The organism is Streptomyces racemochromogenes, from assembly GCF_044129415.1.
In the GTDB taxonomy this organism is placed as follows: Bacteria; Actinomycetota; Actinomycetes; order Streptomycetales; family Streptomycetaceae; genus Streptomyces; species Streptomyces racemochromogenes_A.
In genome coordinates this window covers 1-42,846 of sequence record NZ_JBBDHD010000061.1, presented here as the reverse complement: position 1 = coordinate 42,846, position 42,846 = coordinate 1, and the positions used below count along the sequence as shown (strand labels likewise).

At 71.5% G+C, this 42,846-nt stretch carries 39 protein-coding genes; 11 read left to right on the top strand and 28 right to left on the bottom strand.

Features of this window, described 5'->3' with window-relative positions:
* Nucleotides 1-176: 176 nt before the first annotated feature.
* The 3 genes from WDV06_RS22220 to WDV06_RS22210 form a co-directional block, all read right to left on the bottom strand.
* On the bottom strand, nucleotides 177-650 hold the full coding sequence (locus WDV06_RS22220) for a hypothetical protein (protein WP_395511512.1): 474 nt from the start codon (nucleotides 648-650) through the stop codon (nucleotides 177-179).
* 299 nt (nucleotides 651-949) lie between these two features.
* Nucleotides 950-1,930: a 2,3,4,5-tetrahydropyridine-2,6-dicarboxylate N-succinyltransferase gene (dapD, locus tag WDV06_RS22215; protein ID WP_395511511.1), complete on the bottom strand. Its 981-nt coding sequence runs from the start codon at nucleotides 1,928-1,930 to the stop codon at nucleotides 950-952.
* A 9-nt stretch (nucleotides 1,931-1,939) separates the two neighbouring features.
* On the bottom strand, nucleotides 1,940-3,352 hold the full coding sequence (locus WDV06_RS22210; RefSeq protein WP_395511517.1) for an MFS transporter: 1,413 nt from the start codon (nucleotides 3,350-3,352) through the stop codon (nucleotides 1,940-1,942).
* 96 nt (nucleotides 3,353-3,448) lie between these two features.
* Here WDV06_RS22210 and WDV06_RS22205 point away from each other — a divergent pair, with 96 nt between their 5' ends.
* Nucleotides 3,449-4,324 (top strand): winged helix-turn-helix transcriptional regulator, encoded by an 876-nt coding sequence (locus tag WDV06_RS22205; RefSeq protein ID WP_395511510.1) that lies wholly within the window; start codon nucleotides 3,449-3,451, stop codon nucleotides 4,322-4,324.
* 81 nt (nucleotides 4,325-4,405) lie between these two features.
* Here the strand turns inward: WDV06_RS22205 and WDV06_RS22200 are convergent, their stop codons facing one another.
* Both WDV06_RS22200 and WDV06_RS22195 read right to left on the bottom strand, forming a co-directional pair.
* On the bottom strand, nucleotides 4,406-4,945 hold the full coding sequence (locus WDV06_RS22200) for a TetR/AcrR family transcriptional regulator (protein WP_395511509.1): 540 nt from the start codon (nucleotides 4,943-4,945) through the stop codon (nucleotides 4,406-4,408).
* A complete protein-coding gene (locus WDV06_RS22195; protein ID WP_395511508.1) occupies nucleotides 4,945-5,268 on the bottom strand; it encodes a DMT family transporter in 324 nt (107 codons plus the stop codon). Before WDV06_RS22195 ends, WDV06_RS22200 begins: the two co-directional genes overlap by 1 nt.
* 107 nt (nucleotides 5,269-5,375) lie before the next feature.
* On the opposite strand from WDV06_RS22195, the gene WDV06_RS22190 reads away from it, so the two are divergent.
* Nucleotides 5,376-6,221 carry a hypothetical protein gene (locus tag WDV06_RS22190; RefSeq protein ID WP_395511507.1) on the top strand — a complete coding sequence of 282 codons (846 nt, stop codon included), beginning with the start codon at nucleotides 5,376-5,378 and terminating at the stop codon, nucleotides 6,219-6,221.
* Between the two features lie 7 nt (nucleotides 6,222-6,228).
* On the opposite strand, the gene WDV06_RS22185 is transcribed toward WDV06_RS22190, so the two are convergent.
* The 9 genes from WDV06_RS22185 to WDV06_RS22145 form a co-directional block, all read right to left on the bottom strand.
* Nucleotides 6,229-7,536, bottom strand: coding sequence for a hypothetical protein (locus tag WDV06_RS22185; RefSeq protein ID WP_395511516.1), 1,308 nt, complete (start codon nucleotides 7,534-7,536; stop codon nucleotides 6,229-6,231).
* Nucleotides 7,537-7,763: 227 nt separating this feature from the next.
* Nucleotides 7,764-8,108 (bottom strand): metal-sulfur cluster assembly factor, encoded by a 345-nt coding sequence (locus WDV06_RS22180; protein ID WP_007263433.1) that lies wholly within the window; start codon nucleotides 8,106-8,108, stop codon nucleotides 7,764-7,766.
* The gene (gene sufU, locus WDV06_RS22175) at nucleotides 8,105-8,566 is read right to left on the bottom strand and encodes a Fe-S cluster assembly sulfur transfer protein SufU (RefSeq protein WP_100863872.1); all 462 of its coding nucleotides are present in this window, start codon (nucleotides 8,564-8,566) and stop codon (nucleotides 8,105-8,107) included. The genes WDV06_RS22180 and sufU overlap by 4 nt, the downstream gene beginning before the upstream one ends.
* A 25-nt stretch (nucleotides 8,567-8,591) precedes the next feature.
* Nucleotides 8,592-9,848 carry a cysteine desulfurase gene (locus WDV06_RS22170; RefSeq protein WP_395511506.1) on the bottom strand — a complete coding sequence of 419 codons (1,257 nt, stop codon included), beginning with the start codon at nucleotides 9,846-9,848 and terminating at the stop codon, nucleotides 8,592-8,594.
* A complete protein-coding gene (sufC, locus tag WDV06_RS22165) occupies nucleotides 9,845-10,609 on the bottom strand; it encodes a Fe-S cluster assembly ATPase SufC (RefSeq protein WP_030846240.1) in 765 nt (254 codons plus the stop codon). Before sufC ends, WDV06_RS22170 begins: the two co-directional genes overlap by 4 nt.
* A gap of 7 nt (nucleotides 10,610-10,616) precedes the next feature.
* The gene (locus WDV06_RS22160) at nucleotides 10,617-10,934 is read right to left on the bottom strand and encodes a bifunctional 3-phenylpropionate/cinnamic acid dioxygenase ferredoxin subunit (RefSeq protein WP_042820167.1); all 318 of its coding nucleotides are present in this window, start codon (nucleotides 10,932-10,934) and stop codon (nucleotides 10,617-10,619) included.
* On the bottom strand, nucleotides 10,934-12,112 hold the full coding sequence (sufD, locus tag WDV06_RS22155) for a Fe-S cluster assembly protein SufD (protein WP_395511505.1): 1,179 nt from the start codon (nucleotides 12,110-12,112) through the stop codon (nucleotides 10,934-10,936). Before sufD ends, WDV06_RS22160 begins: the two co-directional genes overlap by 1 nt.
* Nucleotides 12,113-12,177: 65 nt before the next feature.
* Entirely contained in the window at nucleotides 12,178-13,593 is a 1,416-nt protein-coding gene (gene sufB, locus WDV06_RS22150; protein WP_045950296.1) for a Fe-S cluster assembly protein SufB, read from the bottom strand.
* Nucleotides 13,590-14,327, bottom strand: coding sequence for a helix-turn-helix transcriptional regulator (locus tag WDV06_RS22145; protein WP_395511504.1), 738 nt, complete (start codon nucleotides 14,325-14,327; stop codon nucleotides 13,590-13,592). The genes sufB and WDV06_RS22145 overlap by 4 nt, the downstream gene beginning before the upstream one ends.
* Before the next feature lie 227 nt (nucleotides 14,328-14,554).
* Between WDV06_RS22145 and WDV06_RS22140 the strand changes: the two genes are divergently transcribed.
* The 4 genes from WDV06_RS22140 (at nucleotide 14,555) to WDV06_RS22125 (ending at nucleotide 18,554) form a co-directional block, all read left to right on the top strand.
* Nucleotides 14,555-15,481 (top strand): ABC transporter ATP-binding protein, encoded by a 927-nt coding sequence (locus WDV06_RS22140; protein WP_395511503.1) that lies wholly within the window; start codon nucleotides 14,555-14,557, stop codon nucleotides 15,479-15,481.
* The gene (locus tag WDV06_RS22135) at nucleotides 15,478-16,260 is read left to right on the top strand and encodes an ABC transporter permease (RefSeq protein WP_395511502.1); all 783 of its coding nucleotides are present in this window, start codon (nucleotides 15,478-15,480) and stop codon (nucleotides 16,258-16,260) included. The genes WDV06_RS22140 and WDV06_RS22135 overlap by 4 nt, the downstream gene beginning before the upstream one ends.
* A 163-nt stretch (nucleotides 16,261-16,423) precedes the next feature.
* On the top strand, nucleotides 16,424-17,560 hold the full coding sequence (locus WDV06_RS22130; RefSeq protein ID WP_395511501.1) for a hypothetical protein: 1,137 nt from the start codon (nucleotides 16,424-16,426) through the stop codon (nucleotides 17,558-17,560).
* Between the two features lie 4 nt (nucleotides 17,561-17,564).
* Nucleotides 17,565-18,554 carry a COX15/CtaA family protein gene (locus tag WDV06_RS22125; RefSeq protein ID WP_395511500.1) on the top strand — a complete coding sequence of 330 codons (990 nt, stop codon included), beginning with the start codon at nucleotides 17,565-17,567 and terminating at the stop codon, nucleotides 18,552-18,554.
* Between the two features lie 11 nt (nucleotides 18,555-18,565).
* On the opposite strand, the gene WDV06_RS22120 is transcribed toward WDV06_RS22125, so the two are convergent.
* The 3 genes from WDV06_RS22120 to WDV06_RS22110 all read right to left on the bottom strand — a co-directional run bounded on the left by WDV06_RS22120 (nucleotide 18,566) and on the right by WDV06_RS22110 (nucleotide 21,108).
* Nucleotides 18,566-19,681: an amidohydrolase family protein gene (locus WDV06_RS22120; RefSeq protein WP_395511499.1), complete on the bottom strand. Its 1,116-nt coding sequence runs from the start codon at nucleotides 19,679-19,681 to the stop codon at nucleotides 18,566-18,568.
* A 95-nt stretch (nucleotides 19,682-19,776) separates the two neighbouring features.
* Entirely contained in the window at nucleotides 19,777-20,136 is a 360-nt protein-coding gene (locus WDV06_RS22115) for a hypothetical protein (RefSeq protein ID WP_395511498.1), read from the bottom strand.
* A gap of 24 nt (nucleotides 20,137-20,160) precedes the next feature.
* Entirely contained in the window at nucleotides 20,161-21,108 is a 948-nt protein-coding gene (locus WDV06_RS22110; RefSeq protein ID WP_395511515.1) for a heme o synthase, read from the bottom strand.
* A gap of 313 nt (nucleotides 21,109-21,421) precedes the next feature.
* Here WDV06_RS22110 and tkt point away from each other — a divergent pair, with 313 nt between their 5' ends.
* From tkt to pgl, 5 genes are all read left to right on the top strand, one after another.
* On the top strand, nucleotides 21,422-23,524 hold the full coding sequence (gene tkt, locus WDV06_RS22105) for a transketolase (RefSeq protein WP_395511497.1): 2,103 nt from the start codon (nucleotides 21,422-21,424) through the stop codon (nucleotides 23,522-23,524).
* Nucleotides 23,525-23,558: 34 nt separating this feature from the next.
* Complete coding sequence (tal, locus tag WDV06_RS22100) at nucleotides 23,559-24,677, top strand: transaldolase (protein WP_395511496.1); 1,119 nt, start codon at nucleotides 23,559-23,561, stop codon at nucleotides 24,675-24,677.
* 2 nt (nucleotides 24,678-24,679) lie between these two features.
* Complete coding sequence (zwf, locus tag WDV06_RS22095) at nucleotides 24,680-26,209, top strand: glucose-6-phosphate dehydrogenase (protein ID WP_395511514.1); 1,530 nt, start codon at nucleotides 24,680-24,682, stop codon at nucleotides 26,207-26,209.
* Nucleotides 26,206-27,252: a glucose-6-phosphate dehydrogenase assembly protein OpcA gene (opcA, locus tag WDV06_RS22090; RefSeq protein ID WP_395511495.1), complete on the top strand. Its 1,047-nt coding sequence runs from the start codon at nucleotides 26,206-26,208 to the stop codon at nucleotides 27,250-27,252. Before zwf ends, opcA begins: the two co-directional genes overlap by 4 nt.
* A 277-nt stretch (nucleotides 27,253-27,529) precedes the next feature.
* A complete protein-coding gene (pgl, locus tag WDV06_RS22085) occupies nucleotides 27,530-28,312 on the top strand; it encodes a 6-phosphogluconolactonase (protein ID WP_395511494.1) in 783 nt (260 codons plus the stop codon).
* Between the two features lie 67 nt (nucleotides 28,313-28,379).
* On the opposite strand, the gene pgi is transcribed toward pgl, so the two are convergent.
* The 11 genes from pgi to uvrC all read right to left on the bottom strand — a co-directional run bounded on the left by pgi (nucleotide 28,380) and on the right by uvrC (nucleotide 42,543).
* Complete coding sequence (gene pgi, locus WDV06_RS22080; protein WP_395511513.1) at nucleotides 28,380-30,035, bottom strand: glucose-6-phosphate isomerase; 1,656 nt, start codon at nucleotides 30,033-30,035, stop codon at nucleotides 28,380-28,382.
* A gap of 163 nt (nucleotides 30,036-30,198) precedes the next feature.
* The gene (locus WDV06_RS22075) at nucleotides 30,199-30,534 is read right to left on the bottom strand and encodes an RNA polymerase-binding protein RbpA (protein ID WP_007263454.1); all 336 of its coding nucleotides are present in this window, start codon (nucleotides 30,532-30,534) and stop codon (nucleotides 30,199-30,201) included.
* A gap of 107 nt (nucleotides 30,535-30,641) precedes the next feature.
* On the bottom strand, nucleotides 30,642-30,875 hold the full coding sequence (secG, locus tag WDV06_RS22070; protein WP_042819242.1) for a preprotein translocase subunit SecG: 234 nt from the start codon (nucleotides 30,873-30,875) through the stop codon (nucleotides 30,642-30,644).
* 121 nt (nucleotides 30,876-30,996) lie between these two features.
* On the bottom strand, nucleotides 30,997-31,785 hold the full coding sequence (tpiA, locus tag WDV06_RS22065; protein ID WP_395511493.1) for a triose-phosphate isomerase: 789 nt from the start codon (nucleotides 31,783-31,785) through the stop codon (nucleotides 30,997-30,999).
* A gap of 6 nt (nucleotides 31,786-31,791) precedes the next feature.
* Nucleotides 31,792-33,006: a phosphoglycerate kinase gene (locus WDV06_RS22060; RefSeq protein ID WP_395511492.1), complete on the bottom strand. Its 1,215-nt coding sequence runs from the start codon at nucleotides 33,004-33,006 to the stop codon at nucleotides 31,792-31,794.
* A gap of 137 nt (nucleotides 33,007-33,143) precedes the next feature.
* Entirely contained in the window at nucleotides 33,144-34,151 is a 1,008-nt protein-coding gene (gene gap, locus WDV06_RS22055; protein WP_395511491.1) for a type I glyceraldehyde-3-phosphate dehydrogenase, read from the bottom strand.
* Nucleotides 34,152-34,383: 232 nt separating this feature from the next.
* Nucleotides 34,384-37,350, bottom strand: coding sequence for a M14 family metallopeptidase (locus tag WDV06_RS22050; protein WP_395511490.1), 2,967 nt, complete (start codon nucleotides 37,348-37,350; stop codon nucleotides 34,384-34,386).
* Nucleotides 37,351-37,551: 201 nt separating this feature from the next.
* Nucleotides 37,552-38,547 (bottom strand): DNA-binding protein WhiA, encoded by a 996-nt coding sequence (gene whiA / locus WDV06_RS22045; RefSeq protein WP_030237199.1) that lies wholly within the window; start codon nucleotides 38,545-38,547, stop codon nucleotides 37,552-37,554.
* Nucleotides 38,538-39,602 (bottom strand): gluconeogenesis factor YvcK family protein, encoded by a 1,065-nt coding sequence (locus WDV06_RS22040; RefSeq protein WP_395511489.1) that lies wholly within the window; start codon nucleotides 39,600-39,602, stop codon nucleotides 38,538-38,540. The genes whiA and WDV06_RS22040 overlap by 10 nt, the downstream gene beginning before the upstream one ends.
* Entirely contained in the window at nucleotides 39,599-40,546 is a 948-nt protein-coding gene (rapZ, locus tag WDV06_RS22035; protein ID WP_395511488.1) for an RNase adapter RapZ, read from the bottom strand. The genes WDV06_RS22040 and rapZ overlap by 4 nt, the downstream gene beginning before the upstream one ends.
* Nucleotides 40,543-42,543 (bottom strand): excinuclease ABC subunit UvrC, encoded by a 2,001-nt coding sequence (gene uvrC, locus WDV06_RS22030; protein WP_395511487.1) that lies wholly within the window; start codon nucleotides 42,541-42,543, stop codon nucleotides 40,543-40,545. The genes rapZ and uvrC overlap by 4 nt, the downstream gene beginning before the upstream one ends.
* Nucleotides 42,544-42,846: the final 303 nt, after the last annotated feature.

Below are 42,846 nucleotides of genomic sequence, written 5' to 3'. Positions count from 1 at the left end.
GCCTGGAGGGCGACGATCCCGACGGTGCCCAGGGCGAGCATGGTCGTCGCCAGGGTGGTGTACGGGTGCGCGCCCGCTCCACATACGTGTGGGTCGACGGCAGACGGGATGGGAGCTGGCGCACTTTCCTGGCAACTGCCGGTTAGGGCAGCCCCTTCACCGTCGCCCCACACGTATTAGAAAGTGGTACCCAGCATATCTCGCGCGGTGTCGATAAAAGCGTCTCGCACATTGATCCGACCATCGTGATCATCTCGGGACATATTCGAGTCACAATGCTCAGGACTTCTGTTGCTGGACCCATTGGACTCAACCACAGCCACCAGATTCGCAATGCTCTGACTTTCGAAGGCCATGATCCGCGCAGCCCGGGTAGCAACGTCGAGCGGACCTTCCAGCTCCGCCAGATGAAGCTTTTCCTGGAGGAGATTCACCTCTCTGACTATTTCAGCGTAGCGCCCGGACGAATCAAACTCGACGCATGGGGTTTCCTCCCAGGCGCCCCTCATTGCCCGTTCCACGACTGAGTGCTGGTTCAGTACAGCGACATAGGCACTACGCCTCAGCTCGCGAATAGAGGCCGCCCGCTCCTCGCTCACTTGCGCACGCTGGAGTAGCGCTTGAGACTTCAACTGCTGCTTACCCGTCAAGAACGCCAAAGTACCCGTAACACCGCTAGCGAGAAGGGTGGAGGTAGCAGTGATGAGAGCAACCCAAGTCGTATCTGTCACACAGTCATTTTCGCGGAAACAGAGATGCTCCGTGCCCCAAGCGAGGTCCCTGGCAGGTTGCAGTCTTCACACCAACCCACATCCCAGAGCGCCCTCCCGGGCCGTGTTGGGGCCGTGGGAGGGCGCTCGTTGGTGACCAACGTTGACAACCGGTGGCGGCTCAGCCGCTGGTCAGGGCGTTGGTCGGTTGCTCAGCCGCTAGTGGGAGCGGCCGGGCGTCAGTTGTGGCTGTGCAGGACCTCGTTGAGGCCGCCCCAGTTCGCCTTGTACGGGCGGGCCTCGACGGCGCCGGTGACCGAGTTGCGGCGGAAGAGGATGTTGTCGGCGCCGGAGAGCTCCAGGGCCTTGACGATCTGGCCGTCCGGCAGGGTCACGCGGGTGCCGGCGGTGACGTAGAGGCCGGCCTCGACGACGCACTCGTCGCCGAGCGCGATGCCGATGCCCGCCTCGGCGCCGATCAGGGTGCGCTCGCCGATCGAGATGATCTGCTTGCCGCCGCCCGACAGGGTGCCCATCGTGGAGGCGCCGCCGCCGATGTCGGAGCCGTCGCCGACGACGACGCCCGCCGAGATGCGGCCCTCGACCATGGAGGTGCCCAGGGTGCCGGCGTTGAAGTTGACGAAGCCCTCGTGCATCACGGTGGTGCCCTCGGCGAGGTGCGCGCCGAGGCGGACCCGGTCCGCGTCGGCGATGCGCACGCCCTTGGGGGTGACGTAGTCGGTCATGCGGGGGAACTTGTCGATCGAGGTGACCTGGAGGTGCAGGCCCTCCGCGCGGGCGTTCAGCCGGACGGTCTCGACCTGGTCCACGGCGACCGGCCCCAGCGAGGTCCAGGCGACGTTGGCGAGGAGGCCGAAGACGCCGTCCAGGTTCTGGCCGTGCGGCTTGACCAGGCGGTGGCTGAGCAGGTGCAGGCGCAGGTACGCGTCGTGCGCGTCCAGCGGCTTGTCCTCCAGGGAGGCGATCACGGTGCGGACGGCTACGACCTCGACACCGCGGACCGCGTCCGAGCGGATCGCCTTGGCCGCGGCGGCGCCGAGGAGCTCCACGGCCTGCTCGGCGGTGAGGCGCTCGGTGCCGGCCGGGCCGGGCTCGGCGGAGAGCTCGGGGGCGGGGAACCAGGTGTCGAGGACGGTGCCGTCGGCGGCGAGGGTGGCAAGTCCGGCGGCGACGGCGCCGGTGGTACGCGTAGCAGTCATGCCCGAAACCTAACCGGCGACGGGCCGCGGCCGCGAACCGGTCTCATGTGCCGGGCGCGCCTCGGGCCGGCCGCTCCCCGCCCCGGGAGCCCCGGAATCCGCACCGGACACCGCCCCGGCCGCGTCGGGGCCGCTCGCCGGGGCCCGTCCGGGAACGCGTCCCGTACCGGGATCGGGGCCCCGTTCCGCGACGGGCCCCGTGGCCCCTTCCCGGCCGGCTCCTTCGGCGGAGGCGGCCCCTGCCGCACGGCCCTGCCGCCGCGACAGGCTGATCAGCACCGCCCCGGCCCCGGTGGCCAGCGCCGCGCACAGCGGCCACAGCAGCCAGGGCGCCGCCGCGTACAGGGCGCCGCCGGCGGGCGGGGCGAGAACGGTCCCGCTGACCGAGACCCCGGCGTACAGGCTCTGGAACCGCCCGACGGCGTGTGCGGGGGCCTGGTCGGCGACGTACGCGGTGGCGGTGGTCTTGTAGAGGATCTCGCCGAGGCTGAGCAGCACCATCATGGCGACGGCGGTGGCCGCGCCGGCGCCGAGCAGCAGCGCCGCGTACCCGGCGCCGACCAGCACCAGGCCGGTACCGGTGACGGCCAGCGGCGGCCGCGAGCGCAGGGCGACGGCGGCGGGCAGCTCCAGCAGCAGGATGACGGCCCCGTTGAGGGCGATCACCAGGCCGAAGGCGCGCACGTCGAGGCCGTGGTCGGCGAGGAAGACCGGGAAGGTGGAGTACTGCTGTCGGTAGACCGCGTCCGCGACGAGGATCGCGCCGAGCAGGACCAGGACGGCGGGCCGCGCCCGCAGTTCTGCCCACACCCCGCCGCGGCCCAGACCCCCGTCCGGGGCCGCGGCGGGGGTGCGCGAGGCACCGCGCGCAGGGACGACGCGGGCGGTCCAGACGGCGAAGAACAGGGTGCCGAGGCCGTCCGCGAGGAAGAGCCAGTCGTACGACAGCCCGGCCGCGACCAGGGCCCCGAGCGGCGGGCCGAGGGTGAAGCCGCCGTTGGACACGCACCGGACGACGGCGAAGGCCTGCCGGCGGGCGCCCTCGGGGACGGTGACGGCGACCAGTGCGGAGTTGGCCGCCCGCACCACCCCGTTCGCGTACTGGGCCAGCGGCAGCACGGCGTACAGCAGCGGCGTCGCCAGCAGCGGCAGGGTCGCCAGGGTCAGCCCGCCGAGCGCGGAGGCGGCGAGCAGGACCCGGCGGTGGCCGTAGCGGTCGCCGTACCAGCCCCCGGTGAAGTTCCCGGCGACCAGGCCGATGCCCCCGATGCCGGTGACCACGCCCGCCTGGGCGGCACCGAGGCCGCGCGGGCCGGTCAGGTAGAGGAAGACGAAGACGAAGGTGAAGCTGACGAGGGCGTTGACGAACACCCCCGCAGCCAGCAGCCACACAACCCGCGGTACGTCCTTGAACCCCTGCAGCACACCCGTGTCCCCCTCGCCCGTCCCGAGTAAGTTCCTTTTGGGAACGGACTATGTCAGCATGACAGCCTTGGGTCAACGGACAAAGGAGTTCCCATGGCCCAGCGCACGCACCTCGGCGACGCGGACTGCTCCATCGCCCAGGCCCTCGACGTGGTGGGCGACTGGTGGACGCTGCTGATCGTGCGCGACACCGCGCGGGGGCTGTACCGCTTCGAGGAGCTCCAGCGGGAGCTGGGGGTGTCGCGGAAGGTGCTCGCCGAGCGGCTGAAGCTGCTGGTCGAGGCCGGGGTGCTGACGCGCGAGCCGTACCAGGAGCGCCCGGTGCGGCACGAGTACCGGCTGACCCCGCGCGGGCGGGGGCTGCTGCCGGTCCTGGTGGCCCTCCAGGACTGGGGCGACACCTGGGTCCTGGGAGACGGAGAGATGACCGCGACGACCGAGGAGTCCTCGAAGGAGGCCGCACGGGTCCACGCGCTGCGCGGCACCCGGCTGCCCGAGCTGCTGCTGCCGGACCGTTTCGGCGAGCTCCGCGACCCGGTGGCGGACACCCCGTTCACCGTCCTGTACTGCTTCCCCGGGGCCTACGCCCGCGCCGAGTCCTACCCGCCCGGATGGGGCGGCATCCCGGGGGCGAGGGGCTGCACGCTGGAGTCGTGCACCTTCCGCGACCAGCTCGCGGAGTTCACCGCGGCCGGCGCCACCGTGCACGGGGTCTCGACGCAGCGGCCGGACGAACAGCGGGAGTTCGCGGAGCACGAGCGGCTGCGGTTCCCGCTCCTGTCGGACGCGGACCTCGACCTGGTCACGGCCCTGCGGCTGCCGACGTTCCGCGCGGCCGGGGTGAGCCGGATCAAGCGGCTGACGCTGGTGCTGGACCGGGAGCGGACGGTGCGCGAGGTCTTCTACCCGGTGCGGGACATCGAGGCGAGCGTGGCCGCGGCGCTGGCGGCGGTGCGGGCGGCGGGATAGCGGGGCCCTCCGGGTGGAGGGCGCCGGGGGTCCGGGTGCCGCTGCGCGGGGCCCTCGCCGCCCCGCACGGCGGTACCCCGGCTACGCGGACCGCAGGACCCGGCCGAGGACGTCGCGGGCGTACGGCTCCTCGTACGGGGCTCCCGTCAGCAGGACCTGGAGGCCGATGCCGTCCATCACCGCCACCAGCGCCCGCGCCGTGACCGGGTCGGCGTGGTCCGCCAGGGCCTCGACGACGGCCTCGCACCACTCGGCCGCGACCGGCCGCAGCGCGGGCCGGCGCAGGGCCGCGAGGTAGAGCTCGTATTCCAGTTCCGCCCGGCCGCGGTCGGCCCCCAGCAGCTCCCCCAGCAGCCGGGCCAGCGCCCCCGCCAGGTCCTCGCCCGGGCGCAGCACCAGCGCGGGCGCGTACGCCTCGTTCGCCTGCCGCAGGGCCGCCACCAGCAGGTCGTCCAGGGTCTTGAAGTGGTACGTCGTCGAGCCCAGCGGGACGTCCGCCTCCGCCGCCACGCTGCGGTGGCTCAGGCCGGCGATCCCCTTGGCCCCGACCACCCGGATCGCGGCGTCGATGATCCGCTGCCTGCGCTCCGGGTCGTACCGGCGCACCGGGGCGGCGGCCATCAGTGGGTCGCCCCGCCCAGGTTGAGCAGGACCACCCCGCCGATGACCAGCGCGATCCCGGCGATCTTCGCCGCGGTGGCGGCCTCGCCCATGAACACCATGCCGATCGCGGCGATGGCGGCGGTGCCGACCCCGGCCCAGATCGCGTACGCCGTGCCCACCGACATCGACTTGAGGGTCTGGGCGAGCAGGGTGAAGGCGATGACGTAGCCCAGCAGGGTGCCGAGCGAGGGCCACAGCCGGGTGAATCCCTCGCTGTACTTCATCGCGGTGGTCCCCGCGACCTCGGCGGCTATGGCCATGGCAAGCAGTACGTACGGCATGCGTACGACTGTACGCATCGATGCGTACACATGTACACACGCAGACCCCGGGACACCGGCGCGCATCGGAGCTACGGTGTCCCCACTCAGGGGACAGGGGGCCGCTCATGGCGATGCAGCACGGTACCCACCGCAGCGGCGGCCGGCTGCCCCTGCAGCGGCCCGGGCCCGGGGTGGTGCCCCTGCGCCCGCTGGGCACCTCGGACATCGTCGGCGGGGCCCTCGCCGCCCTGCGTCGTTACGGCGGCCCGCTGTGCGGCGCGCTGCTGCTGGGCCAGCTGATGGCCGGGCTGCTGGTCACCGCGGCGGCCGGCGCGGCCACGCTGGCCTCGCTCAGCCCGAGGTCGGGCAGCCGGGTCTTCGTCTGGACCCTGTTCCCGGCGGCGGCCCTGTTCCTGCTGTTCACCTGCGCCCTGGCCACCGCCCTGATCGCGGCCCTGCTGCGCCCGGCGGTGCTCGGCCGGGCCGTGACCGCACCGGGGCTGCTGCTCGCCGCGCTGCCCCGCACCCCGGCGGTGCTCGGCGCCCAGCTGCTGGCCCTGTCGGCCGCGGCCGGCCCCCTCGCGGTCCTCCTCGCGCTCGGTGCGGCGCCCCTGGCGGTGCTCCCCCTGCTCCCCGTCGCGCTGTGGCTCGGGGTGCTGTCCGCCCTGGCCCCGATCGCCGCCGGGTACGAGGGGCTCGGGCCGGTGGCGGCGCTGCGGCGCTCGGCGCACCTGGTGCGCGGCGCATGGTGGCGGGCCCTGGCCGTGACCGCCCCGGCGGTGGTGTCCACCGGGGCGGCGGCGTACGGGCTGCTGCTGTGGTTCGGGCTGCCGGGGGCCCTGTCGGCGCTGGTCCTGCTGCCCGCGGTCCCGCAGCTGCCGGCCGGACTGCTCTACGTGGACCGCCGGATCCGCCGCGAGCACCTCGCCGAGGCCCTCGCGACGGATCCGCAGTCGGCCGGACCGGCCTGAGCCGGACTCAGTTCAGCGTGAACCAGGCGGCCCGGGACTTCTTGAACTCCGGGTGCGTGAGGTCCTTGGCCTCGATACCGTCCCCGTAGAGGTCCGCGGAGCCGCTGTCGGTGATCAGCTGCACCCGCGCGCCCGGCACCGACAGGTCCGGGACCTCCACGATGGCCTCCCAGCCGCCGGGGTCGCCGGTCGGCAGGTCGGCCCGCTTGACCGGGGCATGCCCCGCGACGCCGTCCCACTGGTAGAGGGCGTAGGGGTCGGAGTTGTCGTCCGCCGCCCAGGACCCGGCCAGGACCAGGTACTGGTCCTGCGCGTTCTTGCGGATGTCGCGGACCGACAGCCCGCCGAGGTCCAGCTCGATCGCGGAACCGAACCTCGCCGACGCCCCGCCGGAGAGCACCTCGTCGAAGTTGGTGACCGGCACGAGCAGTGCCCTGCCGCCCGGGACGGCCGGGGCGAGGGGGGCGCGGAAGCCCACGTAGGCGGTGGTGGTGGAGCCGGGGGCGAACTCCAGGCCCTCCACGTTGAACCCGTCGATCTGCTTGGGCGCCTGGCCCGCCGCCGTGCCCGCCGCGAAGCCGTACCGGTCGCCGTGCGCCCGGTCCCAGGCGACGAGGTCCTCGCGCAGGTGCGTGTAGGACCGCCCGTACGCGAGCTGCGTGGCCGAGCCGGATCCGCTGATGGTGGTGGTGAACACGGTGTTGCGGGGCGCCTTGTACTCGCCGTCCTTGTTGTTGCCGAGCGAGCCGGTCCAGTAGACGGTGTTGCCGATCCGGGTGGCGCCCTCGATGTCCACCTCCTTGGTGACGCCGAGCCGGGAGCTGAAGTCCCAGGTGCGCACGGGGGCGTCGGAGCGGGAACGGTCGTACAGGCGCAGCACGTTGTTCTCGTCGTCGGCGACCACGGTGTAGCCGCCGCCGACGTCCACGGCCGCGGAGGAGTCCGAGGCGCCGCTGAAGTAGCGGGCGTCGGCCGGGTTCCCGACCGCGGCGGAGGCGGCGTAGGAGAGGGTCTTGCTGGCGGTCTTGCCGCCGAGCCCGGTGACCTTGATCGTCAGGTTGGTGTAGCCGCGGCCGTGCGCGGTGACGGCCAGGCGGCGCACGGCCCCCGAGCCGGTGACCGTGACGTCGCCGGTGCCGGCGACGGAGGCCTTGCTGGAGGCGGAGGCGCTGACGGTCAGCGCGGAGACGTCGGCGCCGCTCTGGCCGACGGTCACGTCGACGGTCTGGTCACCGACGCCGTTGACGGACCCGGACAGGTAGCCGGCGGACAGCGAGATCGTCGGGGTCCCGTAGGTGACCGCGTGCGCGGGCATGACCGTCGCGGCGACGATCACGGCGGCGATCCCCGCCGTGCCCGCGATACCGAGCTGCTTCTTCAAGGTGCGTCCTCTCCCTCACGGGTCACGGCGTCACTCCGTGACGGCCGTCGAGAAGGTTCGGCCACCTCGGCCAACGTCCGGTGCACACCGGTCGTCCGCCGCAAGAACAGGGAGGGCCCCCGGCACGACCGTGCCGGGGGCCCTCCCAGGGACCGCGCGGGTCAGACGTTGAAGCCGAGTGCGCGCAGCTGCTCACGGCCGTCGTCCGTGATCTTGTCCGGACCCCACGGCGGCATCCAGACCCAGTTGATGCGGAGCTCGTTGACGATGCCCTCCGTCGCCGACTTCGCCTGGTCCTCGATGACGTCCGTCAGCGGGCAGGCCGCCGAGGTCAGGGTCATGTCGAGGGTGGCGATGTTCGCGTCGTCGATGTGGATGCCGTAGATCAGGCCCAGGTTGACGACGTCGATGCCCAGCTCGGGGTCGACCACGTCGTAGAGGGCCTCGCGGACCTCCTCCTCGGTGGCCGGCTTGATCGACGCCTCGGGCGTCGCGTTCTCGGTCATGCCGTCTTCCTCTCCGCGTCGCCCAGCACCTGGGCGGTCGCGTCCTTCCACGCCATCCAGCTCAGCAGAGCACACTTCACGCGCGCCGGATACTTGGAGACACCGGCGAACGCGACCGCGTCCTCCAGCACCTCCTCCATCTCCTCGTCGGGCTCGATCTTGCCCTTGGACTGCATCAGCTCCAGGAACACGGCCTGGATCTTCTGCGCCTCGGTCAGCTGCTTGCCGACCAGCAGCTCGTTCAGCACGGACGCGCTGGCCTGGCTGATGGAGCAGCCCTGGCCCTCGTAGGAGACGTCGGTGAGCGTCTCGCCGTCGTACTTCACACGCAGGGTGATCTCGTCGCCGCACGTCGGGTTGACGTGGTGCACCTCGGCGTCACCGTCGCGCAGGCCGCGGCCGTGCGGGTGCTTGTAGTGGTCCAGGATCAGTTCCTGGTACATCGAATCCAGCTTCACAGCGTCCTCGTCCTCGTCGCCTTCGTCAGCCGAAGAAGTTCCGTACGTGCTCCAGCCCGTCGATCAGCGCGTCGACATCGGCGGGAGAGGAGTACAGGTAGAAAGACGCCCGCGTGGTCGCCGGAATTCCGTAGCGCAGGCAGACCGGGCGCGCGCAGTGGTGTCCCACGCGGACCGCGATGCCCTGCTCGTCGAGGACCTGGCCCACGTCGTGCGGGTGGATGTCGCCGAGCACGAAGGAGATCGCGGCGCCGCGGTCCTCGGCCGTGGTGGGGCCGATGATCCGCAGGTCGGGGACCTCCTGGAGGCGCTTGACCGCGTACTCGGTGATCGCGTGCTCGTGCGCGGCGATCTTGTCCATGCCGATCGAGGTCAGGTAGTCCACGGCCGCGCCGAGGCCGACGGCCTGGGCGATCGGGGGCGTGCCCGCCTCGAACTTGTGGGGGGCCGGGGCGTACGTGGACGAGTGCATCGAGACGGTCTCGATCATCTCGCCGCCGCCGAGGAACGGGGGCAGGTCCTCCAGGAGCTCCTGGCGGCCCCACAGGACGCCGATGCCGGTCGGGCCGCACATCTTGTGGCCGGTGAAGGCCACGAAGTCGGCGCCGAGCGCCTGCACGTCCAGCGGCATGTGCGGAGCGGCCTGCGAGGCGTCGATCAGCACCAGCGCGCCGACCTCCTGCGCCCGCCGGACGATCGCCTCGACCGGGTTGACCGTGCCCAGGATGTTGGAGACCAGCGTGAAGGAGACGATCTTCGTCTTCTCCGTGATGACCTCTTCGATGGTGGACAGGTCGAGCCGGCCGTCGTCGGTGAGGCCGAACCACTTCAGCTTCGCGCCCGTGCGCTGCGCGAGCAGCTGCCACGGCACGATGTTGGAGTGGTGCTCCATCTCCGTGATGGCGATCTCGGTCTCGCGGTCGACCCGGTAGGGCTCGTCGGCCCAGCCGAGCATGTTCGCGACCAGGTTGAGCGACTCCGAGGCGTTCTTGGTGAAGATCACCTCGTCGCGGCTCGGCGCGTTGATGAAGGCGGCGACCTTGTCGCGGGCGCCCTCGTACAGCGCCGTGGCCTCCTCGGCGAGCACGTGCACGCCGCGGTGGACGTTGGCGTTGTGCCGCTCGTAGTACTCGTTCAGCGCGTCGAGCACCTGGCGCGGCTTCTGCGAGGTCGCCGCGTTGTCCAGGTAAACGATCTTCTTCCCGTCGTGGACCACACGATCCAGCAGGGGGAAGTCCTTGCGGATCGCCTCGATGTCGAGGAGGCCAGGCAGCTGTGTCACGCGGTCGCGCCACCCTTCACGTACTTGTCGTAGCCCTCGTTCTCCAGCTGGTCGGCGAGCTCGGCGCCGCCGGACTCGGCGATGCGGCCGTTCGCGAACACGTGCACGAAGTCGGGCTTGATGTAGCGCAGGATGCGCGTGTAGTGGGTGATCAGCAGGGTGCCGACCTCACCGGTCTCGCGGACGCGGTTGACGCCCTCGGAGACGATGCGCAGGGCGTCGACGTCGAGGCCGGAGTCGGTCTCGTCGAGGATCGCGATCTTCGGCTTGAGGAGCTCCAGCTGGAGGATCTCGTGGCGCTTCTTCTCACCGCCGGAGAAGCCCTCGTTGACGTTGCGCTCGGCGAAGGCCGGGTCCATCTGGAGCTGCTCCATGGCGGACTTGACCTCCTTCACCCAGGTGCGCAGCTTGGGGGCCTCGCCGCGGATGGCGGTGGCGGAGGTGCGCAGGAAGTTGGAGACCGAGACACCGGGGACCTCGACCGGGTACTGCATGGCGAGGAAGACGCCGGCGCGGGCGCGCTCGTCGACGGACATCTCCAGGACGTCCTCACCGTCGAGGGTCACGGTGCCACCGGTGATGGTGTACTTCGGGTGACCGGCGAGGGAGTACGCCAGGGTGGACTTGCCGGAGCCGTTCGGGCCCATGATGGCGTGCGTCTCACCCTGCTTGACCGTCAGGTCGACACCCTTGAGGATCTCGCGGGCGCCGTTCTCGGCCTCGACGGAGACGTGCAGGTCGTGGATTTCAAGCGTTGCCATGGGTACCTCAGGACTCCTGGGTGAGGGAGACGAGCACGTCGTCCCCTTCGATCTTGACGGGGTAAACGGGGACGGGGCGCGTCGCGGGCAGACCGGAGGGCTTGCCGGTGCGCAGGTCGAAGGCCGACCCGTGCAGCCAGCACTCGATCATGCAGTCCTCGACCTCACCCTCCGAGAGCGAGACGTTCGCGTGCGAGCAGATGTCGTTGATCGCGAACACCTCCCCCTCGGTGGAGACGATGGACACCGGCGTGCCGTCGAGTTCCACCCGCTTGGGGGTGTTCTCCTCCAGCTCGCTCAGCGCGCAGGCCTTGACGTACGTCATCAGACGGCCGCCGCCAGCTCGGCCTCGATCTTCGCGATCAGGCGCTCCTCGATGTCCGCGACACCGATCTGCTGGACGAGCTCGGCGAAGAAGCCGCGCACGACCAGGCGGCGGGCCTCGTCGGCCGGGATGCCGCGGGCCTGGAGGTAGAAGAGCTGCTCGTCGTCGAAGCGGCCGGTGGCCGAGGCGTGGCCGGCGCCGACGATCTCGCCCGTCTCGATCTCCAGGTTCGGCACCGAGTCGACGCGCGCGCCGTCCGTCAGGACGAGGTTGCGGTTCATCTCGTAGGTGTCGGTGCCCTCGGCGGACTTCTCGATGAGGACGTCGCCGATCCAGACCGCGTGGGCGTCCTGGCCCTGGAGCGCGCCCTTGTAGACCACGTTGGACTTGCAGTGCGGGGCGTCGTGCGTGACCAGGAGGCGGTGCTCCTGGTGCTGGCCGGCGTCCGTGAAGTACAGGCCGAGCATCTCGGCCTCGCCGCCGGGGCCCGCGTAGGTGACGCGCGGGTGCAGGCGGACGAGGTCGCCGCCGAAGGTCACGACGACGGACTTGAAGCTCGCGTCGCGGCCGATGAGGGCGTTGTGCTGCGAGGTGTGGACCGCGGTGTCGTCCCAGTCCTGGACGGACACGAAGGTCACCTTGGCGCCGTCGCCGACGAGGATGTCGACGTTGGCGGCGCGCACGCCGTCGCCGGTGTGGTCGATCACGATGATCGCCTCGGCGAAGGGCTTGATGTCGAAGACGGTGTGCCCGAAGGTCGTGCCGCCCTCACCGTGCAGGGCGACCCGGATGGGCTCGGCGAGCACGGTCTCCTTGGGCACGGTGACGACCGTGGCCTTGGCGAACGAGGAGAAGGCCTGGGCCGCGACGCGGTCGACGGGGGTGCCGGCCTTGCCGATCCGCTCGTCGTCGCGCTCGACGGACTCGACCGTCACGCCCTCGGGGGCGTCGATCTGGGCCTTCATGGTTCCGTTGGCGACCGCGGTGCCGTCGTGCAGGCCCTTGAGGCGGGCGAGCGGGGTGAACCGCCACTCCTCCTCGCGGCCGTGCGGGACCGGGAAGTCGGCCACGTCGAAGGACGGGGGCGCGCTCATCCGGGTGGCGACGGTGGACTCGGCGGCCACCGCGATCGCGCCGGCGGTGGTGGAGCCCGCCGGAATGTTCTGAGCCTCAGCCATGGCTGTCGTTCTGCTCTCTTCCTACGTCAAAGAATGTGCTGCGGAGGGGACGGGGCGGCCGGTGCTTAACCGACCGAACCCTCCATCTGCAGCTCGATCAGCCGGTTCAGCTCCAGCGCGTACTCCATCGGCAGCTCCTTGGCGATCGGCTCGACGAAGCCTCGGACGATCATCGCCATGGCCTCGAACTCGGTGAGGCCGCGCTGCATGAGGTAGAAGAGCTGGTCGTCGGAGACCTTGGAGACGGTGGCCTCGTGGCCCATCGTCACGTCGTCCTCGCGGACGTCGACGTAGGGGTAGGTGTCCGAGCGGGAGATGGTGTCGACCAGGAGCGCGTCGCACAGCACGTTGGACTTGGAGCCCGAGGCGCCCTCGCCGATCTCGACCAGGCCGCGGTAGGAGGTGCGGCCGCCGCCCCGCGCCACCGACTTGGAGACGATGTTCGAGGAGGTGTTCGGCGCCATGTGGACCATCTTGGAGCCGGCGTCCTGGTGCTGGCCCTCGCCCGCGAAGGCGATGGACAGGGTCTCGCCCTTGGCGTGCTCGCCCATCAGGTAGACGGCCGGGTACTTCATGGTGACCTTGGAACCGATGTTGCCGTCGATCCACTCCATGGTCGCGCCCTCGTACGCCACGGCGCGCTTGGTGACCAGGTTGTAGACGTTGTTCGACCAGTTCTGGATGGTCGTGTAGCGGCAGCGGCCGCCCTTCTTGACGATGATCTCCACGACGGCGCTGTGCAGCGAGTCCGAGGAGTAGATCGGGGCGGTACAGCCCTCGACGTAGTGGACGTAGGCGTCCTCGTCGACGATGATCAGCGTCCGCTCGAACTGGCCCATGTTCTCCGTGTTGATGCGGAAGTAGGCCTGGAGCGGGATGTCCACGTGGACACCCTTGGGGACGTAGATGAAGGAGCCGCCCGACCACACGGCGGTGTTCAGCGAGGCGAACTTGTTGTCGCCGACCGGGATGACCGTGCCGAAGTACTCCTGGAAGAGCTCCGGGTGCTCCTTGAGCGCGGTGTCCGTGTCGAGGAAGATCACGCCCTGCTGCTCCAGGTCCTCGCGGATCTGGTGGTAGACGACCTCGGACTCGTACTGGGCCGCGACACCGGCGACGAGGCGCTGCTTCTCCGCCTCCGGGATGCCGAGCTTGTCGTACGTGTTCTTGATGTCCTCCGGCAGGTCCTCCCAGGACTCGGCCTGCTTCTCGGTGGACCGCACGAAGTACTTGATGTTGTCGAAGTCGATGCCCGAGAGGTCGGACCCCCACTTCGGCATGGGCTTCTTGTCGAACAGCTTGAGGCCCTTGAGGCGGAGGTTCAGCATCCACTCCGGCTCGGACTTCTTCGCCGAGATGTCGCGGACGACGTCCTCGGACAGACCCCGCTTGGCGGCGGCGCCGGCCGCGTCGGAGTCGGCCCAGCCGTACTCGTAGTTGCCCAGACCCTCCAGCTCAGGGTGAGCAGTCTCCGTGGTCATGCGGGGTTCCTCCCGGCCGTGCTTGCAGATGCTGATGTGTCGTGCTGTGCCCCGCTTCGCGGGATGAACGTGGTGCACACCCCGTCGCCGTGGGCGATCGTGGCGAGGCGCTGCACGTGCGTCCCGAGCAGGCGGGAGAAGACCTCGGTCTCCGCCTCGCAGAGCTGCGGGAACTGCTCGGCGACGTGTGCGACCGGGCAGTGGTGCTGACAGAGCTGTTCACCGCTGTGCGGACCGGGAGCGCTCTTCGCCGTAGCAGCGTACCCGTCCGCGGTCAACGCCTTCGCGAGGGCCTCGGTGCGGTCCGCCGGTGCGGCCGCCTCGACGGCTTCCCGGTAGGACTCCGCCTGTGAGGCCATCCTCGCCCGGGCGAAGTCGGCGACGGCCGCCTCGCCCTTCTCCCCGCCGCCCACGGACTGCGCGATCCAGCGCAGGGCGTCCGCGGCGAGCTTGTCGTAGGACTGGTCGAAGGCGTCGCGCCCGCAGTCGGTCAGCGCGAACACCTTGGCGGGCCGGCCCCGGGTGCGCGCGCCGTACACACGCTGCTCACGGGGTGCGACCACGTCGTCGGCGACGAGCGTGTCGAGGTGGCGGCGGACGGCGGCCTGGGTGAGGCCGAGACGCTGCGCGAGGTCGGCGACGGTGGAGGGACCGTGGTCCAGGATGGACCTCGCGACCCGGTTGCGGGTTGACCGCTCCCCGGTCGCGAGCTCCCCCTGGGGGGCCTCGCTCATCCGTTCGCCGTATTTCACAACGCCATTGTTGCGTAATTACCGGAGCCCCGACAAGCCGTGACGGACGCCACTACTGGTGTCCTCCATCACTAAGGGTTACCTAATCTCTCCACGGAGAGTGAGCGGAGAGCCCCGGCCACCCCGCCCTGGCCAGCGGCGATGCCCGGTACGGGGGAACCTTCCCCCGGCGCCCGTGGGCGCCCTTACCGCTCCGTAGACTCACCCGCATGAGCAACGACCCCGCCGTGGAGATCCGCGGACTGGTGAAACGGTACGGATCGAAGACGGCCGTCGACGGCCTCGACCTCACCGTCCCCCGGGGCGCGGTGACCGCCGTGCTCGGCCCCAACGGCGCGGGCAAGACCACCACGATCGAGACCTGCGAGGGCTACCGCCGCCCCGACGCCGGCACCGTCCGCGTCCTGGGCCTGGACCCGGTCGCCGAGGCGGAGGCCCTGCGCCCGCGGATCGGCGTGATGCTCCAGTCCGGCGGGGTCTACTCCGGTGCCCGCGCCGTCGAGATGCTGCGCCACATGGCGAAGCTGTACGCCGACCCGCTGGACGTCGGCTCCCTGGTCGAGCGCCTCGGCCTCGGCGGCTGCGGCCGCACCCCCTACCGCCGCCTCTCCGGGGGCCAGCAGCAGCGGCTCTCCCTGGCCATGGCCGTCGTCGGCCGCCCCGAGCTGGTCTTCCTGGACGAGCCCACCGCGGGCCTCGACCCGCAGGCCCGCCGCGCGACCTGGGACCTCGTACGGGAGCTGCGCGCCGACGGGGTCTGCGTCGTCCTCACCACCCACCACATGGACGAGGCCGAGCAGCTCGCCGACGAGGTGGCCATCGTGGACGCCGGCCGGGTCATCGCCCACGGCAGCCCCGAGCAGCTGTGCCGCGGCGGCGCCGAGAACACCCTGCGCTTCTCCGGCCGCCCCTCCCTCGACCTCGCCTCCCTCCTCAAGGCCCTGCCCGATGGCACCCAGGCCGCCGAGCTCACCCCGGGCTCCTACCGGGTGACCGGCGACGTGGACCCGCAGCTGCTCGCCACCGTCACCTCCTGGTGCGCCCAGCACGGGGTGATGCCCAGCAGCCTCACGGTGGAGCGGCACACCCTCGAAGACGTCTTCCTCGAACTGACCGGTAAGGAGCTGCGCGCATGAGCGCCGGTACGTTCACCCCCCGGCCGGGGGCCGCGCCGGTCACCCGGATGATCTGGGCGCAGACCGCGCTGGAGACCCGGATGCTGCTGCGCAACGGGGAGCAACTGCTGCTCACCGTGATCATCCCGGCGCTGCTGCTGACCCTGTTCTCCACCGTCGACATCATCACCGTGCCCCTTCAGCCCGGGGGTGCGGAGAAGTCCGTGGACTTCCTTGCGCCGGGCGTGCTCGCGCTCGCCGTGATGTCCACCGCCTTCACCGGGCAGGCCATCGCCACCGGCTTCGACCGCCGCTACGGCGTCCTCAAGCGGCTCGGGGCCTCGCCGCTGCCGCGCTGGGCTCTGATGGCCTCCAAGACGCTGTCGGTGCTGGTCACCGAGGTGCTCCAGGTCGCCCTGCTGACAGTGATCGCCCTCGCGCTGGGGTGGTCCCCGCACGGGAACCCGCTCTCGGTCGCCGCGCTCCTCCTGCTGGGCACCGCCGCCTTCTCGGGGCTCGGCCTGCTGATGGCGGGCACCCTCAAGGCCGAGGTGACGCTGGCCGCCGCCAACCTGGTGTTCCTGCTGCTCCTGGTCGGCGGCGGGGTGATCGTGCCGCTGGAGAAGTTCCCCGGGGCCGTGCGGGACGTCCTGGGGCTGCTGCCCGTCTCGGCCCTGTCCGACGGGCTGCGCGCGGTGCTCCAGCACGGGGCCGCGCTGCCGTGGGGGGACGCCGCCGTGCTGGCCGGCTGGGCGGTGCTGGGGCTCGGCGCGGCGGCCAAGTGGTTCCGCTGGGAGTAGTCGACGCCGCTTCCCCCGCCCCCGGTTCCACTCGGAAGGGGTGACACGTCTCTCCGCCCGCGGCTCCTGCGGCGGGAGTGAATCCCCTCGCCCGGTCGTTGGTCCGGCGGGAGGCCGACCACCTCCACGGACAGCGGATCGGCGACGCCGGGGGACGACAGGCATGGGGCAGCGAGAGGCCGTACTGCGGCTGGACGGGCAGTGGGAGCGGATCCGGTCGGGGGCCGCGCAGGCCGGTCCCGGCGAGGCCGACCGGCTGCTCGGCGAGCTGATCGGGGCGCTGCGCGAGCCCGCCCGGACCGACCCGGAGTGCGCGGCCCGGCTGGGGCTGCGCCTCGGCGACCTCGCCGCCCGCCGGTTCGCCGCCGGGGACCGGGCGGGGGCCCTGGCCGCCATCGAGGAGGGTCTGCGCCACGCCCGTTCGGCCGCCGGGCACGCGCCGGAGTACGCCCGGTGGTACGCCCGGGGCCTGATCAACCAGGGGGTCTGGCTGGCCTGGCCGCTGAGCGACGCGGCCCGCCTGCCCCGGCACCCGCTCGGCGAGGGCGCCGAGGAGGGCCCGAGCGCCATGGAGCGGGCGGCCGGTGAACGGGCCCGCGACCTGACCCGGGCCGCCGTCGCCGTCTGGGCCGGGCTCGACCAGGACGACCCCGTCAACCGGCGCGGGCTCGCCCAGGCCAAGGTGTTCCTCGGGGACCGCCTCGCGGAGCTGGGCTTCGCCGCCGACGCCGTGGCCTGGGCGGTGGACGCCGAGGGCGGGTTCCGCCGGCTGCTGCTGGCCGCCCCCGCACCCGAGGAGGCCCAGGAGGCGGAGGAGGCCCTGGACCACATCGGCCGCCAGCTGGAGCTGCGGCTGCGCTACCTGTCGTTCGACTCCCTGGCCGGGCTGCGCGCGGAGGGGATGCTGCCCGAGCGGCTGCTGCCGCAGGCGGTGGTGGCCGCGCGGATCCAGGGTGTGCCCGAGGAGACGGTCGCCGCCCGGCTGGGGCTGGACGCCGAGCAGGTCGCCACCATGCTGGAGGTCACCCCCTGGCGGGCGGTGTGGCGGGTCGAGGTGCGCGGCGCCGACGGGCTGTGGGCGGTGCAGCCCGCCCCGTGGCGGGGCTCCGCGGAGGTGCGGCAGCGGACCGCCGAGGAGGTGGGGGCGGAGGTCGTGCGGGGGTTCATGGCGTCCCCGCAGTACCCGGGCGACACCGCGCTGTGGCGGGTCCGGGTGTGGTGGCACGAGGAGGGCGACCCGGCGGGGGCCAGGTTCCGCCTGGTCGTCGGGCCGGACGCACGCGCACCCACCCCCTCGTGAAAGTTTGCACAAAGCGGCGCATACGATAGGGGCCGTGTTGAACCCATTCGCATCCCTCGCCGACCGCTGGACCCCGTCGTCCCGGATCGTCCAGCGCGCCGCGTCCGTCGCGCTCCTGATGAGCGTGGTCATCGTCGTCACCGGCGGAGCGGTGCGGCTGACCGGTTCCGGCCTCGGCTGCGACACCTGGCCCAAGTGCACGGACGACAGCCTGATCGTCACCGAGGCGCAGGGCTTCCACGGCGCGATCGAGTTCGGCAACCGCATGCTCACGTACGTGCTCTGCGCGGCCGTCGGCGGCGTGATCCTCGCGGCCCGCTCCGCCAAGCCGTGGCGGCGCTCGCTGACGAGGCTCGGCTGGACCCAGTTCGCCCTCGTCATGGGCAACGCCGTCCTCGGCGGCATCACCGTGCTGACGGGCCTGAACCCGTACAGCGTCGCCGGACACTTCCTGCTGGCCACCAGCCTGCTGGCGGTCACCACGATCACCTGGCAGCGCACCCGCGAGGGTGACGGGGCCCCCCGGCCCCGGGTCCCGGGTCCGGTGCGCAAGCTGTCCTGGGCGCTGATCGCCACCACCCTGGTGCTGATCGCCGCGGGCACCGTGGTGACCGGCTCCGGGCCGCACGCGGGCGACAAGAGCGAGATCAAGCGGATGCCCTTCGACTGGGCGGCCACCGCCCACGTGCACGCGATCGCCGCCTGGCTGGTGTGCGCGCTCGGCGTGGCGATGTGGCTGGTGCTGCGGGTGGTCGACGCCCCCGCCGACACCCGGGCCCGCGCCCGCGACCTGCTGGTCGTGCTGCTCGCCCAGGGCGCCATCGGCTACGTGCAGTTCTTCACCTCGCTGCCCGAGGTGCTCGTCGCCGCCCACATGCTCGGCTCATGCCTGGTGTGGATCACCGTGCTGCGCCTGGCCCTGAGCCTGCGCGAGCGCTCCGACGCGGCGGTCGAGGCCGCGTCGACCGAGGACGCGCGGCTCTCCGCGGTCTGACGGGCCCGCCCTCAGCCCCGTTCGTCCAGCCGGTAGACGCGGCGGGCGTTGCCCGCCGCGAGCATCCCCGCGACCCGGTCCGCGTCCCGCCGGGACCAGGCCCCGTCGGCGACCCAGCCACCGAGCACCCGGCCCAGCGCCTCGCGGAACGCCAGGGCGCCGACCGCGTGCAGTTCGGGCAGGCCGCGGCCGCCGCTGGAGAACATCAGCTTCCCGAACGGCGCGAGCTCCAGCAGCTCGGCCAGGACCCCGGCGGCCCGCGCCCCCGTCCGCGCCAGGGCAGGCCCCAGATCGGCGTGGACGTGCGGGTACGCCGCCGCGAACCGCGCCGTGTCCCGGTGGTGCGGATAGCCCCCGAGCAGGACGAGCCGCGCCCGCGGGCCCGCCGTGGCCCGGACGAACCCGGCCAGCGGCCCGGGTCCCGCCCCGCCGGTGTGCAGCTGGAGCGGCAGCCCGGACGCCACCGCGCTCCACAGCAGGTGCCGCAGGAGGACGGGGTCCGGCGGCATCCCTCCCCCGGCCCGTACCGCCCCTCCCCCGGTCCGCGCGGCCAGCCACCGCCCGGCCGCCCCGCGCACCTCGCCGGGCCCGGGCGGCTCCGGCGCGCCGGCCAGGGCGGCGGCGTACCCGGCGTGGGCCCCGCAGCCGAAGGCGACCGCTCCGGCGGCGGCGTGGTGGACGGCTCCGGCGAGGCCGGCGAGGAAGGCGGAGACGGTGCCGGCGGCGTCGGCGGCCCCTTCGGCGAGGGTTTCCAGCCGGACCACCTCGAAGGCCTCCGCGTCGCCGGCGAGGGCCAGGTCCTTGGGTCCGGTGAGGTCTCCTGGGGCTCCCGTGTCCACGAGGTAGGCGCCCACCCCGGAGCCCCGCAGCAGCCGCCGCGCGCTCTCGGCGGCCCCCAGCTCGCGCCGCCGGGCCAGGTAGCGGGCGGGCGCACAGTGCGGTTCCAGGCCGAGCAGGGGCGGGCACCAGCGGCGCACGGCGAAGCCGGCCTGGGTGTCGAAGAAGGTGGTACCGGCCGCGGGCGGGCCGGCGCAGTGGACCAGCCTGGCCTCGAAGGTGGCGAGCCCCAGCTCGGTACGGAGCACCCCGTGGCAGTGCTGGTCCACCAGGGGCGGCGTTTCGATCATCCGGTCATCCCGTTGCGGACGTGGGGAAGCGGCTTCCACACGTCCTAACGGGTGAGCGGGGGATGAAGTATTGCCCCGGTCGTTGACCGGGTGGTTCAGGCGGCGGGGTTGGCCGGGCCGCCCACCTGGATTCCGGCCATGCGGGTCCACTCGTACGGGCCCGTCTTCACGCGCGCGGCGAGCTCTCCGTCGAAGTCCTCGTGGAGGGTCAGCCCCGCCTGCTCGGCGGCGAGCTGCGCCACGGCGTACGTGGGGGCGACCAGGTCGCCCCAGCCGCCGTCGGTTCCCACGAGGACGATCCGGGTGCCGGCCTGCCCGATGTGCGCGAGCTGGCCCTCGGCGCCGCCGTGCTGCTTGGCGAACGCGCCGATCTGCCGGGCCAGCTTCGCCGCCGTACGGCTGTGCTTCCTGTCCGCGGCCTCTGCGGTCTGTGCGGTGTCTGCGGTCTCTGCCATGGACGGCATGCTACCGGCGAGTAATCAACGGAGGAAGGGATCCACGGCCACGGCCACGAAGAGCAGCGACACGTAGGTGATCGACCAGTGGAACAGCCGCATCTCCTTGAGCTTCGCGCCCGTGATGCCGGCCTTGGCCCGGGCGCTGAGCGCGTGCGCCTCCCACAGCCACCAGCCGCCCGCCAGCAGCGCGACGGAGGTGTAGAACCAGCCGGTGTACCCCAGCGGGGTCAGCAGCAGCGAGACGGCGACCATCACCCAGCTGTAGAGGACGATCTGGCGCGCCACGGCCTTGTTGCCCGCCACGACCGGCAGCATCGGCACGCCGACCCGCGCGTAGTCGTCCTTGACCTTCATGGACAGCGGCCAGTAGTGCGGCGGAGTCCAGAAGAAGATGACGAGGAAGAGGATGACGGCGGCCCAGGAGACCTCGTTGCGCACCGCCGACCAGCCGATGAGCACCGGCATGCAGCCGGCGATCCCGCCCCAGACGATGTTCTGCGCGGTGCGCCGCTTCAGCAGCATCGTGTAGACGACCACGTAGAAGAGGAGCGCGCCGAGGGCGAGGGCGGCCGACAGCCAGTTGACGAGCAGGCCGAAGAACAGGGTGGAGACGACCCCGAGCGTGATGCCGAAGGCCAGGCACTCGCGCGGGCTCACCATGCCGGTCACCAGCGGACGCTGCGACGTGCGGTCCATCAGGGCGTCGATGTCCCGGTCGATGTACATGTTGAGCGCGTTGGCGCCGCCCGCCGACAGGTAGCCGCCGAAGCAGGTGGCGAGCACCAGCCACAGCGACGGCACGCCCTGCTCGGCGAGGAACATCACCGGCACTGTGGTGATCAGCAGAAGTTCGATGATCCGCGGCTTGGTCAAAGCCACGAAAGCCATGACCCGGGCCCCGAACGGCCGGTGACCGGGGCTCGTCCCGAGTACCCCCGCTGGACGGGATTCGACGGCCGTCACGCACACCCCTGAGAGAGAATCCAGCAAGCTTCCGAAGCGATGCCTCCAGTAAATGAAGGCTCGGTAAAGGCTTGCGCGTACCACGCCACTGTAGACGTAGCTCTTGCCCCGCCCTGCGCGGGGGTCGCCTCGTGTTGAGCCGATCGGACCGACGGCAAGATCATCGATGGTCGTTCCCAGGTGAACGGCGGACACCGGGAAGGCGACGCACTGCCTGCACTCGAATAGCCGCACGCGCTGGCGGGGGTAGGCTCGGAATCGCCCCGGTGTCACCGTTCGTCACCGGGAAACGACATGTGGAGAGGAGCCCTGACCAACGGTGAGCACCAAGCCGACCACCCCAGAGCTCGTGTGGACCGAACTGGACCAGCGGGCCGTCGACACCGCCCGCATCCTTGCCGCCGACGCGGTCCAGAAGGTCGGGAACGGCCACCCCGGTACGGCGATGAGCCTGGCCCCCGCCGCGTACACGCTTTTCCAGAAGGTCATGCGGCACGACCCGGCGGACCCCCAGTGGGTCGGCCGGGACCGTTTCGTGCTCTCCGCGGGGCACTCCTCCCTGACCCTGTACACCCAGCTCTACCTCGGCGGGTTCGGCCTGGAGCTGGACGACCTCAAGGCGTTCCGCACCTGGGGCTCCAAGACCCCGGGCCACCCGGAGTACGGCCACACCGCCGGCGTCGAGACCACCACCGGCCCGCTGGGCCAGGGCGTCGCGAACGCGGTGGGCATGGCCATGGCCGCCCGCTACGAGCGCGGCCTGTTCGACCCCGAGGCCGCTCCGGGCACCTCCCCGTTCGACCACATGATCTACGCGATCGCGGGCGACGGCTGCCTCCAGGAGGGCATCTCCCACGAGGCGTCGGCGCTGGCCGGCCACCAGAAGCTCGGCAACCTGGTGCTGCTGTGGGACGACAACCACATCTCCATCGAGGGTGACACGGAGACGGCCGTCTCCGAGGACACCATGAAGCGCTACGAGGCGTACGGCTGGCACGTCCAGCGCGTCGAGCAGCAGCCGAACGGCGACCTCGACCCGAAGGCCCTCTTCGCCGCACTCCAGGCCGCCAAGGCCGAGACCGGGCGCCCGTCCTTCATCGCGGCCCGCTCGATCATCGCCTGGCCGGCCCCGCACGCCCAGAACACCGAGGCCGCCCACGGCTCGGCCCTCGGCAACGACGAGGTCGCCGCGACCAAGCGCGTACTGGGCTTCGACCCGGAGCGGACCTTCGAGGTCTCCGACGAGGTCATCAGCCACACCCGCGGCCTGGTGGACCGGGGCCGCGAGGCCCGCGCCGCCTGGGAGAAGGAGTTCTCCGCCTGGCGCACCGCCAACCCGGAGCGCGCCGCCGCCTTCGACCGCATCGAGGCGAACGAGCTCCCCGAGGGCTGGGAGGACAAGATCCCCGTCTTCGAGACCGGCAAGGGCGTCGCCACCCGCGCCGCCTCCGGCAAGGTCCTGGAGGCGCTCGGCGCGGTCATCCCCGAGCTGTGGGGCGGCTCGGCCGACCTGGCCGGCTCCAACAACACCACCATCGACAAGAACTCCTCGTTCCTGCCGGTGGGCAACCCGCTGCCGGAGGCCGACCCGTACGGCCGCACCATCCACTTCGGCATCCGCGAGCACGCCATGGCCGCCGCCATGAACGGCATCGCGCTGCACGGCCACACCCGCATCTACGGCGGCACCTTCCTGGTGTTCTCCGACTACATGCGCAACGCCGTGCGCCTGTCCTCCCTGATGCACCTGCCGGTGACGTACGTGTGGACGCACGACTCCATCGGCCTCGGCGAGGACGGCCCCACCCACCAGCCCGTCGAGCACGTCGCCTCGCTGCGCGCCATCCCGGGCCTGAACGTGGTCCGCCCGGCCGACGCCAACGAGACCGCCATCGCCTGGCGCGAGGTCCTGCGCCGCCACACCAAGGTGTTCGGCAAGGGCGCCCCGCACGGCCTGGCCCTCACCCGCCAGGGCGTGCCGACCTACGAGCGCAACGAGGACGCGGCCAAGGGCGGCTACGTGCTGTTCGAGGCGGAGGGCCCCGACGGAAAGAACACCGCTCCCCAGGTCGTCCTCATCGGCACCGGCTCCGAGGTGCAGCTCGCCGTGGCCGCGCGCGAGGCGCTGCAGGCCGAGGGCGTGCCCGCCCGGGTCGTCTCGATGCCCTGCGTCGAGTGGTTCGAGGAGCAGTCCCAGGAGTACAAGGACGGCGTGCTGCCGCCTTCGGTCAAGGCCCGAGTCGCCGTCGAGGCGGGCATCGGCCTGACCTGGCACCGTTACGTCGGGGACGCCGGCCGGATCGTCTCACTGGAGCACTTCGGTGCCTCGGCCGACGGTGCGGTGCTGTTCCGCGAGTTCGGCCTCACCGCCGAAGCCGTGACCGCGGCCGCCAAGGACTCCCTCGCCGCCAACGCGCGCTGACCCGGTACAAGAACCAGTAGGAGATGCAATCCCGATGACAGACGCACTCAAGCGCCTCTCCGACGAGGGCGTGGCGATCTGGCTGGACGACCTGTCCCGCAAGCGCATCACGTCCGGCAACCTCGCCGAACTCATCGACCAGAGCCACGTGGTCGGTGTCACCACCAACCCGTCGATCTTCCAGAAGGCGATCAGCAGCGGTGACGGCTACGAGCAGCAGCTCGCCGACCTCGCCGCCCGCAAGGTCACCGTCGACGAGGCCATCCGCATGATCACCACGGCGGACGTCCGCGACGCCGCCGACATCCTGCGCCCCCTCTACGACTCCACCGAGGGCCAGGACGGCCGGGTGTCGATCGAGGTCGACCCCCGTCTGGCGCACGACACGAGGGCGACCGTCGCCGAGGCCAAGCAGCTCGCCTGGCTGGTGGACCGCCCGAACACGCTCATCAAGATCCCGGCGACCCGGGCCGGCCTGCCGGCGATCACCGAGGTCATCGGCCGGGGCATCAGCGTCAACGTCACGCTGATCTTCTCGCTGGAGCGCTACCGCGAGGTCATGGACGCCTACCTGGCGGGCCTGGAGAAGGCGAAGGCCGCCGGCCTGGACCTCGCCCTGATCCACTCGGTCGCCTCCTTCTTCGTGTCCCGCGTGGACACCGAGATCGACAAGCGCCTGGACTCCGTCGGCACCGACGAGGCCAAGGCCCTCAAGGGCAAGGCGGCGCTCGCGAACGCCCGTCTGGCCTACGAGGCGTACGAGGAGGTCTTCTCCTCCGAGCGCTGGGCGGCCCTGGACAGGGCGCACGCCAACAAGCAGCGTCCGCTGTGGGCCTCCACCGGCGTCAAGGACCCGGCGTACAAGGACACCCTGTACGTGGTGGACCTGGTCGCCCCCGGCACCGTCAACACCATGCCCGAGGCGACCCTGGAGGCCACCGCCGACCACGGCGAGGTCACCGGCGACACCATCCGCGGCACGTACGAGCAGGCGCGCGCCGAGCTCGACGCGGTCGCGAAGCTGGGCATCTCGTACGACGATGTGGTGCAGCTGCTGGAGGACGAAGGCGTCGAGAAGTTCGAGGCGTCCTGGAACGACCTGCTGAAGTCGACCGAGGCGGAGCTGAAGCGCCTCGCCCCCGCGGAGGACTGAGTATTTTGTCGGTGAACGGAGCGAACCCGCTTCGTGACGCACAGGACCGGCGGCTCCCGCGCATCGCGGGACCGTCCGGCCTGGTGATTTTCGGCGTTACGGGTGACCTGTCGCGCAAGAAGCTCATGCCCGCCGTCTACGACCTCGCCAACCGCGGCCTGCTGCCTCCGGGCTTCTCGCTGATCGGTTTCGCCCGCCGCGAGTGGCAGGACGAGGACTTCGCCCAGGAGGTGTACGAGGCCGTCAAGCAGCACTCGCGCACCCCCTTCCGTGAGGAGGTCTGGCAGCAGCTCGTACAGGGCTGCCGGTTCGTCCAGGGCGAGTTCGACGACGACGCGGCCTTCGAGACCCTCAAGGCGACGATCGACGAACTCGACAAGGCACAGGGCACGGGCGGGAACTTCGCCTTCTACCTCTCGGTGCCCCCGAAGTTCTTCCCCAAGGTGGTCCAGCAGCTCAAGAACCACGGGCTGGCCCAGAAGGAGGGCTCCTGGCGGCGCGCCGTCATCGAGAAGCCCTTCGGCCACGACCTGAAGAGCGCGGAAGAGCTCAACCAGGTCGTCCACGAGGTCTTCCCCCGGGACGAGGTCTTCCGGATCGACCACTACCTCGGCAAGGAGACCGTCCAGAACATCCTGGCGCTCCGCTTCGCCAACACCATGTTCGAGCCGATCTGGAACCGGTCGTACGTCGACCACGTGCAGATCACCATGGCGGAGGACATCGGCATCGGCGGCCGGGCCGGCTACTACGACGGCATCGGCGCCGCCCGTGACGTCATCCAGAACCACCTGCTCCAGCTGCTGGCGCTCACGGCGATGGAGGAGCCCGGCTCCTTCCACCCCAAGGCCCTGGTGGCGGAGAAGCTGAAGGTGCTCAGCGCCGTCCAGATCCCCGAGGACCTGGGCAAGCACACCGTGCGCGGCCAGTACTCGGCGGCGTGGCAGGGCGGCGAGAAGGTCAAGGGGTACCTGGAGGAGGACGGGATCAACCCGAACTCCAAGACCGACACCTACGCGGCCATCCGCCTGGAGATCAACAACCGCCGCTGGGCGGGCGTCCCGTTCTACCTGCGCACGGGCAAGCGCCTGGGCCGCCGGGTGACCGAGATCGCGGTGGTCTTCAAGCGGGCGCCGTACCTGCCGTTCGAATCGGGCGCGACCGAGGAGCTGGGGCAGAACGCCCTGGTCATCCGGGTCCAGCCGGACGAGGGCGTGACGGTCCGCTTCGGCTCCAAGGTGCCGGGCACCTCCATGGAGGTCCGGGACGTCACGATGGACTTCGCCTACGGCGAGTCCTTCACGGAATCCAGCCCCGAGGCCTACGAGCGGCTCATCCTCGACGTCCTCCTCGGCGACGCGAACCTCTTCCCGCGCCACCAGGAAGTCGAGCTGTCCTGGAACATCCTCGACCCGATCGAGGAGTACTGGGACAAGCACGGCAAGCCCGCGCAGTACCCGGCGGGCACGTGGGGGCCGGTCGAGGCGGACGAGATGCTCGCACGAGACGGACGGAGCTGGCGCCGGCCATGAAGATCGACCTCACGGAGACCACCTCCAGCAAGATCAACGCCGCGTTGGTGCAGGCGCGCCGGGACATCGGCACGCCGGCCATCGGCATGGTCCTCACGCTGGTGATCGTGACCGACGAGGAGAACGCGTACGACGCGCTCAAGTCGGCGAACGACGCCTCCCACGAACACCCTTCGCGGATCGTCGTGGTGGTCAAGCGGGTCAGCCGCTCCCCGCGCAGCCGCCGCGAAGCCCGGCTCGACGCGGAGATCCGTGTCGGCGCTGATTCCGGTACCGGCGAAACCGTCGTACTGCGGCTCCACGGCGAACTGGTCGACCACGCCCAGTCCGTCGTGCTGCCCCTGCTGCTGCCGGACGCCCCCGTGGTGGTCTGGTGGCCGGAGGGGGCTCCGGCCGACCTGGCGGGCGATCCGCTGGGCGCGCTGGGGCAGCGCCGGATCACGGACACCTACGCCTCCGAGCACCCGATCGAGGCGCTCGCCGCCCGGGCGGAGGCGTACGCGCCGGGTGACACGGACCTGTCCTGGACCCGGATCACCCCGTGGCGCTCGATGCTGGCCGCCGCGCTGGACCAGATGCCCCAGTCGCCGGTCGTCTCGGCGACCGTCGAGGGCGAGGACGAGAACCCGAGCTGCGAGCTGCTGGCCATGTGGCTGGCGGACCGTCTCGGGGTCCCGGTCAACCGGACCCTGTCAGGGGGGCCGGGGCTGACCGCCGTCCGCATGGAGACCAAGGACGGCCCGATCGTCCTGGACCGCGCGGACGGCTCGCTGGCCACGCTGTCCATGCCGGGGCAGCCCGACCGTGCGGTGGCGCTGAAGCGGCGTGACACGGCCGAGCTGCTGGCGGAGGAGCTCCGCCGGCTGGACCCGGACAACACGTACGCGGCGGCCCTGAAGTTCGGCGTCTCCCGCCTGGCGGCGACCGCTCCGGCGGCGCCGGCCGAGGCGGCGCCGGCTGCCGCGGCCGCTGAAGCGGAGGCTCCGGCGGAGAAGCCGGCCGCCAAGCCGGCGCGCGCGTCGAAGCGGGCGTCGGCGAAGTAGCCGGCCCGCCGGGGGGCGGGGCGGGGGACATCTCCCCGCCGCGCCCTTCGCCCGTTCCCCGGGGCCCCGCCCCAGACCCCGCGCCTCGAACGCCGGCGGGGCTACGGACAGCCCGTCGGCGTTCGAGGCGCCGGGCGCGAAGCGCGCGTACGGGGTCCGGGCGGAGCGCCCGGTTTCGGAAAGGGGCGGGGTTGGGGAACGGCTCCGCGCAGCGGTTCACCCGTACCCTCCCCTCCGCACACCACCAGAACTACCAAGAAGGCGGCAGCACATGGGTATGACGACTCCCCAGGTGGTCGTCCACCGGGACAAAGAGCTGATGGCCCAGGCCGCAGCCGCCCGGCTCATCACGAAGATCGTCGACGCGCAGGCCGCCCGGGGCAGCGCCTCCGTCGTCCTGACCGGCGGCCGCAACGGCAACGGCCTCCTCGCGGCCCTCGCCGCGGCCCCCGCCCGGGACGCGATCGACTGGTCCCGCATCGACCTGTGGTGGGGCGACGAACGCTACGTCCCCGCCGACGACCCCGAGCGCAACCACGTGCAGGCCCGTGAGGCCCTCCTGGACTCCGTCCCGGTGGACCCCGCGCGCGTGCACGTCATGCCCGCCTCCGACGGCCCGCACGGCGCCGACGTGGACGCCGCCGCGGCCTCGTACGCCGCCGAGCTGGCCCGGGCGGCCACCCCGGAGGACCACGGTCCGGTCCCCCGTTTCGACGTGCTGATGCTGGGCGTGGGCCCCGACACCCACGTGGCGTCCCTGTTCCCCGAACACCCCGCGAGCCGTGAGACCGAGCGCACCGTCGTCGGTGTCCACGGCGCCCCCAAGCCCCCGCCGACCCGCGTCTCCCTCACCCTGCCGGCGATCCGCGCGGCCCGCGAGGTCTGGTTGCTGGCGGCCGGCGAGGACAAGGCCGGAGCGGTCTCCATCGCCCTCGGCGGGGCGGGCGGGGTCCAGGCCCCGGCGGCCGAGGCCTACGGCCGCAGCCGCACGCTCTGGCTGCTGGACCGGGCCGCCGCGGCCAAGCTCCCGTCCGGGCTGTACCCCCCGGCCTCCGCCTGAGCAGGGGCGGCGAAGGGCCCCGTACCGGTCTCCGGGAGCGGTACGGGGCCCTTGTGCGTCGCCGCTCCTACTGCCGCCCGCGCAGCTTCCGGTACACGGCCACCAGGGCCCGCGTCGAGGGGTCCAGGCCCGGCACGTCCGCGCCCTCCGTCAGCGCCGGCTCCACGCGCTTCGCGAGGACCTTGCCGAGCTCGACGCCCCACTGGTCGAAGGAGTCGATGTTCCACACCGCGCCCTGGACGAACACCTTGTGCTCGTAGAGGGCGATGAGCTGGCCCAGCACCGACGGCGTCAGTTCACCCGCGAGGATCGTCGTCGTCGGGTGGTTGCCGTGGAAGGTCTTGTGCGGGACGAGCGCCTCGGCGACGCCCTCCGCCCGCACCTCCTCGGCCGTCTTGCCGAAGGCCAGGGCCTGCGTCTGCGCGAAGAAGTTCGCCATCAGCAGGTCGTGCTGGGCCTCCAGCGCCGGCTCCAGCTCCGCGACCGGGCGGGCGAAGCCGATGAAGTCCGCGGGGATCATCTTGGTGCCCTGGTGGATCAACTGGTAGTACGCGTGCTGCCCGTTGGTGCCGGGCGTGCCCCACACCACCGGGCCGGTCTGCCAGTCCACCGGATTGCCGTCGCGGTCCACGGACTTGCCGTTGGACTCCATGTCCAGCTGCTGCAAGTAGGCCGTGAAACGGGAGAGGTAGTGGCTGTACGGGAGCACCGCGTGCGACTGCGCGTCGAAGAACGCGCCGTACCAGATGCCCAACAGGCCCAGCAGCATGGGGGCGTTGTCCTCCGGCGCCGCGGTGCGGAAGTGCTCGTCCATGGCGTGGAAGCCGGAGAGCAGCTCCCGGAAGGCGTCCGGGCCGATCGCGATCATCAGGGAGAGACCGATGGCCGAGTCGAAGGAGTAGCGGCCGCCGACCCAGTCCCAGAAGCCGAACATGTTGGCCGGGTCGATCCCGAACGCGGTGACCTTCTCGGCGTTGGTGGACAGGGCCACGAAGTGCCGTGCGACGGCGGCCTGGTCGCCGCCCAGACCCGCGAGCAGCCACTGGCGCGCCGAGGTGGCGTTGGTGATGGTCTCGATGGTGGTGAAGGTCTTGGAGGCGATGATGAACAGCGTCTCGGCCGGGTCCAGGTCGCGCACGGCCTCGTGGAGGTCGGCGCCGTCCACGTTGGACACGAACCGCACGGTCAGCGAGCGGTCGGTGAAGGCGCGCAGCGCCTCGTAGGCCATGGCCGGCCCCAGGTCGGAGCCGCCGATGCCGATGTTGACGACGTTCTTGATGCGCTTGCCGGTGAACCCGGTCCACTCACCCGACCGGACCTGGCCGGAGAAGGCCGCCATCTTGTCGAGGACCTCGTGGACGGCGGGGACGACGTTCTCGCCGTCCACCTCGACGACCGCGTCCGCGGGCGCGCGCAGCGCGGTGTGCAGGACCGCGCGGTCCTCGGTGACGTTGATCTTCTCGCCGCGGAACATGGCGTCCCGCAGCTCCGCCACGCCCGTCACCGCCGCCAGCTCGCGCAGCAGCGCGAGGGTCTCGTCGGTGACGAGGTGCTTCGAGTAGTCGATGTGCAGGTCGCCGACCCGCAGGGTGTAGCCGGTGCCCCGGCCCGGATCCGTCTCGAACAGCTCCCGCAGATGCGTCTGACCCAGCTCTTCCCGGTGCTTGCCGAGCGCGTTCCACTCGGGCAGCCGGTTCAGCCTCGTGCGGCTTTCCGCGTTCATCTCGGACATCAACCCACTTCTTCCGTCCTGTTGTGCCCCGCCACCCCCAACCTAAGGGATTCGAAGGGGGACAACGCACACAAAGGGGCCCGGCCCGCGGGATTCGTACTCCCACGGGCCGGGCCCCGAACGCTCTTGGGTGTGGCCCCTGCTGCGGCCGTTCTCAGATCTCGCCGCGGAGCTTGGCGAGGGCCTCGGCGAGGATCGCCTCGCCGTCGGCGTCCGTGCGGCGCTCCCGTACGTACGCGAGGTGCGTCTTGTACGGCTCGGTGCGCGGCGGCGCGGGCGGGTTGTCCCGGTCCTGGCCGGCCGGGAACCCGCAGCGCGGGCAGTCCCAGGTGTCCGGGACCTGCGCGTCGCTGGCGAAGCTGGGCTGCGTCTCGTGCCCGTTCGAGCACCAGAAGGAGATGCGCAGGCGCGGCGCGGACTCACCGCGCTCGGCCTCGCCCATCGGCCCGGCTCCGACCCGACTTCCACGAATCGCGTTGCCACTTGCCACGGTCGTAACTCCCTGCGTGATGGTGCCGCCCAGCGTGAGGGTATACCCGCTGTGGGCGCCTCAGTTTACGTAAAGACCAAGCGGGCCGGGCGAAATGGCCGGAACCGTCAGCTGCCGCTCGACTTCATCAGCAGGCCGAGCGCCACGATGCAGGCGAACCACAGCAGGCCGACGACGACCGTGATGCGGTCGAGGTTGCGCTCCGCCACGGAGGAGCCGCCGACGGAGGACTGCATGCCGCCGCCGAACATGTCGGAAAGGCCGCCACCCTTGCCCTTGTGCATCAGCACGAGCAGCATCAGCAGAGCGCTGAAGACGATCAGGGCGATCGAGAACCCCATAACCACGGCTGATTCCTACTTTCTGGGCTTGCGTCTGCTGCTGGGAGGAAGCGGGGGCCGACGGCTGCACCAGCAGCCTCCGGCCCCCGCAAGGGTACGACGGATCGGCCCTACCGCATACTCACTGGTCGCGGAAGCGGACGATCTTGACGAACTCGTCGACGTCCAGTGCCGCGCCGCCGATCAGGGCGCCGTCGACGTCGGGCTGGGCCATGATCGCGGCGATGTTGCCGGCCTTGACCGAGCCGCCGTACTGGATGCGGACCTTGTCGGCCAGCTCCTGGGAGTACAGCTCGGCGAGGCGGCCGCGGATGGCCCCGCAGACCTCCTGGGCGTCCTCGGGGGTGGCGACCTCGCCGGTGCCGATCGCCCAGACGGGCTCGTAGGCGATCACGATGGACTCGACCTGCTCGGCCGGGACGTCCTTGAGACCGCCGTCGACCTGGGCGAGGGTGTGCGCGACCTGGTTGCCGGCCTTGCGGACGTCCAGGCCCTCGCCGACGCAGAGGATCGGGGTGATCCCGTTGCGGTAGGCGGCCTTGACCTTGGCGTTGCAGATCTCGTCGGTCTCGCCGTGGTACTGGCGGCGCTCGCTGTGGCCGACGGCCACGAAGGTGCACTTCAGCTTCGAGAGCATGGGGCCGGAGATCTCGCCGGTGTAGGCGCCGGAGTCCTGGGCCGAGATGTCCTGGGCGCCGTACTTGATCTTCAGCTTGTCGCCGTCGACCAGGGTCTGGACCGAGCGCAGGTCGGTGAAGGGCGGGAGTACGGCGACCTCGACCGCGTCGTAGTCCTTGTCGGCGAGCGCGAAGGCGAGCTTCTGGACGTGGGCGATGGCCTCCAGGTGGTTGAGGTTCATCTTCCAGTTGCCCGCCATGAGCGGGGTGCGGCCGTTTGCGACAGACGTCATGGTGGTTCAGCCCTCCAGGGCGGCGAGGCCGGGGAGCGTCTTGCCTTCGAGGTATTCGAGGCTGGCGCCACCGCCGGTGGAAATGTGACCGAAGGCGTTCTCGTCGAAGCCCAGGATGCGGACGGCCGCGGCGCTGTCGCCGCCGCCGACCACGGTGAAGGCATCGCTGTCGACGAGGGCCTGTGCGATGGCGCGGGTGCCGTTCGCGTAGTCGGGGTGCTCGAAGACGCCCACGGGCCCGTTCCAGAAGACGGTCTCGGCGTCGGCGATCTTCGAAGCGTACAGTTCGCGGGTCTTGGGGCCGATGTCCAGGCCCTCCTTGTCCGCGGGGATCTTGTCGGCGTCGACGGTCTCGAACTCGGCCGGGGTCCCGCCCTTGATGTCGGGGAAGTCCGCGGAGGCGAGGATGTCGACGGGGAGGACGAGCTCGACGCCGTTCTTCTCGGCGCGCTGCATGTACTCGGTGACCGTCGGGATCTGGTCCTCCTGGAGGAGGGAGATGCCGACCTCGTAGCCCTTGGCCTTGAGGAAGGTGTAGGCCATGCCGCCGCCGATGAGGATGCGGTCGGCCTTGCCGAGCAGCTCGTCGATGACGGCGAGCTTGTCGGAGACCTTGGCGCCGCCGAGGACGACCACGTACGGGCGCTTGACGTCGGCGGTGAGCTTCTTCAGGACGCCGACCTCGGTGGCGATCAGGTAGCCGGCGGCGTGCGGGAGCAGCGCGGGCAGGTCGAAGACCGAGGCGTGCTTGCGGTGGACGGCGCCGAAGCCGTCACCGACGTAGACGTCGGCCAGCGCGGCGAGCTGCTTGGCGAAGGCCTCGCGCTCGGCGGCGTCCTTGGAGGTCTCACCGGCGTTGAAGCGCAGGTTCTCGATGACGGCGACCTGGCCGTCCGCGAGGGCGGCCACGGTCTCCTTCGCGGAGGGGCCGACGGTGTCGGTGGCGAAGGCGACCTCGGCGCCGAGCAGCTCGCCGAGCCGCGTGGCAGCGGGGGCGAGCGAGAAGTCCGGCTCCGTGCCGGTGCCCTTGGGGCGGCCCAGGTGCGAGGCGACGACCACGCGGGCGCCCGCCTCGGCGAGCTTGGCGATGGTCGGCTGGACGGCGCGGATGCGGCCGTCGTCGGTGATCACGCCTTCCTTGAGCGGCACGTTGAGATCGGCGCGTACGAAGACCCGCTTGCCGGCGACGCCGTCCGCGAGGAGTTCGTCGATCGTCTTCATGTGTTTCTACTCCTTGTCCCCATACAGGGCTGTTACAGGTGCAGGGCGGATGGGACGGGCAAGCGACAGGGCCCGGACGGCGCCTCATCGCGCCGAGCGGACCCTGTGCTCACATGGTGGTGCCTTGCCCTACGTTCTCAGAGCTGACCGCCGACGAAGACGGTGAGGTCGACGAGGCGGTTGGAGTAGCCCCACTCGTTGTCGTACCAGCCGACGACCTTGACCTGCGTACCGTCCTGCACCATGGTCAGCGAGGAGTCGAAGGTGCACGAAGCCGGCCAGTTCACGATGTCGGAGGAGACGATCGCGTCCTCGGTGTAGTCGAGGATGCCCTTGAGCTGGCCCTCGGCGGCCTTCTGGAAAGCGGCGTTGATCTCTTCCTTGGTGGTCTCGCGGGAGAGCTCCAGGACGAGGTCGGTGACGGAGCCGGTCGGGACCGGGACGCGCATGGCGATGCCGTCGAGCTTGCCCTTGAGCTGCGGCAGGACCAGCGCGGTGGCCTTGGCGGCACCGGTGGACGTGGGGATGATGTTCTCGGCGGCGGCGCGGGCGCGGCGCAGGTCCGAGTGCGGGAAGTCGAGGATGCGCTGGTCGTTCGTGTACGCGTGGACCGTCGTCATCATGCCCTTGACGATGCCGAAGTTCTCGTCGAGGACCTTGGCCATCGGCGCCACGCAGTTGGTGGTGCAGGAGGCGTTGGAGATGACGTGGTGCTGGGCGGCGTCGTACTTGTCCTGGTTGACGCCCATCACGATGGTGATGTCCTCGTCCTTGGCCGGGGCCGAGATGAGGACCTTCTTCGCGCCGGCCGCGATGTGCTTGGCGGCGTCGGCCTTCTTCGTGAAGATGCCGGTCGACTCGATGACGATGTCGGCGCCCAGCTCGCCCCAGGGCAGGTTCGCCGGGTCGCGCTCGGCGAAGGTCTTGAAGGTGTTGCCGTCCACGGTGATGGTGTCGTCGGTGTGGGAGACATCGGCCTTGAGGCGGCCCAGGATGCTGTCGTACTTGAGCAGGTGCACGAGGGTGGCGTTGTCCGTCAGGTCGTTGACACCGACGATCTCGATGTCCGCCCCCTGCTCAAGAAGCGCCCGGAAGTAGTTGCGGCCAATGCGGCCAAAACCATTGATGCCTACGCGGATCGTCACGAACCGATCTCCTCGTTGGTGCGCCGGCCTGTCCCGCCGGCGAGCTGTATGGGATGTCCCCGACCGCTTACGACCCTACCTCTCCGTGAGCTTCGGAGTGGAATCGGCCGGGGCCTGACACTCCCCCGCTTCGCGGGGTCAGCCCGCCGGGGCCGTGTACCACGGGTGTGGTCGAAGGCCCCGGGGGACTTCGGTTCCCGTCACTCGGTGTGAGCGCCGGGAGGGTCGCCGATCAGCCGTCCAGGGAGCGGAGGGCCTTGCCGATCAAAAAGGCGCGGTCGGCCGCGGCCGGAAGGTGCTCCAGCCCGAATCCGAAGAGGACCGTGTCACGCGTAGTGACCGCCGCGAAGGACTTGAACAGCTCCCCGGTCCTGGACCAATCGCCGGGAACATCGGGACTTCCGGCAGGTGAGCCCTGTGCGGTCCAGGCCCCGAGAGAGGTCTCGAAGCCCTCGGCGGCCTGGTCGGAGCCGCCCACAGAGACCCGGGCCTCGTCCGCGAAGACACCGCGGCCGCCCGAACCGGGGTCGGTGACGTACGACAGGGAGACCTCGACGGTCTTCCCGGCGTAGGCGCTCAGGTCGAAGGAGACCTGCTTCCAGCCGCCCGAGGAGCCGGTGAAGCTGTTCCAGGCCCCGCTGGTACCACTCGGTGAGCAGCCGCCGTCGGCGAGGGTGAGGTAGTGGCGCAGGAAGGGGTGGCCGTTGACGAAGAACCCGGCCCCGCACTCCGCCGGGACGGTGGCGGAGCTCAAGCCGCTCGCTTCCGGAAGTGTGGTCCAGTCCTCCCCGCCGGCCGTACGCGCCTCCAGGACGACGTGGTCGTAGCCCTCCTCTGTGTTCCAGTTGAGGGCCGTCTTGAGCTTCGGCTGGTCGGCGGCGGTGACCTTGGTGAGATCGACGGTGCGCGTGAGGCGCTGCCAGTCGTCGTCCTCGTGGAGCGCCGACGCCATCCCGGTGCCCGCGTACGGGGCGTACGGGTTGACGACCCCGGCGTACCGGCCCGCCTGCGCGCTCTTGAACTGGGGGAACTGCGCCGCCGGGAGGGAGTCGGAGGTGATGCCGAAGGCCCCCGGGGAGTTCAGCGGGTTGCCGGGGGTGCCCGCCGCGTCACCGAGGCCGCCGCCCGCCCCGGTGAGGGTGCCGGCGCCGGTGAAGCCGGCGGGGGCCTTGACCGTCACCCGGCTGTAGGCGCCGAGGTAGTACTGGCTGAAGTCGTCGGTGAGGGCCGGTCCGACCTGGGCCCGGCCGCCCGCCAGTTCACCGGCCTCGACGAGCCTGCCGCCCTCGTTGAGGAAGTCGCGGACCGCCAGCTGGGTGGGTCCGCCGGGGGCCGCGGCGCCGGTGTAGTGGACGGCCGTGCGGAAGTGGGAGAGCACGCCGAGGTGGTGCGGGGCGCCCTGGACCGCCACGTCCCAGACGGCGGCGGACTTGCCGTTGGCCCGCAGCGCGTCGACGTAGGCCTGGGCGTACTGCGCCTTCGCCCCCTCCTCGGCGATCACCAGCACGTCCGCACGCGGGCGCTCGGCCACGGTGTACGTGAAGTGCTCGCTGGAGACGGTCCTGCCGCGGTCGCGGCCGGTGAACCACACCTCGACCTTGTCGCCGGGCCGGGCGCCGTCCACCTTCGCCCGGTACTGGTCGAACCAGTTGTTGTCCTCGCCGCCGTAGACGTCGCCGCCCTTCCAGGCCTTGAGCTCGTCGTCGTGCGTGCGGCCGCCGTTGACGCGGAAGTTGAGGAGCTTGTCCTTCAGCGCCTTGCGTGCGGTGACGGAGACCGTCTGGTCCTCGTCGCGGGTGGCGTAGGAGGTGGTGAAGGGGTCGAGGGTGAAGTCCGCGGCGCTCAGGCCGACGGAGGAGGAGGGCCGGTCCGGGTGCGCGGCGCTCTCCCCGACGGAGAGCGCGAAGGGCACGTTCTTGGCGAACTCCTGCCGGATCAGCTTCTCGTCGTCGGGGAAGTTGAACCCGGAGGCGCAGTCCTCGGGCCTCCAGCGGTCGTTCGGGTCGATCGCGGAGGCCGTCTGGCAGGTGGTCATCTCCGGCGTGAACATCATGACGCCGTTGGCGTTGGCGGCGTGGCCGTCGGCCTCGCCGTTGGTCGTGTACAGCTCGGAGGAGAGCTGCGGGTGGTAGCCGGGCACCGCCGGGTGCTCCGGGGTTCCCGCGAGCGCCTTGTAGGCGACGTCGTCGGGGGTCGGGGTGGCGACCTGCCAGCCGACTCCGTAGAGCAGCAGCTCGGAGGCCGAGTGGTAGTTGATGGCGTACCGGAAGCCGATCCGCTTCTCGAAGGCGTCGAGCGCGACGGTCTCGGGCTCGGACTGCGCCCGGGGGCCGCGGTAGGTCTCGCTGGAGAGGTTCGGCGAGGAACCCTCGTTGTCCCAGCCCCACTTGTAGGCGAAGTTGCGGTTCAGGTCGACCCCGTCCACCGCGGTGATCTTTCCGTCGCCGTTGTTGTCGCGGAGGTTCTTGCGCCACAGCCGGGCGTTGTCGGAGGTGAAGGTGTAGTCGTACCCGTCGGGGTTGGCGGAGAGCAGGAACCACAGCTCGGTGGAGTCCACCAGCTTGGTGATCCGGGCGTCCTTGCCGTAGCCGTCCAGGGTGTGGTGCATCAGCCGGCGGGTCATCTCGGGGGTGATCCACTCGCGGGCGTGCTGGTTGGACATGTAGAGCACGGACGGCTTGTCGCCGTCGCGGGTCCTGCCGGCGTCCTTGGTGACCTTGAGGGCGAGGATGTCCTTGCCCTGGACGGTCTTGCCGATGGAGACGACCTTGGTCAGGCCGGGGTTCTCCCGCGCGGTCCGCAGGATCTCCTCCTGGAGGCCGCCCTTGCCGCTGTAGGGGCGGAAGACGCCGTCCCCGGCGGCCTTGGTGCGGGCCAGACCCTGGGCGGAGACCTTGCGCTCGGCGAGCCTGACGCCCTGGGCGGCGAGCCCGCGGGCCTGGTCCCCGGTGAGGAAGAGCTCGACCTTCGCGGTACCGCTGGCGGGCGGCCGCTCGGCGAGCTCGTGGGCGTCCTGGCCGGTGGCGAGGACCAGCGGGACCTGGTCGCGGGTGATGTCGGCGTCGTAGACGCGTACCTCGTCGGCTCCGGGGGCGGTGCCGGACGCGGGCTGTGCCTGGGCTGCCGCGGGCAGTGCGGCCAGTGTGGTTCCGATGACGAGTGCGCTTGCCGCGAGGATCGTTCTCGCGCGTTGCCTCATGTGCCCCCCTGGGCGTCGTGAGCCACGAAAGCGTTCGGGGGCCAGGCTCACGATCGGGCGACGCGCCTGTCAATGGGGCGTACCGGCCCGCCGGTCGGGAATCGGCCTCACGGCCCCGCCCGGCCCCGCCGCGGAGGGCGGGGCGGGGTGCGGCACCGCGCTGCGGCACCGCACCCGGCCCCTCCCCCGGCAGGAGGGGGCTCAGCCGGCCATGTTGTCGGCCAGTTCCTCGCTGAGGTCGAGGTTGGACTCGGTGCCGGGGATGCCGAGGTCCTGCGCCCGCTTGTCGGCCATCGCCAGCAGGCGGCGGATCCGGCCCGCGACGGCGTCCTTGGTCAGCGGCGGGTCGGCGAGCGCGCCCAGCTCCTCCAGGGAGGCCTGCTTGTGCTCCATGCGCAGCCGGCCGGCCGCGGCGAGGTGCTCGGGCACCTCCTCGCCGAGGATCTCCAGGGCGCGCTGCACCCGGGCTCCGGCGGCCACCGCGGCCCGCGCCGAGCGGCGCAGGTTGGCGTCGTCGAAGTTGGCGAGGCGGTTGGCGGTGGCGCGCACCTCGCGCCGCATCCGCCGCTCCTCCCAGGCCAGCACCGACTCGTGCGCGCCGAGGCGGGTCAGCAGGGCGCCGATCGCGTCGCCGTCGCGGACGACGACCCGGTCGACGCCGCGCACCTCGCGCGCCTTGGCGGCGATGGAGAGCCGCCGGGCGGCGCCCACCAGGGCCAGGGCTGCCTCGGGGCCGGGGCAGGTGACCTCCAGGGAGGAGGACCGGCCCGGCTCGGTGAGGGAGCCGTGGGCCAGGAAGGCACCGCGCCAGGCCGCCTCGGCGTCACAGGTCGCCCCGGAGACCACCTGCGGGGGGAGCCCGCGGATGGGGCGGCCCCGGCCGTCGACGAGGCCGGTCTGGCGGGCCAGCTGGTCCCCGCCGGCGACGACCCGTACGACGAAGCGGCTGCCGCGGCGCAGTCCGCCCGGGGCCATGACCACCAGGTCGGAGGAGTGGCCGAAGATCTCCAGGATGTCCTTGCGCAGCCGGCGGGCGGCGATCCCCGTGTCCAGCTCCGCCTCGATGACGATCCGGCCGCTCACCAGGTGGAGTCCGCCCGCGAACCGAAGGATCGCCGAGACCTCCGCCTTCCTGCAGCAGGTCCGGGTGACGGGGAGGCGGGAGATCTCATCCTTCACCGCAGGCGTCATCGCCATGGGCCGATCCTTCCATGCATCCGAAAAATACGGTCGTACGCGGCGGCCAGCAGCTCCGGGTCGTGCTTCGGAGAGCCGTCCTGCCTGGCCACCGGCGCCAGCTCGACCGCCGCACCGAACCGCTTCGCGGCATCGGCGAGGGACTCGCGGTCGGGCACGGCGGCCTCGTCGGCCAGCACCACGTCCAGGGCGAGTTTAGGGGCGTGTCGGGCCAAAACCTCCAAATGACGCTGCGGAGAGAAGCCCTCTGTTTCGCCCGGCTGCGGGGCGAGGTTCAACGAGAGGACCTTGCGGGCCTTCGTCGCCGCCAGCGCGTCGAGCAGCTCCGGCACCAGTAGGTGCGGGATGACGGAGGAGAACCAGGACCCCGGACCGAGCACCACCCAGTCGGCGTCGAGCACGGCGGCGACGGCCTCCGGCACGGCCGGCGGGTCGCCCGGGACAACCTGGACGGAGAGCACCTCGCCCGGGGTCAGGGCCACGGTGGCCTGCCCCCGGACGGTGTCCACCTCGTCCGGGCGCGCCGGATCGTGCCCCTTGACCAGGGCCTGGAGCTCCAGCGGCACGGCCGACATCGGCAGCACCCGGCCCTGGGCCCCGAGCAGCTTTCCGACCAGGTCGAGGGCCTGTACGGGGTCGCCGAGCTGTTCCCACAGGGCGACGATCAGCAGGTTGCCGACGGCGTGCCCGTGCAGGTCGCCCTGGGACTGGAAGCGGTGCTGGATGACCCGGGCCCAGGTCTGGCCCCAGTCGTCGTCCCCGCACAGCGCGGCCAGCGCCTTGCGCAGGTCGCCGGGCGGCAGCACGCTCAGCTCCTCGCGGAGCCGTCCGCTGGAGCCGCCGTCGTCGGCGACGGTGACCACCGCGGTGAGCTCCCCGGTGATCCGGCGCAGGGCGGCGAGGGAGGCCGACAGGCCCATGCCGCCGCCGAGGGCGACGACCTTGGGCGCGACCACCCTGGCCGCCCCGCGGCGGCCGGCGCGGCCCGCGCCGTCCTCGCCCCTGCCGGGGGTCAGACGGCGCAGGCGGCGCAGCCGCAGGGTCCGTCCGGTCACTCGCGCCCCATGTCCCGGTGCACGACGACGGTCTCGACTCCCTCGGAGGCGAGACGGGCGGCGAGCTTCTCGGACATGGCGACGGAGCGGTGCTTGCCGCCGGTACAGCCGACCGCGATGGTCACGTACCGCTTGCCCTCGCGGCGGTAGCCGGCGGCGATCAGCTGGAGGAGCTCGGTGTAGCGGTCGAGGAACTCCTTGGCGCCGGGCTGGCTGAAGACGTAGCCCGACACCTCCTCGTTGAGCCCGGTGAAGGGGCGCAGCTCGGGGACCCAGTGCGGGTTGGGGATGAAGCGGCAGTCGACGACCAGGTCGGCGTCGACGGGCAGGCCGTACTTGAAGCCGAAGGACATCACGGTGGCCCGCAGCTCGGGCTCCTCGTCCCCCGCGAACTGGGCGTCCATCTTGGCGCGCAGTTCGTGCACGTTCAGGCTGGAGGTGTCGATGACCAGGTCGGCGTCGCCGCGCAGCTCGCGCAGCAGGTCGCGCTCGGCGGCGATGCCGTCGACGATGCGGCCGTCGCCCTGGAGGGGGTGCGGGCGGCGGACCGACTCGAAACGGCGGACGAGCGCGTCGTCGGAGGACTCCAGGAAGACGATGCGCCGGGTGACCCCGCGGGCCTCCAGGTCGGCGAGGGACTCGCGCAGGGCGTCGAAGAACTGGCGGCCGCGGACGTCGACGACGACGGCGATCCGCGCCACGTTGCCCTGGGACCGGGCGCCGAGCTCCACCATGGTGGGGATCAGCGCGGGCGGCAGGTTGTCGACGACGAACCAGCCGAGGTCCTCCAGGCACTTGGCCGCCGTGCTGCGGCCGGCTCCGGACATACCGGAGATGATCACCAGCTCGGGGATGGCCCCCTCGGCGTTGTCGCCGGGCTCAGCTGTCGTGCCCGTACTCACCTGTGCTCCGTCTCGGTCGTGCTCGGTCTCGTGCTCGGTCATTGCTCGGTCCCCCGTTCGGACGCGGTCCCCGCCGGCGCGGGGGCCTCGTCCTCAATGATCTCTCCTGTCGCCGTGTTGACGGCAGGACCGGCGGGAACCGCCTGGGCGAGGGCCGCGGCCACGGTCTCGGCCGTCTTGCGGCCTATCCCCGGCACCTCGCAGATCTGGTCGATTGTCGCCTGTCTCAGCTTCTTCACCGAACCGAAGTGCTTCACGAGGGCCTGCCTGCGGCTCTCGCCGAGGCCGGGCACCTCGTCCAGGGGGCCCGCCTTCAGGCGCTTTCCGCGCTTGCTGCGCTGGTACTGGATGGCGAAGCGGTGGGCTTCGTCACGTACGCGCTGGAGCAGGTACAGGCCCTCGCTGGTGCGGGGCAGGACGACGGGGTCGTCCTCGCCGGGCAGCCAGACCTCCTCCAGCCGCTTGGCGAGGCCGCACACGGCGACGTCGTCGACGCCGAGCTCGTCCAGCGCCCGCCGGGCCGCCGCCACCTGCGGCTGCCCCCCGTCGACCACGACGAGCTGCGGCGGGTAGGCGAACCGCTTGGGGCGCCCGTCGTCCTCGGGCTCGCCGTCCTCGGGGGACCACTCCCCCGTCTTGAGCTTCTCCTGGAGGTAGCGCCGGAACCGGCGCGAGACGACCTCGTGCATGGACCGGACGTCGTCCTGCCCCTCGAAGCCCTTGATCTGGAACCTGCGGTACTCGCTCTTCCGGGGGAGCCCGTCCTCGAAGACGACCATGGAGGCGACGACGTCCTCCCCTTGCAGGTGGGAGATGTCGAAGCACTCGATGCGCAGGGGCGCGCCGTCCAGCTCCAGGGCCTCGGCGATCTCCTCCAGGGCCCGGGAGCGGGTGGTGAGGTCGCTGGCGCGCTTGGTCTTGTGCAGGGCGAGGGACTGCTGGGCGTTGCGGTGGACGGTCTCCATCAGGGACTTCTTGTCGCCGCGCTGCGGGACGCGCAGGCTGACCTGCGAGCCGCGCCGCCCGGCGAGCCACTGCCCCAGCGCGGCCGCGTCCTCGGGCACCACCGGGACGAGGACCTCCTTGGGCACGCTCTCGCCGCTCTCCTCGCCGTACAGCTGCTGGAGGGCGTGCTCGACGAGCCCGGCGGTGTCGACGGCCTCGACCTTGTCGGTGACCCAGCCGCGCTGGCCGCGGACCCGGCCGCCGCGCACGTGGAAGATCTGCACGGCCGCTTCGAGCTCGTCCTCGGCGACGGCGATCAGGTCGGCGTCGGTGGCGTCGGCGAGGACGACGGCGTTCTTCTCCATGGCCCGGCGCAGGGCCCCTATGTCGTCGCGCAGCCGGGCGGCCTTCTCGTACTCCATCTCCTCGGCCGCCGCGTGCATCTCCTTCTCCAGCCGGGAGAGGTAGGCGCCGGTGCGGCCGGCCATGAAGTCGCAGAACTCCTCGGCGAGTTCGCGGTGGTCCTCGGGGCTGATCCGGCCGACGCAGGGCGCCGAGCACTTGCCGATGTAGCCGAGCAGGCAGGGCCGCCCGATCTGGGCGGACCGCTTGAACACCCCGGCGGAGCAGGTCCGCACGGGGAACACGCGCAGCATGAGGTCGACGGTCTCGCGGATCGCCCAGGCGTGCCCGTACGGCCCGAAGTACCGCACGCCCTTCTTCTTGGGTCCCCGCATGACCTGCACGCGCGGGAACTGCTCGTTCAGGGTGACCGCGAGGGAGGGGTAGCTCTTGTCGTCCCGGTACTTGACGTTGAACCGGGGGTCGAACTCCTTGATCCAGGAGTACTCCAGCTGGAGCGCCTCGACCTCGGTGGAGACGACGGTCCACTCGACCGAGGCGGCGGTGGTGACCATCGTGGCGGTCCGGGGGTGCAGGCCGGCGAGGTCCTGGAAGTAGCTGGCCAGTCGCTGGCGCAGGCTCTTGGCCTTCCCGACGTAGATCACCCGGCGGTGCGCGTCGCGGAACTTGTAGACCCCAGGGGAGTCGGGGATCTCCCCGGGCTTGGGGCGGTAGCTGGAAGGGTCGGCCATGCCAACCACCCTACTGGCGCCTTACGACAACGAACCGCACCGCCGCCCGGCTTCCCGCTGCGCGGGGCGGCTACAGCCCCGTCGGCGTCCGGGGCGGGGGCGCGGTGGCGCCGTGTGCAGCCGCACCGGCGGTCGGGGTGGGAACGGAGGACGGGCCGGTGGGGGACGAGCCCCGCAGGGTCCGGCCCCCCCCCCCCCCCCCGGCCCGCCCCCCCCGCGCGGGCCCCGGGTCAAGGCGCTACCTTTAAAAAAAAAAACACAACCCAAAAAACCATATGCCATAGAGGTTTCCTCCGTTATCTT

Coding starts and splice junctions, on each gene's coding strand:
- dapD (WP_395511511.1), bottom strand. CDS start 1,930: ATGACTGCTACGCGTACCACCGGCGCCGTCGCCGCCGGACTTGCCACC.
- WDV06_RS22205 (WP_395511510.1), top strand. CDS start 3,449: ATGGCCCAGCGCACGCACCTCGGCGACGCGGACTGCTCCATCGCCCAG.
- WDV06_RS22200 (WP_395511509.1), bottom strand. CDS start 4,945: ATGGCCGCCGCCCCGGTGCGCCGGTACGACCCGGAGCGCAGGCAGCGG.
- WDV06_RS22195 (WP_395511508.1), bottom strand. CDS start 5,268: ATGCCGTACGTACTGCTTGCCATGGCCATAGCCGCCGAGGTCGCGGGG.
- WDV06_RS22190 (WP_395511507.1), top strand. CDS start 5,376: ATGGCGATGCAGCACGGTACCCACCGCAGCGGCGGCCGGCTGCCCCTG.
- WDV06_RS22185 (WP_395511516.1), bottom strand. CDS start 7,536: ATGCCCGCGCACGCGGTCACCTACGGGACCCCGACGATCTCGCTGTCC.
- WDV06_RS22180 (WP_007263433.1), bottom strand. CDS start 8,108: ATGACCGAGAACGCGACGCCCGAGGCGTCGATCAAGCCGGCCACCGAG.
- sufC (WP_030846240.1), bottom strand. CDS start 10,609: ATGGCAACGCTTGAAATCCACGACCTGCACGTCTCCGTCGAGGCCGAG.
- WDV06_RS22160 (WP_042820167.1), bottom strand. CDS start 10,934: ATGACGTACGTCAAGGCCTGCGCGCTGAGCGAGCTGGAGGAGAACACC.
- sufD (WP_395511505.1), bottom strand. CDS start 12,112: ATGGCTGAGGCTCAGAACATTCCGGCGGGCTCCACCACCGCCGGCGCG.
- sufB (WP_045950296.1), bottom strand. CDS start 13,593: ATGACCACGGAGACTGCTCACCCTGAGCTGGAGGGTCTGGGCAACTAC.
- WDV06_RS22145 (WP_395511504.1), bottom strand. CDS start 14,327: ATGAGCGAGGCCCCCCAGGGGGAGCTCGCGACCGGGGAGCGGTCAACC.
- WDV06_RS22140 (WP_395511503.1), top strand. CDS start 14,555: ATGAGCAACGACCCCGCCGTGGAGATCCGCGGACTGGTGAAACGGTAC.
- WDV06_RS22135 (WP_395511502.1), top strand. CDS start 15,478: ATGAGCGCCGGTACGTTCACCCCCCGGCCGGGGGCCGCGCCGGTCACC.
- WDV06_RS22130 (WP_395511501.1), top strand. CDS start 16,424: ATGGGGCAGCGAGAGGCCGTACTGCGGCTGGACGGGCAGTGGGAGCGG.
- WDV06_RS22120 (WP_395511499.1), bottom strand. CDS start 19,681: ATGATCGAAACGCCGCCCCTGGTGGACCAGCACTGCCACGGGGTGCTC.
- WDV06_RS22115 (WP_395511498.1), bottom strand. CDS start 20,136: ATGGCAGAGACCGCAGACACCGCACAGACCGCAGAGGCCGCGGACAGG.
- tal (WP_395511496.1), top strand. CDS start 23,559: ATGACAGACGCACTCAAGCGCCTCTCCGACGAGGGCGTGGCGATCTGG.
- opcA (WP_395511495.1), top strand. CDS start 26,206: ATGAAGATCGACCTCACGGAGACCACCTCCAGCAAGATCAACGCCGCG.
- pgl (WP_395511494.1), top strand. CDS start 27,530: ATGACGACTCCCCAGGTGGTCGTCCACCGGGACAAAGAGCTGATGGCC.
- pgi (WP_395511513.1), bottom strand. CDS start 30,035: ATGAACGCGGAAAGCCGCACGAGGCTGAACCGGCTGCCCGAGTGGAAC.
- secG (WP_042819242.1), bottom strand. CDS start 30,875: ATGGGGTTCTCGATCGCCCTGATCGTCTTCAGCGCTCTGCTGATGCTG.
- tpiA (WP_395511493.1), bottom strand. CDS start 31,785: ATGACGTCTGTCGCAAACGGCCGCACCCCGCTCATGGCGGGCAACTGG.
- WDV06_RS22060 (WP_395511492.1), bottom strand. CDS start 33,006: ATGAAGACGATCGACGAACTCCTCGCGGACGGCGTCGCCGGCAAGCGG.
- WDV06_RS22050 (WP_395511490.1), bottom strand. CDS start 37,350: ATGAGGCAACGCGCGAGAACGATCCTCGCGGCAAGCGCACTCGTCATC.
- whiA (WP_030237199.1), bottom strand. CDS start 38,547: ATGGCGATGACGCCTGCGGTGAAGGATGAGATCTCCCGCCTCCCCGTC.
- rapZ (WP_395511488.1), bottom strand. CDS start 40,546: ATGACCGAGCACGAGACCGAGCACGACCGAGACGGAGCACAGGTGAGT.
- uvrC (WP_395511487.1), bottom strand. CDS start 42,543: ATGGCCGACCCTTCCAGCTACCGCCCCAAGCCCGGGGAGATCCCCGAC.